Annotated in this window: 59 protein-coding genes and 6 tRNA genes (1 of these 65 cut by a window edge); 13 read left to right on the top strand and 52 right to left on the bottom strand. The window is 36.0% G+C overall.

The annotated features are described in order from the left end of the window. The 4 genes in view from flgB to CYP43_RS04225 are tightly spaced (at most 8 nt apart) and all read left to right on the top strand, a layout consistent with a single transcriptional unit that may run on beyond the window. Window positions 1-100, top strand: partial view of a flagellar basal body rod protein FlgB gene (gene flgB, locus CYP43_RS04240; protein WP_103582604.1) — the final stretch only. Its footprint begins 335 nt before the window's first position; only the last 100 of its 435 coding nucleotides appear in the window; the start codon falls outside the window, past its left edge; the stop codon is at window positions 98-100. Window positions 101-108: 8 nt separating this feature from the next. Further along, window positions 109-609 carry a flagellar basal body rod protein FlgC gene (gene flgC, locus CYP43_RS04235; RefSeq protein ID WP_103582603.1) on the top strand — a complete coding sequence of 167 codons (501 nt, stop codon included), beginning with the start codon at window positions 109-111 and terminating at the stop codon, window positions 607-609. Then, window positions 609-902, top strand: coding sequence for a flagellar hook-basal body complex protein FliE (gene fliE, locus CYP43_RS04230; RefSeq protein ID WP_021090507.1), 294 nt, complete (start codon window positions 609-611; stop codon window positions 900-902). Before flgC ends, fliE begins: the two co-directional genes overlap by 1 nt. Window positions 903-909: 7 nt before the next feature. Further along, window positions 910-2,742 carry a peptidoglycan D,D-transpeptidase FtsI family protein gene (locus CYP43_RS04225; RefSeq protein ID WP_103582602.1) on the top strand — a complete coding sequence of 611 codons (1,833 nt, stop codon included), beginning with the start codon at window positions 910-912 and terminating at the stop codon, window positions 2,740-2,742. 111 nt (window positions 2,743-2,853) lie between these two features. On the opposite strand, the gene CYP43_RS04220 is transcribed toward CYP43_RS04225, so the two are convergent. The 29 genes from CYP43_RS04220 to CYP43_RS04075 form a co-directional block, all read right to left on the bottom strand. Continuing rightward, window positions 2,854-3,354, bottom strand: a complete 501-nt coding sequence (locus CYP43_RS04220; protein WP_258032159.1) for a hypothetical protein — start codon at window positions 3,352-3,354, stop codon at window positions 2,854-2,856. Between the two features lie 53 nt (window positions 3,355-3,407). Then, window positions 3,408-3,782, bottom strand: coding sequence for a fatty-acid--CoA ligase (locus CYP43_RS04215; RefSeq protein WP_258032158.1), 375 nt, complete (start codon window positions 3,780-3,782; stop codon window positions 3,408-3,410). Between the two features lie 57 nt (window positions 3,783-3,839). Beyond that, window positions 3,840-6,935 (bottom strand): cytochrome c biogenesis protein CcsA, encoded by a 3,096-nt coding sequence (gene ccsA / locus CYP43_RS04210; RefSeq protein WP_103582600.1) that lies wholly within the window; start codon window positions 6,933-6,935, stop codon window positions 3,840-3,842. Between the two features lie 45 nt (window positions 6,936-6,980). Continuing rightward, window positions 6,981-7,538, bottom strand: coding sequence for a c-type cytochrome (locus tag CYP43_RS04205; RefSeq protein ID WP_084040670.1), 558 nt, complete (start codon window positions 7,536-7,538; stop codon window positions 6,981-6,983). A 92-nt stretch (window positions 7,539-7,630) separates the two neighbouring features. Beyond that, window positions 7,631-8,845 carry an OprD family outer membrane porin gene (locus tag CYP43_RS04200; protein WP_103582599.1) on the bottom strand — a complete coding sequence of 405 codons (1,215 nt, stop codon included), beginning with the start codon at window positions 8,843-8,845 and terminating at the stop codon, window positions 7,631-7,633. 260 nt (window positions 8,846-9,105) lie between these two features. Beyond that, entirely contained in the window at window positions 9,106-9,543 is a 438-nt protein-coding gene (locus CYP43_RS04195) for a hypothetical protein (RefSeq protein ID WP_103582598.1), read from the bottom strand. A gap of 133 nt (window positions 9,544-9,676) precedes the next feature. Then, entirely contained in the window at window positions 9,677-10,264 is a 588-nt protein-coding gene (locus tag CYP43_RS04190) for a hydrogenase-4 component G (protein ID WP_103582597.1), read from the bottom strand. A gap of 82 nt (window positions 10,265-10,346) precedes the next feature. Further along, the gene (locus CYP43_RS04185; RefSeq protein ID WP_021090517.1) at window positions 10,347-10,781 is read right to left on the bottom strand and encodes a Dps family protein; all 435 of its coding nucleotides are present in this window, start codon (window positions 10,779-10,781) and stop codon (window positions 10,347-10,349) included. A 150-nt stretch (window positions 10,782-10,931) separates the two neighbouring features. Continuing rightward, window positions 10,932-11,309, bottom strand: a complete 378-nt coding sequence (locus CYP43_RS04180; protein ID WP_103580606.1) for a rhodanese-like domain-containing protein — start codon at window positions 11,307-11,309, stop codon at window positions 10,932-10,934. Between the two features lie 405 nt (window positions 11,310-11,714). Then, window positions 11,715-11,791, bottom strand: a tRNA-Arg gene (locus CYP43_RS04170). A 78-nt stretch (window positions 11,792-11,869) separates the two neighbouring features. Further along, on the bottom strand, window positions 11,870-13,948 hold the full coding sequence (gene fusA / locus CYP43_RS04165; RefSeq protein WP_103582595.1) for an elongation factor G: 2,079 nt from the start codon (window positions 13,946-13,948) through the stop codon (window positions 11,870-11,872). Between the two features lie 12 nt (window positions 13,949-13,960). Further along, entirely contained in the window at window positions 13,961-14,431 is a 471-nt protein-coding gene (rpsG, locus tag CYP43_RS04160) for a 30S ribosomal protein S7 (RefSeq protein ID WP_021090980.1), read from the bottom strand. A gap of 78 nt (window positions 14,432-14,509) precedes the next feature. After that, window positions 14,510-14,908, bottom strand: coding sequence for a 30S ribosomal protein S12 (gene rpsL / locus CYP43_RS04155; RefSeq protein ID WP_021090705.1), 399 nt, complete (start codon window positions 14,906-14,908; stop codon window positions 14,510-14,512). Window positions 14,909-15,054: 146 nt separating this feature from the next. Continuing rightward, window positions 15,055-15,444, bottom strand: coding sequence for a DoxX family protein (locus CYP43_RS04150; RefSeq protein WP_084040682.1), 390 nt, complete (start codon window positions 15,442-15,444; stop codon window positions 15,055-15,057). A gap of 121 nt (window positions 15,445-15,565) precedes the next feature. Further along, the gene (rpoC, locus tag CYP43_RS04145; RefSeq protein WP_021091033.1) at window positions 15,566-20,080 is read right to left on the bottom strand and encodes a DNA-directed RNA polymerase subunit beta'; all 4,515 of its coding nucleotides are present in this window, start codon (window positions 20,078-20,080) and stop codon (window positions 15,566-15,568) included. Then, window positions 20,067-24,212 (bottom strand): DNA-directed RNA polymerase subunit beta, encoded by a 4,146-nt coding sequence (gene rpoB / locus CYP43_RS04140; RefSeq protein ID WP_103582594.1) that lies wholly within the window; start codon window positions 24,210-24,212, stop codon window positions 20,067-20,069. Before rpoB ends, rpoC begins: the two co-directional genes overlap by 14 nt. A 118-nt stretch (window positions 24,213-24,330) precedes the next feature. Continuing rightward, window positions 24,331-24,711 (bottom strand): 50S ribosomal protein L7/L12, encoded by a 381-nt coding sequence (gene rplL / locus CYP43_RS04135; protein WP_021090592.1) that lies wholly within the window; start codon window positions 24,709-24,711, stop codon window positions 24,331-24,333. A 30-nt stretch (window positions 24,712-24,741) separates the two neighbouring features. Continuing rightward, window positions 24,742-25,227 (bottom strand): 50S ribosomal protein L10, encoded by a 486-nt coding sequence (rplJ, locus tag CYP43_RS04130; RefSeq protein ID WP_072594865.1) that lies wholly within the window; start codon window positions 25,225-25,227, stop codon window positions 24,742-24,744. A gap of 105 nt (window positions 25,228-25,332) precedes the next feature. Further along, window positions 25,333-26,034, bottom strand: a complete 702-nt coding sequence (gene rplA, locus CYP43_RS04125; protein WP_084040688.1) for a 50S ribosomal protein L1 — start codon at window positions 26,032-26,034, stop codon at window positions 25,333-25,335. A gap of 59 nt (window positions 26,035-26,093) precedes the next feature. Next, window positions 26,094-26,519: a 50S ribosomal protein L11 gene (rplK, locus tag CYP43_RS04120; RefSeq protein ID WP_084040690.1), complete on the bottom strand. Its 426-nt coding sequence runs from the start codon at window positions 26,517-26,519 to the stop codon at window positions 26,094-26,096. 10 nt (window positions 26,520-26,529) lie between these two features. Then, a complete protein-coding gene (gene nusG / locus CYP43_RS04115) occupies window positions 26,530-27,060 on the bottom strand; it encodes a transcription termination/antitermination protein NusG (protein ID WP_054196403.1) in 531 nt (176 codons plus the stop codon). A 14-nt stretch (window positions 27,061-27,074) separates the two neighbouring features. Further along, window positions 27,075-27,254, bottom strand: coding sequence for a preprotein translocase subunit SecE (gene secE / locus CYP43_RS04110; RefSeq protein WP_072594862.1), 180 nt, complete (start codon window positions 27,252-27,254; stop codon window positions 27,075-27,077). Window positions 27,255-27,271: 17 nt separating this feature from the next. After that, a tRNA-Trp gene (locus CYP43_RS04105) sits at window positions 27,272-27,347 on the bottom strand. A 13-nt stretch (window positions 27,348-27,360) separates the two neighbouring features. Next, window positions 27,361-27,519 (bottom strand): 50S ribosomal protein L33, encoded by a 159-nt coding sequence (rpmG, locus tag CYP43_RS04100; protein ID WP_035167196.1) that lies wholly within the window; start codon window positions 27,517-27,519, stop codon window positions 27,361-27,363. Between the two features lie 57 nt (window positions 27,520-27,576). Then, window positions 27,577-28,776, bottom strand: coding sequence for an elongation factor Tu (tuf, locus tag CYP43_RS04095; RefSeq protein ID WP_021090663.1), 1,200 nt, complete (start codon window positions 28,774-28,776; stop codon window positions 27,577-27,579). A 75-nt stretch (window positions 28,777-28,851) separates the two neighbouring features. Then, window positions 28,852-28,926, bottom strand: a tRNA-Thr gene (locus CYP43_RS04090). A 126-nt stretch (window positions 28,927-29,052) separates the two neighbouring features. Continuing rightward, window positions 29,053-29,129: transfer RNA gene (locus CYP43_RS04085), tRNA-Gly, on the bottom strand. 7 nt (window positions 29,130-29,136) lie between these two features. Then, window positions 29,137-29,221: transfer RNA gene (locus CYP43_RS04080), tRNA-Tyr, on the bottom strand. Window positions 29,222-29,274: 53 nt separating this feature from the next. Next, window positions 29,275-29,350, bottom strand: a tRNA-Thr gene (locus CYP43_RS04075). A 236-nt stretch (window positions 29,351-29,586) separates the two neighbouring features. Here CYP43_RS04075 and CYP43_RS04070 point away from each other — a divergent pair. After that, the gene (locus CYP43_RS04070; protein ID WP_021090800.1) at window positions 29,587-29,835 is read left to right on the top strand and encodes a hypothetical protein; all 249 of its coding nucleotides are present in this window, start codon (window positions 29,587-29,589) and stop codon (window positions 29,833-29,835) included. Between the two features lie 207 nt (window positions 29,836-30,042). On the opposite strand, the gene CYP43_RS04065 is transcribed toward CYP43_RS04070, so the two are convergent. From CYP43_RS04065 to hemB, 11 genes are all read right to left on the bottom strand, one after another. Further along, complete coding sequence (locus CYP43_RS04065; protein WP_103582593.1) at window positions 30,043-30,681, bottom strand: response regulator transcription factor; 639 nt, start codon at window positions 30,679-30,681, stop codon at window positions 30,043-30,045. 18 nt (window positions 30,682-30,699) lie between these two features. Beyond that, complete coding sequence (locus tag CYP43_RS04060) at window positions 30,700-31,191, bottom strand: DUF5416 family protein (RefSeq protein WP_103582592.1); 492 nt, start codon at window positions 31,189-31,191, stop codon at window positions 30,700-30,702. After that, window positions 31,191-32,657 (bottom strand): HlyD family type I secretion periplasmic adaptor subunit, encoded by a 1,467-nt coding sequence (locus CYP43_RS04055; RefSeq protein WP_103582591.1) that lies wholly within the window; start codon window positions 32,655-32,657, stop codon window positions 31,191-31,193. The genes CYP43_RS04060 and CYP43_RS04055 overlap by 1 nt, the downstream gene beginning before the upstream one ends. A 2-nt stretch (window positions 32,658-32,659) precedes the next feature. After that, entirely contained in the window at window positions 32,660-34,798 is a 2,139-nt protein-coding gene (locus tag CYP43_RS04050; RefSeq protein ID WP_084040698.1) for a type I secretion system permease/ATPase, read from the bottom strand. Between the two features lie 3 nt (window positions 34,799-34,801). Further along, window positions 34,802-36,751, bottom strand: coding sequence for a bifunctional diguanylate cyclase/phosphodiesterase (locus tag CYP43_RS04045; RefSeq protein WP_103582590.1), 1,950 nt, complete (start codon window positions 36,749-36,751; stop codon window positions 34,802-34,804). Next, complete coding sequence (locus CYP43_RS04040) at window positions 36,748-37,404, bottom strand: transglutaminase-like cysteine peptidase (protein ID WP_103582589.1); 657 nt, start codon at window positions 37,402-37,404, stop codon at window positions 36,748-36,750. Before CYP43_RS04040 ends, CYP43_RS04045 begins: the two co-directional genes overlap by 4 nt. 20 nt (window positions 37,405-37,424) lie before the next feature. Further along, on the bottom strand, window positions 37,425-39,098 hold the full coding sequence (locus CYP43_RS04035) for a TolC family outer membrane protein (protein WP_103582588.1): 1,674 nt from the start codon (window positions 39,096-39,098) through the stop codon (window positions 37,425-37,427). A 115-nt stretch (window positions 39,099-39,213) separates the two neighbouring features. Beyond that, window positions 39,214-40,575 carry an oxygen-independent coproporphyrinogen III oxidase gene (gene hemN / locus CYP43_RS04030; protein WP_103582587.1) on the bottom strand — a complete coding sequence of 454 codons (1,362 nt, stop codon included), beginning with the start codon at window positions 40,573-40,575 and terminating at the stop codon, window positions 39,214-39,216. Continuing rightward, window positions 40,568-41,053: a DUF2603 domain-containing protein gene (locus CYP43_RS04025; RefSeq protein ID WP_103582586.1), complete on the bottom strand. Its 486-nt coding sequence runs from the start codon at window positions 41,051-41,053 to the stop codon at window positions 40,568-40,570. Before CYP43_RS04025 ends, hemN begins: the two co-directional genes overlap by 8 nt. Then, window positions 41,050-41,967, bottom strand: a complete 918-nt coding sequence (gene argF / locus CYP43_RS04020; RefSeq protein WP_103582585.1) for an ornithine carbamoyltransferase — start codon at window positions 41,965-41,967, stop codon at window positions 41,050-41,052. The genes CYP43_RS04025 and argF overlap by 4 nt, the downstream gene beginning before the upstream one ends. A gap of 1 nt (window position 41,968) precedes the next feature. Continuing rightward, a complete protein-coding gene (gene hemB, locus CYP43_RS04015; protein WP_103582584.1) occupies window positions 41,969-42,940 on the bottom strand; it encodes a porphobilinogen synthase in 972 nt (323 codons plus the stop codon). Window positions 42,941-43,008: 68 nt separating this feature from the next. Between hemB and ribA the strand changes: the two genes are divergently transcribed. From ribA to htpX, 5 genes are read left to right on the top strand one after another with little or no spacing between them, the layout of a single operon-like run. Then, window positions 43,009-43,572 (top strand): GTP cyclohydrolase II, encoded by a 564-nt coding sequence (gene ribA, locus CYP43_RS04010; protein WP_103582583.1) that lies wholly within the window; start codon window positions 43,009-43,011, stop codon window positions 43,570-43,572. Beyond that, window positions 43,572-44,138, top strand: a complete 567-nt coding sequence (gene rsmG, locus CYP43_RS04005; protein ID WP_103582582.1) for a 16S rRNA (guanine(527)-N(7))-methyltransferase RsmG — start codon at window positions 43,572-43,574, stop codon at window positions 44,136-44,138. The genes ribA and rsmG overlap by 1 nt, the downstream gene beginning before the upstream one ends. Beyond that, window positions 44,135-44,329: a hypothetical protein gene (locus CYP43_RS04000; protein ID WP_084108385.1), complete on the top strand. Its 195-nt coding sequence runs from the start codon at window positions 44,135-44,137 to the stop codon at window positions 44,327-44,329. The genes rsmG and CYP43_RS04000 overlap by 4 nt, the downstream gene beginning before the upstream one ends. Next, window positions 44,326-44,691, top strand: coding sequence for a hypothetical protein (locus CYP43_RS03995; protein ID WP_103582581.1), 366 nt, complete (start codon window positions 44,326-44,328; stop codon window positions 44,689-44,691). Before CYP43_RS04000 ends, CYP43_RS03995 begins: the two co-directional genes overlap by 4 nt. 8 nt (window positions 44,692-44,699) lie before the next feature. Next, entirely contained in the window at window positions 44,700-45,569 is an 870-nt protein-coding gene (gene htpX / locus CYP43_RS03990) for a zinc metalloprotease HtpX (RefSeq protein ID WP_103582580.1), read from the top strand. A gap of 237 nt (window positions 45,570-45,806) precedes the next feature. On the opposite strand, the gene CYP43_RS03985 is transcribed toward htpX, so the two are convergent. Genes CYP43_RS03985 through CYP43_RS03965 form a run of 5 tightly spaced genes read right to left on the bottom strand, consistent with a single transcriptional unit; the run spans window position 45,807 to window position 48,853 of the window. After that, window positions 45,807-46,208 (bottom strand): flagellar protein FlaH, encoded by a 402-nt coding sequence (locus CYP43_RS03985; RefSeq protein WP_103582579.1) that lies wholly within the window; start codon window positions 46,206-46,208, stop codon window positions 45,807-45,809. After that, window positions 46,199-46,630, bottom strand: coding sequence for a peptide deformylase (locus CYP43_RS03980; RefSeq protein WP_103582578.1), 432 nt, complete (start codon window positions 46,628-46,630; stop codon window positions 46,199-46,201). The genes CYP43_RS03985 and CYP43_RS03980 overlap by 10 nt, the downstream gene beginning before the upstream one ends. A 9-nt stretch (window positions 46,631-46,639) precedes the next feature. After that, on the bottom strand, window positions 46,640-47,653 hold the full coding sequence (locus CYP43_RS03975; RefSeq protein WP_103582577.1) for an alanine racemase: 1,014 nt from the start codon (window positions 47,651-47,653) through the stop codon (window positions 46,640-46,642). Continuing rightward, window positions 47,646-47,885: a CmeU family protein gene (gene cmeU, locus CYP43_RS03970; RefSeq protein ID WP_021091016.1), complete on the bottom strand. Its 240-nt coding sequence runs from the start codon at window positions 47,883-47,885 to the stop codon at window positions 47,646-47,648. Before cmeU ends, CYP43_RS03975 begins: the two co-directional genes overlap by 8 nt. Window positions 47,886-47,887: 2 nt before the next feature. After that, on the bottom strand, window positions 47,888-48,853 hold the full coding sequence (locus CYP43_RS03965; protein ID WP_103582576.1) for a L,D-transpeptidase family protein: 966 nt from the start codon (window positions 48,851-48,853) through the stop codon (window positions 47,888-47,890). 137 nt (window positions 48,854-48,990) lie between these two features. Between CYP43_RS03965 and CYP43_RS03960 the strand changes: the two genes are divergently transcribed. From CYP43_RS03960 to CYP43_RS03950, 3 genes are read left to right on the top strand one after another with little or no spacing between them, the layout of a single operon-like run. Further along, entirely contained in the window at window positions 48,991-49,413 is a 423-nt protein-coding gene (locus CYP43_RS03960; protein WP_054196384.1) for a copper chaperone PCu(A)C, read from the top strand. Next, the gene (locus CYP43_RS03955) at window positions 49,413-49,880 is read left to right on the top strand and encodes a hypothetical protein (protein WP_103582575.1); all 468 of its coding nucleotides are present in this window, start codon (window positions 49,413-49,415) and stop codon (window positions 49,878-49,880) included. Before CYP43_RS03960 ends, CYP43_RS03955 begins: the two co-directional genes overlap by 1 nt. 9 nt (window positions 49,881-49,889) lie before the next feature. Beyond that, window positions 49,890-50,432 (top strand): SCO family protein, encoded by a 543-nt coding sequence (locus CYP43_RS03950; protein ID WP_054196383.1) that lies wholly within the window; start codon window positions 49,890-49,892, stop codon window positions 50,430-50,432. 300 nt (window positions 50,433-50,732) lie between these two features. Here the strand turns inward: CYP43_RS03950 and CYP43_RS03945 are convergent, their stop codons facing one another. The 7 genes from CYP43_RS03945 to napA are packed head-to-tail and all read right to left on the bottom strand — an operon-like array spanning window position 50,733 to window position 57,330. Further along, complete coding sequence (locus CYP43_RS03945) at window positions 50,733-51,074, bottom strand: chaperone NapD (RefSeq protein WP_103582574.1); 342 nt, start codon at window positions 51,072-51,074, stop codon at window positions 50,733-50,735. Then, window positions 51,071-52,006 (bottom strand): WD40 repeat domain-containing protein, encoded by a 936-nt coding sequence (locus tag CYP43_RS03940; protein WP_103582573.1) that lies wholly within the window; start codon window positions 52,004-52,006, stop codon window positions 51,071-51,073. Before CYP43_RS03940 ends, CYP43_RS03945 begins: the two co-directional genes overlap by 4 nt. After that, complete coding sequence (locus CYP43_RS03935; protein WP_103582572.1) at window positions 52,003-52,470, bottom strand: 4Fe-4S ferredoxin; 468 nt, start codon at window positions 52,468-52,470, stop codon at window positions 52,003-52,005. The genes CYP43_RS03940 and CYP43_RS03935 overlap by 4 nt, the downstream gene beginning before the upstream one ends. Further along, the gene (locus tag CYP43_RS03930; RefSeq protein ID WP_087576815.1) at window positions 52,470-52,997 is read right to left on the bottom strand and encodes a nitrate reductase cytochrome c-type subunit; all 528 of its coding nucleotides are present in this window, start codon (window positions 52,995-52,997) and stop codon (window positions 52,470-52,472) included. The genes CYP43_RS03935 and CYP43_RS03930 overlap by 1 nt, the downstream gene beginning before the upstream one ends. Continuing rightward, a complete protein-coding gene (gene napH / locus CYP43_RS03925) occupies window positions 52,994-53,785 on the bottom strand; it encodes a quinol dehydrogenase ferredoxin subunit NapH (protein ID WP_103582571.1) in 792 nt (263 codons plus the stop codon). Before napH ends, CYP43_RS03930 begins: the two co-directional genes overlap by 4 nt. Continuing rightward, window positions 53,782-54,540, bottom strand: coding sequence for a ferredoxin-type protein NapG (gene napG, locus CYP43_RS03920; RefSeq protein ID WP_103582570.1), 759 nt, complete (start codon window positions 54,538-54,540; stop codon window positions 53,782-53,784). The genes napH and napG overlap by 4 nt, the downstream gene beginning before the upstream one ends. A gap of 9 nt (window positions 54,541-54,549) precedes the next feature. Then, window positions 54,550-57,330 carry a nitrate reductase catalytic subunit NapA gene (napA, locus tag CYP43_RS03915; RefSeq protein ID WP_103582569.1) on the bottom strand — a complete coding sequence of 927 codons (2,781 nt, stop codon included), beginning with the start codon at window positions 57,328-57,330 and terminating at the stop codon, window positions 54,550-54,552. Window positions 57,331-57,454: the final 124 nt, after the last annotated feature.

Below are 57,454 nucleotides of genomic sequence, written 5' to 3'. Positions count from 1 at the left end.
AATGGGTAAAAACACAGTTATGATAAACGCCCTTGATAACGCCTACAAGGCTCAAAGTAATATCTTTAAAAACGTAATAGACGCAAGCGCTAAGAACTAGGAGAGATGATGTCATACTTAAATGATTTTGATATTAGTGGATACGGACTAAGCGCACAACGTTTCAGAATGAACGTCATCAGCTCAAACATAGCAAATGCTCAAACCACAAGAACGGCCGAAGGCGGACCATATAGAAGGCAAGAGGTCATCTTTAAAGAGATGAATTTTGATAAAATTTTAAACGATCAGCTTAAAAGCGCACAAAGTCTACTCGAGTATGAAAATCCACTCGACGACCCAAGCTCACCAAGAAACGCTCACCCTACCCTAACTAGCGTGATCGTGGATAAAGTGGTGCGTGACGATAAGGACTTTCAGCTAAAATATGACCCGAGCCATCCAGACGCAAATGCAAATGGCTACGTCGCATTTCCAAATATAAATCCGGTCATTGAGATGTCTGACCTACTTGAAGCAACAAGGGCATACCAAGCAAACGTAGCAGCCTTTCAAAATGCAAAAACAATAGCACAAAGTGCGATATCACTTATTTCAGGACAAGCATAATGATAAATAGTATAAATTTAGACAAAATAAATAAAAATGAAAATTCAAATAAAATAGCGAAAGCAGGCGAAGAAGGCGGCTTTGAAAATGCTCTAAATGACTCTTTAAAAGAGCTAAATAAAGTCCAAATCAATGCAGATAAGGCCATAGCCGACCTTGCAACTGGCGAGGTAAAAGACCTACACCAAGCTGCTATTGCGATAGGCAAAGCAGAGACTAGCATGAAGCTTATGCTAGAAATTCGTAACAAAGCACTAAGCGCTTATAAAGAAATTTCTAGAACACAAATTTAAGTCATTAATGAATTCCAGAAAATCAAAAATAACCATACTTTTTTTATTAATTACTTTTGGAATTTCAATATTTGTACTTGTCATATTTTATAGAGCAAGTATCGAGCGAAAGCTTCCTAGGCTTCAAACAAGCGATATAAACACAGCAATTCGTGGCAATATAATCACAAAAGATGGCTTTAGCATCTCTTCAAGCCAAAAACTCTACAAAGTGATGCTTGATACTAGAAACATCGATCCTAATAAAAAAGAGATGTTTATCAAACTATATTCGCTTTACAGTGGCGACGATCCAAACAAAGTAAGAAAGATCATAAATGGCACAAAAGGTATCGTTACGCTCTCATATAGTATTGATGCAAAGGGCGCTACCTACCTTCAAGAGCTTTCAAGAAAGCTAAATCGCAAGAGCATTTTGGTTTCATACCTTGATCCAAAAACAGGACTTGCTTCATTTCAGGGCATGAGAGTAATGGAAAGCGGACAAAATCGTAAATTTATGTCAAAAGATGCCCTCACACCAGCTATTGGCTACGTGAGCAAAACTGAAAGTGACGCACTTACAAAAAGCAAAGGCGTAAAAGGTCTTGAGAGATATTATGAAGATTATTTAGCCCCTATACAAAATGCAAAAATTTTAGGGCCTCGTGATATTGGAAATAATATCATTTTAACAAGTGACTCAAATTTAGCAACAAGAGTAGATGGCTACAATGCGGTGCTCTCTATACCATTAAAATTTCAAACTAAACTAGAGCAAATTCTAGATGAAAAGCGTGAATTTCTAGATGCAAAAGAGTTAGTCATATGCATAATGAATAGCAAAAATGGAGAAATTTTAGCTCTAGCTTCTAGCTCAAGATATGATCCTTCAAACATAAGAAAGCAAGATTATAGCGCTCTAAACTCTACCGTTAGTGAATATGCTTATGAAGTTGGTTCAGTTTTTAAGCCATTTATATTTTCTATCTTACTTCAGGAGAAAAAAGTAAATCCATTTGAGCTTGTAAATACCTATAATGGCCGATACCAACTTGGCAAAAGGATGATCAAAGATACCCATCCAGAGCCTTTTATGAGCGCTGAAGATATAATCGTGCACAGTTCAAACATCGGCATGATTCAGCTTGTTGAGCGTTTAAATGGGCCACAAATTTATCAAGGACTTTTAAATTTTGGCTTTTCAAGAAAAACAGGCATAGATCTACCTTATGAGCAAGTAGGTATGATGCCAACAGTTACAAAGCTAAACTCATCGACATATAAGGCGACTGTGAGCTACGGATACGGCTTGCAAGCTACATTTATGCAGCTTTTAAAAGCCTATAATACATTTAATAATAAAGGCATTGAAGTTACTCCTCACATGGTTGCCTACTTAGAGAGAAATGGAAAAAGATACGATTTGCCAAAGTCCGAGCCATCTCAAGTTATATCACAAGAAACCGCAAAGATAATGAAGAGAATTTTAATAAAAACGGTTGAGAAAGGTACTGGACTAAAAGCCTTTACGCCAGGGCTTGAGATAGGTGGCAAGACTGGAACTGCACACATTGCCTCAGGTAGTGGTGGATACAGCAATACCTACAATGGCTCATTTTTTGGCTTTGTAAATGATACAAGAGGCAATAGCTACACAATAGGCGTTTTAGCAAGGGATCCTAAAAGACCTTACTACTACTTCGGCGCTCAAAGTGCGTTGCCTATGTTTAAAAAAGCAGTTGATCTGATGGTTGAAGATGGATATTTATTTCCTGATGCAAATGTAATAGCTGAGTTTGAAGCCAAAAAAGATAAGCTTAAAAACGATAAGACAAAACAAAAGCCTGCTTTAGACTAAAATTTAAGGATAAGAAAGATATAAAAACTAAGCAAAAGCTAAATATAAAAATTTCTCTTGCTTTTTGGCATTTTCTCTAATTGCAAAACCTTTAATGCTCTTAAAATACTTTTAGTTTCTAATAGCAATTAAATTATAAATGGAAAATCTAAACTGATCAAAAAATTTTAAGTCTTTAATATTTTTAGAAGTTATCTCTTTGTCATCTTTGTAGTTTTTTCCGCCTAAAAAGAGCAGATAAATAAGCGGCATAACATAATTAAATCTTAAGAAAAGCGCTACGATACAATGAAAAAAGCCGTAGTTGTATCTGATACAAACATAAAAACCATAAATTATATAGGCCATCATTAGAATCAAAAAAGCATAGAATACAAAGCTTAAACCAGCATAATCTGAAATATTTAAAAAGCTACAAACTAAAATAAAAGCACTTACCAAAGTAGGTAATATAATGATTGGAAAAATTAGATGAAGTCCGATTAGATCAAAATTACTCGCATAAACCTTTATATTATATCTACCTGCTGGGATTATCAAAAATATTGGCAATACGATTGAAAAGAAAATAAGAAATATCACATACATAGAATCAATATCATAAGAACTCATTTTTATACCAAATTTAATTTTAAGATATTTTAACTACACTTTTTTAAATAAATTTATCTACGATTTTTGCGATTTTCTATGCCGATTTTCTCACTCTCTTCTATCTCGACAATATAGCTTGGATTTTTCTTTTTAGCCTCTTTATCTAAAAAACTGATGAGCTTTGCATCAGAATTTTTATGAGAGCAGATCAAAATTATGAAATTTATATAGTTGTTTGCCTCTTTTGGCATGACTTGGTTATTTTTAGCTGGTATACTAAAATTCCCTACAAAGATTTGAATAAGTTCGAAAAGCTCGTTTTTGCTTAAATTATTATCACCCGCAAGCTTTTCAAGCTTTTCGATCGTTATCTCTTCTTTTTCTAATACAAGCTCCTTTGTTTCGGTGCTATAATCCCTATTTCTTAAAAGTATATAGATTAACACACAAATTGCAATTAATAGCAATACAATAAAGAAAACTATTAGACCTTTTATTAGCATCTAAAGCCTTGAGCAAAGTGATCGCTTTGTAAATGCCAAAATACTCATAAGCACCATTATCACGATACTAATCCAGACAAAATCAGGCACTGGCAATGGATCGCCAGCTGCATACGAGTGCATACCAGCTAAATAAAAATTTACGCCAAAATAAGTCATAATAATCGACCAATAAGCAAAGAATGAAGCCACTGCAAATGCATACTGGTTATTTAGCTTTGGAATAAATCTTATATGAAGAACTGCGGCATAAACAAGTATCGAAACTAATGCCCAAGTCTCCTTGCTATCCCAGCCCCAATATCTACCCCAACTCTCGTTCGCCCAAACACCGCCCAGGAAATTTCCAAGAGTAAGTAAACTAAGTCCTAGTATCATAGCCATCTCATTTATGCGGGTGGCTTCGAGGATATTGCGAGAAATTTCTGGATTTGGCTTTTTCTTATTTTGCAAAATGATAAGTAATAGAGTAAAGCCACCAAGTAACGCGCAAAGCCCTAAAAATCCATAACTTGCAGTAATGACAGAAACATGTATTGTTAGCCAGTAGCTTTGAAGCACTGGCACAAGTGTAGTGATCTGCGGATCCATCCAGCTAAGGTGTGCAACAAATAATGTAACACCAGCCAATATAGACGTAAGAGCAAGAGCGATAGGGCTACGTTTTGCAAAGACGATACCAGAAAATCCTAAAGCCCAAGCGATATAGACCATTGATTCATAAGCGTTACTCCAAGGCGCATGCTCAGCAATGTACCAACGAAGTCCAAGTCCAACAGTATGAGCAAGAAAAGCTAGTAAATTTACAATATATACAACCCTTACAATACCATTTATCTGAACATTTGGAGCTAGCATTTTAACAAAAACAAAAAATAAAAGTGCAAGGCCAGCCAAAAGATAAACCGGCGTCAATCGTTCAAAAATTTGAATTTTATTAAACAAAATTTCTATATTTATCTTTTCTTCACTTGGCATTACAGCAGAGCCGTACTTTTGCTGATAGGCTGAAATTTTATCAAGTGCAGCATCAGCCTTACTCCAATCACTATCTTTTGTTGCCGCATCAACTGCTGCAAAATACTCTCTCATCATATTGATGACTAGATCGACCTCCTTAGGCGGAAAGTACATCATTGCACTAGCAGGCGAATACCAAGAGTTTGACGGGTCATCTTGTTTTGGAAAAATTTTAAAAATTTCACCAATAAATATCATATAAAAAACATTCAATCTCTCGTCGATCTTTATCACATCTTTATCAAATGTATTGCGTGATCCAGGATGCTTACGATTAGCAATTTCGGCAAATTTTGTAAGTTTATATTCACTTCCGCCATCTTTTGTGGCTCTAAAAAAATCATTAAAACTTGCATATTTTGCATTTTCATCTATGCCAAGCTCTTTTTTTAGCTCCTTGCTTTGTCCAAGTGAGATAATTTTTTCACTTCGCCAAAAATCAGGCGTTACCATTATTGAAAGCATAGCTTGATTAGAGTTTAGGCTATTTATGTTCTCGCTTCTATGTATTTTATTTAAAATTTCTTTACTAAGAGTGTCAAATGGCTTCATTCTACCATCTGAGCTTTGCACAATAAGTCTAGAAAGCTTTTGTGTGTGCTCTTTGCTGATATTAGGCAAAAAGTCTTCAGCCTTTAATGAGCTAAAATTTAAACTTAAAAGCATAATGGCAATAAGAGCAACAAACTTTTTACTGCCTTTTGTCGATTCATTATCGATTAACTTAGCTAGTTTTCTAAAACGGCTACCAGGATTTATAACATTTAACACAAATCCAAGCCCAAGTAGAAAGTAGCCGATATAAGTTGGTATCTTACCTGGATCTTTATTGACAGAGAGAATGGTTCCTTTTTCATCTGTATCGTATGAACTTTGGAAAAATCTATAGCCATCATAGTCAAGCACGTGATTCATATAAATTTTATAGTCAAGCCCTGACATGTTTGTATCATCTTTTACAATAACTTCACTTGAATAGCTCATAGGCGAATTTGAGCCAGGATATCTTTTAAGCTCAAAGTCTTTTAAGTATAGGCTAAACGGGAGTTTAACTTGCTGCGCACCCCATGAAGCGTTAAATTTTTGTCCAGCCACAGCCAAGCGTGAAGGCTCTGTTAGGTTATAAAAAATATGCATCTCTTTACTCTCGCCTTTATAATTTAATTCAGCTATCAAGGCGTTAAATTCGCTATCTTTTGTGCTAACTAGCTTCCTTGAGGCATGAGCTGAAACTAATCTTGGAGCAAAATTTATATTTGAAATAGTATAAAGACTGCCCATGCCAAAATCATTTACACTACCAGCTTTTAACTCAGTTTTTGAGCTATCACTCATTGTAAATTTTGAAAGATCAGTATTTGAAGTAACTGTAAAATTTCCATCCACTAATTTAAAAAGCACATATTTTTTGCTTTCGTCTGGCTTAGCATTAAAGATAAAACTAATATCTGCAACTCTTGCTTCCTCTTCTTCTAACAAGAAGATTTCTTCACTTTCACTCTCGTTTGAAACCACAAATTCCACTACTGGTTGCCCGTTTTTATCATCCACAAACTTATAACTTGCATTTGGCACAAATTCTTTAAATTTTAAATTAGCTTCATTATCTGCTATTTTTAGCTTTAGATCAAAACCTTTTTTTGCATCAGAAATTCCTAGTGGCAAAGCAGCGTTTATCTCTTCTCCATTATCGTTTAATGCGGTTAAATTTAAATAGGATATTTTTGTCGTAACGATATTTGACTGAGTTTTTTCTCTTATATGCATATCAGCCTCAAAGCCAAGATATCTTGTTATACCAGCACCGATTAAGATAACGATAAAACCAAGGTGAAAGGTAAGCGAAGGGAGTTTTTTTGGATCGATTAAGTTATATCTAAAGATATTATAGGTCAAATTTATACCAAGCAGTAGTTGAATGATAGCAAACCAGCTGGCACCATAAACATAGTACCATGCAGCTTCTGTACTAGTTTTACTTTCTATTATCGTAGCGGCTCCGCTAGCTATGGCAAAGATTATCATCAAAACGATAGCTGAGCCCATACTTAAAAATAATGATTTTGGATTTAACATCTGCTTCCTTTTATTTATATTATGACAAAGCTATCAAAGTGAAAATTATCTTAAATAACTACCTTGCTTTGTTTGAGTAGAGACTGGTTTGTTTTCATTTGCGTCTTGTTCAGCAAATGCATCTTTGCCTTTTAGATAGGCAAGAATCGCACCAAGGTCATTATTTGAAAGAATTTTAGCTTGGTTTTGCATTACATTTTTACCGCTTCCACCGAAACTTGAGTCACTTCTATAAGAGATGATGCTATCTTCAATATCCTTAGCATCTATATTTTTTAGAGGCGTTGAACCAAATGGCCTTTTATCAGCATTCTCGCCATGACAGCTAGCACATTGCTTTTCATAAAGCTCCTTACCCAAAGAAACACTATATCTGCCCTTTCTATCAACGCCTAATTTTAAAATTCTATTATCTTTATAACGTCTTGGATCTTCATCAACATAGACATTTACTTTTTCATTTCTATCATTAGCCTGCTTTTTTGCCATTTCAGCAAGTTCTTTACCAAACTCACCACGAGCTTCTATATAGTAGACTTGTGAAGCTGCAAAGGCATTTGCCACCAAAAAACACGCCAAAAAAGAAATTTTAATACTTTTCATAATTTTCCTTGAAATTTTGCTCTAAATTTAAAAATCCCGGATCAGATTGCTCCGACCCGGGATTATATCATAAGTTGATTAATGAGCTACGATTAGAATGAGTATTTAGCCTCAAATCTGAATTTATCTTCTTTCTTTTTCTCATCATTAGCAAATTTATGTGTTTGGAAAGAGTAGAATGAGCTAAATTTCAACTTTTTGCTGTATTGATAAGCAAATCTTGGAACAAATTCTTCTATTTTCTCTTTTACATCTTGATTATTTGCTCCTGCAGTTTTTATATTGCCTTTTACATAATCCAAGCCAACTGTAAATTTATCAAATGCATATGCACTTGTTGCATAGAAGAAGTTACCTTTGCCTTCTGCATGTGTCCAGTCAAATACATCTTCGCCAACATCTATTAGGTCACCTTGGTCTTCAAATGAGAATGCTGAAATAGCTTTATCTTGAGATTTCCAACCGATATAACCACCAGCTAGATCGAGACCAAATAGTGAAGTTGAAAGTTCGCCAGCATAGAAATTGCCATCATTATATCCTATGTTTTTTGCACTAGCATCAACTGTACTGTTTACATAGTTAAGTCTTGCACCTAAAGAAATATCATTAGTAATAGCAAAATTTGCTGAAACATCAGCCGCAAGCAGATCAGCCAAATTTGTTAAGCTAGCATACCATAGCTGGAAGTTTATAGGATCATATGAGCCAGCGATACCAGCTGCATACAAGTTGCCAACATCATAAGTTCCAAAACTACCCGTTGCCGTTTCATATAACTCACCATTATACCAATCACTGCCTTCTAGTGCATCAAATGCTAAAGCTGTAAGTGTAAGACCCTCGATATCTTTATTTACTACTCTTACACCTGTACCAACTGCATCATCAGTAAAGTATGAACCAATAGCTTGTTTACCAGCTGTGATAGTAGTACCACCTACGTTGTAGCCTAGGTAAAACTGATGAACATTGAAACTTGTAGTTGTATCTGTTTTGTCTGTACCCGTACCTGCGTTGTCACCTGAACCATCAGCAGAGTTGTATCTTAAACCAATAACTCCAAAGAAGTTATCATCAATAGCGGCTTTAAAGTTTGTAACCATTCTAAATTGATGATTAGCTTTGCTTTTTTTTGTAACATCACTTTGCTCTGTATCTTTATTGTGAGTATTTGTATATCTATATCTTGCAAATCCTGAAAGATCTACATTTTTTATAGCTTCTTCAAGTGGGGTAGCACTTGCTACACTTGAAAATGCACCTAAAGCAACCAAAGTGGCTAAACTAATTTTTGTTAGTCTCATTTTTTCTCCTTTTAAGGTTTTGTGACAATGATTATAATCTATAAATTTTAATTTAAAGCTTAAAAAATCATAAAATTTTTAATTTTTGTTACCAATCGTTTACTGATTTTAACTAAAAAAGTATATTTTGATAATTTGGCCCTTAAAAAGTATCTTAAAAAGTGGAGTAAAATAAAAAGGGGCCGTTGCTTGCCCCTTAAAAGGAGTTCTAGTTTTGATTGCTGTTGAAATTATATAAGCAAGCAGTAAATCAACGGTAATTAAAAAGAAATTTTTTCCTCTTTTGGCACTTCGATATTTGTTTTTACATTTTTTCTTTTAATAATCACTTCATTTTGTGGCTTTTTTATACCATTATATAAGCCACTAGAGCCACCCTCTTTTATAAGAAGCATATCTATAAGTTTATCTGCATAAAAGGTCGCATAGACTAAGTCGCCTTTATCATAATAGTATCTATTTGCACAAAAATTTGCTTTATTGAGTTTGTGGTTTTTTGTATCGCTCGCCACTATTTCATAGCAGTATTTTGAATCTTTATATGTAACCTCTTTTATAAAACCTTTGATCGAGCTTTTTGCTGGTGTATTTTGCATGACCTGTCTTGGCTGTTTTCGTACTGGCGGGTTGTCCTCAAAAAATGAGCAACCCAAAAACATGATAGCAGCTGTCAGTGTAAGTAAAATTTTAGCTTTCATCTCTTCTCCTTAGTGTAAAACGGCGAAGTATAACTTTTAAGATTAAATAAATTTTGCGGGAAATTAAAGGCTCGTATCTAAATTTATATACACAATCATACAAATTTATCTTAGGCGAGCCTGCCTAAAATAGTTAAGCTGAAACATTTAAAACGTTACCGCCAAGCTCGGCGATCTTTTTATCAAGTGTCTCAAGGGTCTTTTCAATAGTCTTTTGTGAAATTTCAGGAAGCTCGCCTCCCCAAATTTTCTTCGCATCCTCAAAACCCTTTGCCACGCCCTCTCTACCAGCTTTTAGTTTTTTCACATCATCACCTGCACCATTTAGCACAAAGCTAGCTATCCTCTCAGCCGTATTTGCGATACCAAAAAATCCATTCTCACTAATAAGATCATTTGCCTCGTCACTAGTTAGCTCGTTTAAAGATTTACCATTATAGCCGATATTTGCAAGATCAAGGCCTGATAAAATTTCTGATAAATTTTTAGGCGCATTAAAGCTTAAGCCACCTTGAGCTAATAAATTTGAACTACTACTTTTAACGATCTCTTTTTGATACTGGAAAAAATAGCTATTTGAAATGTCTTTGGCTGTTAAATTTGTAATTTCAGACTCTTTTTTAGAGATATCCTTTTCATCTTTATGAAGTGAAATTTCTGATTTTATATTTTCTTTTATACTTGAACTATTATATGAGTTTGCGATTTGAAAAATTTTCATTTTGGCTCCTTAAATTTTATAAAATCAATATCGCCAAAAAGTAAAATTTATTTAGATAGAGCGGGAAAACTCCCGCTAGTAGTTATTTGCTAAGTGTTGCGTTTAGCATCCAGATGGCTTTTTCAAATTTTGCGATTTGATCTTGTGCATACATTTGAGTTGTTGTATCGCCTTCTGCAAGCTCGTCAAGCTTTTTAAACTCGCCCAAAAGGTGTTTATAATCAGCCAAGACAATCTCTAAAACCTCAGTTGGAGTGTAAATTTCTTTTGGCTCGTGTTTTATGTGAGTAACTTTTGCTAGCTCTTCAGCCTTGACGATAGGTCTGCCACCAAGCATAAGAGCTCTCTCAGCTGCATCATCAAATATCTCACTCATATCTTCATAAGCTTTTTCTGTGTATTCATGAACGCTAAAAAATTGAATACCTTTTACATTCCAGTGAAGATCGTGAAATTTAATATAAAGTGCATTTGCATCAGCCTGAATAACATTTAATTGTAAAATAACTTTTGACATTTTGTTTCCTTCTTTATTATAAATATGATGAAATTATATATAGCTAGAGTTAATCGGTGGTTAATCAAATAATAAATTTTATTATTTGATATAAAATTTGACTACAAAATAAATTTATCTTATAGTCAAATGTAGGATTACAAAATTTGTCTATTTTTTATAAGGCGTAGTTTTATAGCCTTGCTCGATCAAGCTACTCATACCTCCATCTAAATTTATTATCTTAAGATCCGAGCTATCTATCGCTGCGGCTGCTGCTGTACTTCTTCTGCCACTTCTACAAACAAGAGCAATAGGTTTTTTGACATCAACTGCCTTTGAAAGCTCCTCTAAAAATGCACTCTTATCGTTTGGATTAAAAGTTATAGTCTTTGCACCTGCGATAACGCCAGTCTCTTGCCACTCAGATGGAGTTCTTATATCGATAATTTGATCATATTTTTTGATCTCATCTGGGCTTATATTAACAGTTTTAACATCAGCTGACAACATACAACAAACAGCTCCTAAAAGTAAAATTTTTTTCATCTACTCTCCTTAAATAAATTTTTGAAATGTTAGCACGGATTATTAAATATATAAAAATTTTTGTTGATAAAATTTATTAGTTTGGATAAAAATTAATAATATAACATGTTGATAAAAAGCTAAATCGATTACGAAAGCATCTATAGATAAACCAACTAGAATGACAAAAAATATAGTCATTTACCATTAGCTTTTTATAAAATTTTTCTTTGATTTTAGTGATCTTGTTTGCATATAACTTATAATCTTTTTTATAAAGTCCATTCTTTGTATTTTTTTCTTTTACTCTATTTGCTATCAGCATAAGAATATTTTTTATAAATTGCTATATCTTATTATACGTTTTAGTATATTTAAAAAAACACTTGTTTGAGTACTTTGTATTTTACAAAGGCGATTGTATGATGGTGTCCCCAACAGGGTTCGAACCTGTGGCCTTAGAATTAGGAATTCTACGCTCTATCCAGCTGAGCTATGAGGACAATTCATATTTTTGTAGATAGATTTTATCAGAATAAATAATTTTTAAAGGACAGATTACTCTGCCCTTCTTTGGTTAATTAGCCATTTCTCTTTTTAATGATTTCATCACTTACGTTTTTAGGAACTTCTTCGTAGTGATCAAATTCCATTGAATAAGTTGCACGACCTTGAGTCATTGAGCGAAGATCTGTTGAATAGCCAAACATTTGAGCTAATGGACAATAAGCTGCAATGATCTTCACACCATTTCTATCATCCATTGAATTTACTTGGCCACGGCGTTTATTAAGATCGCCTATAACATCACCCATATACTCTTCTGGAGTTTCAACTTCAACCTTCATCATAGGCTCAAGAATAACAGCACCTGCCTTTCTAGCACCTTCCTTAAAGCCCATTGAAGCAGCAAGCTTAAATGCCATTTCAGATGAGTCAACTTCATGGTAGCTACCATCAAATAGTGTAACTTTAACATCTTCGACTGGATAACCAGCAAGAATACCACTTTGAAGTGCCTCTTTACAACCTTTTTCAACAGCTGGGATATATTCTTTTGGAACAACACCACCTTTGATATCATTGACAAACTCAAATCCACTAGCAGCTGGGAGCGGCTCAATACGTAAAAATACGTGACCATATTGACCACGACCGCCTGATTGTTTAGCATACTTATATTCCTGCTCAACTGTCTTACGAATAGTTTCGCGATAAGCAACTTGTGGTTGACCAACTTCAGCATCAACTTTAAATTCACGAAGCATACGATCAACAATGATCTCAAGGTGAAGCTCACCCATACCACTAATAATAGTTTGACCGCTCTCTTCGTCTGTGCTAACTCTAAAACTTGGATCTTCTTGAGCTAGTTTTTGAAGCGCTATTGCCATTTTTTCCTGGTCTGCTTTTGTTTTTGGCTCAACCGCAACACTAATAACTGGCTCTGGAAAGTCCATTCTTTCAAGAATAACTTTATCTTTTTCACTAGCTAGAGTATCACCTGTTAGAGTATTTTTTAGACCAACAACAGCGCCGATCTCACCAGCGAAAAGCTCAGTAATCTCTTCACGTTTATTTGAGTGCATTTTTAGCAAGCGACCGATTCTCTCTTTACTATCTTGAACAGTATTATAAGCATAGCTACCACTTTCCAAGCTTCCTCTATAAACACGAATAAATGTTAGCTGTCCAACAAATGGGTCAGTCATAATCTTAAATGCAAGAGCTGCAAATTCCCCATTATCAGTGCTTTCAACAGTTACTTCAGTACCATCTTCATATACGCCTTTAATAGCTTCAATTTCATCTGGAGCTGGCAAGTAATCAACAACAGCATCAAGTAGAGGTTGAATACCCTTGTTTTTAAACGCGGTTCCACAAAGCATAGGCGTGATAGTCATTCTCAAGCACCCTGCTTTTATGCCTTTTTTGATCTCTTCTTCACTTAGCTCTTCACCAGCAAAAAATTTCTCCATCAAGCTATCATCCGTCTCTGAAACTGCTTCGATTAGTTTTGCACGGTATTCCTCTGCTTTATCTTTAACTTCAGCTGGAATTTCTTCTTCAACATAGTCAGTTGGCTTTTTCTCATCATTCCAAACGTAAGCTTTCATTCTTACAAGGTCAACCACACCTCTAAAGTTATCTTCGGCACCTATAGGAATTTGAATAGGAATAGGGTTTGCTTTTAGTCTTTCCCTAATCTGCTCTTCAACTCTAAAGAAATTTGCACCAATTCTATCCATTTTATTAACAAAAACGATTCTTGGCACATGATATTTATTTGCTTGTCTCCAAACAGTTTCTGATTGTGGTTGAACACCGCCAACAGAACAAAATACTGAAACAGCACCGTCAAGAACACGCATAGAACGCTCAACTTCGATAGTAAAGTCAACGTGTCCCGGAGTGTCAATTAGGTTTATTTGATAACCCTTCCAAAATGCCGTAGTTGCAGCCGAAGTAATAGTAATACCACGCTCTTTTTCTTGTTCCATCCAGTCCATGGTAGCAGCACCATCATGAACCTCGCCTATTTTATGGCTCATACCAGTAAAAAATAAAATTCTCTCACTAGTAGTTGTCTTTCCAGCATCAATATGAGCCGCAATACCAATATTTCTTACCTTATGTAAAGGCGTTTTTCTCTCTGCCATACTAATTCTTTCTTACCAGCGGTAGTGAGCAAATGCTTTATTAGCCTCTGCCATCTTGTAAGTATCTTCCTTCTTCTTGAAAGATGCACCTTTTGAGTTTGCCGCATCTAAGAGCTCATTCGCTAGTTTATCTATCATAGTTCTTTCGCTTCTCTTTCTAGCGTAAGTTATAAGCCAGCGAATAGCAAGAGCTTGTTGGCGAGCTGGGCGAACCTCAACTGGTACTTGATAAGTAGCACCACCAACACGGCGTGATTTAACTTCTAAAATAGGTTTTACATTTTCAATAGCATCGTTAAAAACGTCAATGCCTTTAACCTCAGCATTTTTCTTTTCTATGGCTTTAATAGCACCATACATTATCTCAGTAGCGACGCTTTTTTTGCCATCATACATAAGAGAATTAATAAATTTAGTGATTATTTTATTTCCGTAAATCGGATCAGGTAAGACTTCCCTTACAGGGGCTTTTCTTCTTCTCATTTTGATCTTTCCTTCAAATTTTTATGAAATTTTACTCAAACGTTTGCAAATTTTAGCAACGTCTGCGAACCTAAATTTTTACTTTTTTGTTGCAGCTGCAGCGCCAGCTTTAGGGCGTTTCGCACCATATTTAGAACGAGAAACTGTTCTTTTTGCAACACCAGCAGTATCAAGTGCACCACGAACGATGTGATATTTAACACCTGGTAAGTCTTTAACCCTACCGCCGCGAACTAAAACGATACTGTGTTCTTGTAGGTTGTGACCTTCACCACCGATATAGCTGATGACTTCAAAACCGCTTGTTAGCCTGACTTTGGCAACTTTCCTCAAAGCTGAGTTTGGTTTTTTAGGAGTTGTAGTATAAACCCTAGTGCAAACTCCTCTTCTTTGAGGGCACTCTTTTAACGCTGGAGATTTTGACTTAACAGTCACTTTCTTGCGTTCTTTTCTGACCAATTGATTTATGGTTGGCACAATAATTCCTTTCAACTAAATTTATTAAAAAGACCTAATTTTATTTAAAATAAACTTAAATAACGGTTAATAAGTTAGACTTACTCATCTAATTCTTGATTTTATAAATTCTTGATTTTATAAAACTCTGCTGTCTTTATTTTGTATTAGTCTTGTTTGATAGCATATTTGCCACTACCTATCAAAAGAATACAAAGTGAAATAGCAATATAAAGATAGATAAGTTCCGATTTAAAGCCATTAACCTCATTTAATGCAAATAAATTTGCAAATCCATAGTACGAGTATAAAATAGTAATACTAGTACCTAAAACTAGGATAGCGCCTACTCTTGAATAAAAACCAATAATTAACATGATGGGTGCTAAGAGCTCTCCAAGGTAAGAAAAATATGCCAAAAATCCAGGTAATCCAGCATTTACTAATATACCTTTTACTCCACTAAGTCCATGTAAAATTTTACCAAAACCATGCATAAAAAGGCAGATACCAAGTCCTAAACGTATAAATAAAAGTCCAAGATCAACGTTTTTCATAAATTCTCCATGATGTGATTTAAAGATAAGGATTTTATTAGGTGATAGTTAATAGCTTATAAATTTTTAATTGATTTAATTTTATAAAGTAGTTAAGCCCCAAAAATAGGGGCTTGAAGTATTAGTTTTCTTTGATTTTTACTTTTTTATCTTTATAAAAACCAGTTCCAACTGGGATCATACGTCCGAGGATAACGTTCTCTTTTAGATCTTCAAGATAGTCAAATTTAGCAGCAATCGATGCTTCTGTTAAAACCTTAGTTGTCTCTTGGAACGATGCAGCAGAGATCACACTATCACTTCCGATAGCCGCTCTTGTAACACCAAGAAGAATCGGCTCAGCAATAGCTGGCTCACCACCCATGTTCATGATGCGCTCATTCTCTTCTTTAAATTTATTTCTTGAGACCATATCGCCAACTATGAAATTTGTATTTCCACTATCAACGATTTTAACCTGGCGAAGCATTTGAGAGACGATGATCTCGATATGTTTATCTGCGATCGCAACACCTTGGCGACGATAAACTTGTTGAATCTCGCTAATCAAATAATAATGAAGCGCTTTTTCGCCAAGAATTCTTAAAATATCGTGGCTTGAGATTAGCCCATCAGTTAGTTTCTCGCCAGCGTGGACAAATTCCCCATCTCTTACTTGAATCTGACGACTTTTCTCGATCAAATACTCAGCAGTTGTGCCATCTTCAGCTTGGATGATTATGCGCTCTTTTGAGCGAAGTGGCTTATCAAATCTAACCACACCATCAATCTCTGCAACGATAGCTGTATTTTTAGGACGTCTTGCTTCAAATAGCTCACTAACTCTTGGAAGACCACCGGTAATATCTTTTGACTTAGCAACAGCTTTTGGAGTCTTAGCCAAAATATCAGCTTGAGCTACTTCATCGCCACTTGAGACAAAGATCGCAGTTTTTGGATCAAGCGGATACTTAATTAAATTTCCTTTTTTAGTAGCGATAATAATCGCAGGTTTTACACCGCTTGGCAAATACTCATTGATAACAAGACGTCTTTGTCCAGTCGCTTCATCTGCTTGCTCAGTCGCACTATATCCTGGCTCAATATCCTCAAAACTAACCACACCGGCTTCTTCAGCAATAGTTGGAGTTGAGTATGGATCCCACTCAGCAATAATCAACTTGTCATCTTTTTCAGGCAATGAGACTACTGTCGCTCTCTCAACTGCATCATTATCAGAAACTTGAATGATAGAATTTCTTGGGATATAATGGCGAACCGCCTCACGTCCATCTTTATCAGAAACAACTACAAAGAAACCTTTTTCAGTTACTTTGTGACCTTTTTTGATATCTTTAACCCTATCAAGATAATCACCTTTTAATATGAAAAATTTAACCACACCATTTGCGTCGGCTAAAATTTTACGAGTTACAGGATCTCCGTCTGAAATTTTAAGTTCACTAGCGTATGGGATACGATTTGGGATATTCCAACCCTCTTTTATGATCTCAACGATACTTTCATTCTCTTTTACCTTATCGCCACTTACATAAGGTATATACATCTTTCCTTCGATCTTTCCGCTAACACCAGCTAATTCATTTGGTTTAGCAAGATCATTTCTTCTAATTGTATATTTAACCTCTTCTTTTTTACCTTTTATCACGATATTTACATCTTCGTGGGCATATTCGATCTCTATTTTACCGTCAATCGTTGATTTAATCTTTGGCTCAACAAGCAGCACAGCTGCACTTCTTCTATTTGCAACGATCTTCTTATCACCGTTATCATAAGTATTAAGGTTGTAATATCTAATAAAACCTTCTTTTTGAGCGATTACCTGACGATCTTGTTGCTCAGTAGAAGCCGTACCACCTATGTGGAATGTTCTTAGTGTTAGCTGTGTACCTGGCTCACCGATAGATTGAGCTGAAATGATACCAACTGCTTCGCCTGGTTTTACAAGTTTGCCTTCACCCAAATTTAAGCCGTAGCATTTTGCGCAAACGCCTTTTGGTGCCTTGCACGTGATAGGCGTTCTAATGCTCACTGATTTTATGCCAGCCTCGGTTATAGCTCTAGCTTTTTCTTCATCAAGTAATGTGCCTTCGCTAAATAAAATTTCATTAGTTATAGGATCGATCACATCATCTGCTAAAACACGGCCCAATACTCTTTCTTCAAGGCTCTCTATTAGTTCACCACTCTCTGTAATATCTGTGATCTCAACACCCTCGTGCGTACCGCAGTCATGCATTGTGACCTTAACGTTTTGAGCTACGTCGATTAGCTTTCTTGTTAAATAACCGGCGTTAGCTGTTTTTAGCGCGGTATCCGCAAGACCTTTTCTAGCTCCGTGGGTTGAGTTAAAGTACTCCATTATGTTTAGACCCTCACGGAAGTTTGAAATGATCGGTGTTTCAATGATCGAGCCGTCAGGTTTTGCCATAAGACCACGCATACCAGCTAGCTGGCGAATCTGCGCTGCACTACCTCTCGCACCCGAGTCTGCCATCATGTAAATTGAGTTAAATCCACCTTTATCATTTTGGATAAGCTTCATCATCTCGCTTGCAACGCTGTTGTTTGTATCTGTCCAGATATCAATGATCTTGTTGTATCTCTCACTATCTGTTAAAAGACCAGCGCCGTATTGCTTTTGAATTTCGCGAACTTTTTTCTTAGCTTCGTCAATATATTTTTGCTTGCTATCTGGCACGATGATATCTGCGATAGAAATAGAAATTCCTGCTTTTGTCGCATATCTAAAGCCTAAATTTTTAAGCTTATCAAGGAAGTCAGCCGTTACTTCAAGACCGCCATTTCTATAAACATAATCAACCAAATTTGCAATATCTTTTTTCTTCATGATCTTATTCCACATATTTTCAGGAACAAAATCAGGAAGTATGGCTCTTAAAATCAAGCGACCAGCCGTCGTAAAGATGATCTTATTATCAACCATAGTCTTGATTTTAGCGTGAAGACCAAGAGTATTAGCCTCTTCAGCAATCATTACTTCATCAACACTTGAGAAAATTTTATTTGCACCTTTTTCGTCGTTTCTCTCTAAGCTTAAATAATAAATTCCCAAAACCATATCTTGTGAAGGAACTGTAATAGCCTTACCGCTTGCAGGAAGCAAGATGTTCATTGAGCTAAGCATTAAAATTTTGCACTCAGCGATAGCCTCTTGTGATAGTGGCACATGAACAGCCATTTGGTCACCGTCAAAATCTGCGTTGAACGCCGCACAAACTAGTGGGTGAAGCTGAATCGCCTTGCCTTCAACAAGCACTGGGTGAAACGCTTGGATAGAAAGCTTGTGAAGTGTTGGAGCACGGTTTAGCATAACTGGATAGTCTTTAACGACCTCTTCTAGGCACTCCCAAACCTCATTTGTCTTATCTTCTATCATCTTTTTAGCTTGCTTAACAGTTGTTGCATAGCCTTTTTCTTCAAGGCGAGCAAGCAAATGTGGTTTAAATAGTTCTAGAGCCATTTTCTTTGGAAGACCACACTGATCCATCTTTAGCTTTGGACCAACGACGATAACAGAACGTCCAGAGAAGTCAACACGCTTACCTAGCAAATTCTGACGGAAGCGACCTTGCTTACCTTTGATGATCTCGCTTAGTGATTTTAGCGGGCGCTTGTTTGCACCTTTTACTGCATTTGCTCTGCGGCCATTGTCAAATAGCGCATCAACAGCCTCTTGAAGCATTCTCTTTTCGTTTCTGATAATAATCTCAGGCGCATCAAGCTCAAGTAGACGTTTTAGACGGCTATTTCTGTTTATTACACGGCGATATAGGTCGTTTACGTCTGAAACAGCAAATTTACCACCATCAAGGCTGACTAGCGGTCTAAGATCAGGTGGAAGAACTGGTAAATTTGTTATCATCATCCACTCTGGGCGGTTACCTGAATTTAAAAAGCTCTCGATAACTTTTAGGCGTTTTACGATAGTCTTTTTCTTAGCCTCAGAATTTGTAGACTCCATCTCTTCTTTTAGCTGATTTAAAATTTCCATCAAATCAAGCTCAGCTAGCATATCATAGATGACCTCGCCACCCATTCTAGCCGTAAAACCAGTCTCTTCATATCTTGAAGCTAGGCTTTGATATTGTTCTTCATTTAAAACGTCGTATTTTTCAACTTTTTTAGAATTTTCATTGTCGTAATAAGCCTCGCCAGCATTATCAACAATGTATGCCTCATAGTAAAGTACGCGCTCAAGGTCTTTCATCTTAATACCAAGAAGCGCACCAATACGGCTTGGTAAGAAATTTACATACCAGATGTGAGCCACTGGAGTTACAAGCTCGATGTGACCCATACGAGAGCGGCGAACCTTAGATGTCGTTACTTCAACACCGCATTTTTCGCACTTGATGCCTTTATAACGCATCTTTTTATATTTGCCACAAAGGCACTCGTAGTCACGGATCGGTCCAAAAATTTTGGCACAAAATAAGCCGTCACGCTCAGGTTTTAGCGTGCGGTAGTTGATGGTTTCTGGCTTTTTAACCTCGCCATAACTCCAAGATTTTATCTTCTCAGGACTTGCTAAACGAAGTTGAAAAGCTTCAAAATCACGAGGTCTATGCTCTTCTTTTATCTCAACTGGTTTTAAATTAGTTAGTTTCATTTGTCTCATCCTCATCATATACTTCTACATCAAGAGCTAGTGATTTTAGCTCGTTTGTTAGAACAAAGAACGTCTCAGGGATACCAGTCTCAGGAACGTTTTCACCTCTTGTTAAAGCTTTGTAAGCAGAAAGTCTTCCCTCAACATCGTCTGATTTTACAGTTAACATCTCTCTTAGTGTATGAGCAGCACCGTAAGCCTCAAGTGCCCAAACCTCCATCTCACCAAACCTTTGACCACCAAATAGCGCCTTACCTCCGACTGGTTGTTGTGTAACAAGGCTATATGGTCCAGTACTTCTTGCGTGAACTTTCTCATCAACCAAGTGGTGAAGTTTTAGCATATACATACAACCAACATTAACACGTTCTCTTATCTTTGAGCCTGTGCGTCCGTCATATAGTTCAGTTTTGCCGTCGCTATCTATCTTTGCCATCTCAAATAGTTTTGCAAATTCGTCAGCTTTAACGCCTTCAAAAATCGGAGTTGCAAATCTTACGCCATTACTCCAATCTTTTGCATATTCAAGAAGCTTCTCATCGCTCATCTTACCAAGAGCTTTTTTAGCGTCCATTAGCTTAGCAACACCTGCTATCTCTATCATCTTAGCTCTTAGCTCTTTTATCCACTCGCCTTTTTTAGTTTCAAAAATTTCATTGATCTGCTCACCTAAGCGATAGCCAACAAGACCAAGGTGGCTCTCTAAAATTTGACCGATGTTCATACGGCTTGGAACACCAAGTGGGTTTAGCACGATGTCTACAATCTGACCGCTTGGAAGATACGGCATATCGACTTCTCTAACTATATTTGAAACGATACCTTTATTACCGTGACGTCCAGCCATTTTATCGCCAACTTTTAGTTTGCGTTTTGTAGCTATATAAACTTTTACAAGTTTTACAACGCCACTTGGTAAAATGTCATCTTTTTCTAAAATTTCTATCTTAGCATCGTGCTCTTCTTTGAGCTTTTTCTTCTCATTTTGGAAGTAATTTTTTAGCTCATCATATTTCTTTTGGATATCTTTTGAAAAGCTTTTAACGATAGCATTTAGAGTAAATCTATTTATATTTTCAAGATCAGCCTTATTGATCTTTGAGCCTTTCTTATACTCTTTTTTATTTACCTCTTGATCACTTGCTAGTGGATTTTTAGAAAGAAGTGCTGTAACTTTTAACATCTCTTCGCGGTCTAGCATAAGTAGTCTATCATGATGTTCTTTTTCTAAAAGAGTCTTCTCCTCTTCGTAAGCTTTATTTGTTCTGCTATCTTTTTCATAACCTTTTTTGGTGAAAATTTTAACATCAACAACCACGCCTTCCATCGAAGCTGAAGCGTAAAGCGATTTATTTACCACGTGGCCAGCCTTTTCACCAAAGATCGCACGTAGCAATCTTTCTTCTGGAGTTGGCTTAACCTCGCCTTTTGGAGATACTTTACCAACAAGGATCATGCCAGGCTTGATCTCTGTACCAATTTTGACAATACCACTCTCATCAAGGTGCATAAGCTCCTCTTCTTTGACGTTTGGTATATCTTTTGTTATCTCCTCAACCCCGTCTTTTAACTCACGAGCCTCGATCTCTTTTTCATAGATATGGACACTTGTAAAAGCATCTTCACGTATCATTTTTTCGCTAATGACGATCGCGTCCTCGTAGTTGTAGCCATTCCAAGGCATAAATGCAATTAGTGCATTTTTACCGATAGCTAGCTCGCCTTTTTCCATGCTTGGGCCGTCAGCGATTATTTGACCAGCAACGATCTCATCACCTTTTTTAACTGTCGGATGTTGAGAAAAAGTCGTATTTTGGTTTGTTCTTAAATTTTTCTCCAAAGAGTAGTGATCGATATATGGACCAGCTTCGTCTTCGCCTAAAATAAATATATTTTTATTATCAACCTTTTCAACCACACCACTACGTCTTGCTTTTACACTTTCCCATGCATCTCTTGCGATAACGCTCTCCATACCTGTTCCAACAATAGGAGCAGTTGAGCGAAGTAGTGGGACTGCCTGACGTTGCATGTTTGAGCCCATGAGAGCACGGTTAGCATCATCATGCTCTAGGAATGGAATAAGTGAAGCTGCAACACCAGCTATCATACCAGAACAAAGGTCGATCAAAGTAACATCTTCTCTACGGGCAAGCATCATCTCACCATCTTTTCTAACCTCAATCAAGTCCTCAACGATGTGTCCATTTTCATCAAGTTTGGTTGATGCCGGAGCTATAACATTGCCCTCTTCTTGAGTTGCGGTCAAGTAAACTATATCATCAGTCACTTTGCCATCTATAACTTTTTTGTAAGGCGCTTCAACAAAGCCAAGATCATTCACTTTTGCATAGGTTGAAAGCGTATTGATAAGACCAATATTTTGACCTTCTGGAGTCTCAACTGGACAAATTCTACCGTAATGAGTTGGGTGAACGTCACGCACCTCAAATCCAGCACGCTCTTTTACTAAGCCACCCTCACCAAGTGCAGATAGACGGCGCTTGTGAGTAACTTCACTAAGTGGGTTTGTCTGATCCATAAACTGGCTTAGCTGACCGCCTGTAAAAAATTCCATAATCGTAGCAGTAATCATTTTTGGATTAATGAGGTCGTATGGCATAATCTCTTCAGTATTATTGCTTAAGCTTGTAAATTTATCGCGGATAGCCTTTTGCATCTTTACAAAACCGAGGTGAAGTTCGCTAGCAAGTAGCTCACCGATTGACCTTATACGGCGGTTACCAAGATGGTCGCGGTCATCAATGTGACCTTGTCCATTTTTAACTTTTATAAGATATTTTGCAGTTTTTATGATATCTTCACTTGTTAGTAAAGTAACGTATTCTGGCACATCAAGAGAGAGCTTATGATTCATTTTCATACGACCAACTTTTGTTAAATCGTACCTCTCAGGATTAAATAACATATCATTTACAAAACTCTTTGCAGCCTCTTTTACAACCGGCTCTCCTGGTCTCATAACCTTATAAATTCTAATAGCCGCAAGATCATTTTCATCATCCACACCCTCAGTTTGTTTTAAAACCTTAAGCATATCGTTATCAGCTATGAAAGAATTTATAATTGCATCATCAACACCAGCAGCAGAGTTATTTATAATCTCAATACTTTCATGCTCAGCTAAAATTTTTGCAAGTTTATTCTCGTCAAGAGCAGATAGTGTATCATATAAAATTTCTCCACTCTCTGTATTTATTACAGGATTTGCCAAATATCTACCAATAAGTGCTTCAACTGGGTATTCAACAAATTTTACGCCATCTTCAATTAACTTATCAGCTTTTTTCTTAGTTAGACGTTTGCCTGCTTGGTGAAGAATTTCTCCATCTTCGTTTTTTATATCATATTCAACTCTTCCCAAATAATCTTCAGGATTAAAAAGAGTTAAGAATTTGTTATTTTTAATAATTAAATTTTGTATTGGATAAAACAACTTAATAATGTCTTGTTTTTTATATCCAAGCGCCCTAAATAATATAGTTACTGGCACTTTTCTACGTTTATTTATCCTAACATATAAAATATCTTTTGTGTCATATTCGAAATGTAGCCAAGAGCCACGATCAGGTATTATTTGAGCTGTATAAATTAATTTATTTGCAACAGTCGCACTCTCTTCTTGTTTAAAAATAACACCTGGACTTCTATGGAGTTGATTAACAACAACGCGCTCAACACCATTTATAATAAATGAAATTCTATCAGTCATTAGTGGAATTTCGCGTATAAAAATTTCTTGTTCTTTTATATCTTTAACACCAACTTTATCACCTGTCTTATCATCTTTCTCATGAACGATAAGACGTATTTTCATCTTTAAATTTACAGAGTATGTAAGACCTCTTTCTATACACTCTCTAATTGTATATTTTGGTCTTCCAATTTCTGAGCCAACATATTCTAAAGTCAAACGATTTTGCGGATCATGTATTGGAAAGATTGATTTGAAAACTTTTTCTATACCGCTTTCTGTTTGATTGTTATTTAGATTTAAAAAATTATCAAAGCTCTTTTTTTGTAGTTGTAGTAGGTTCGGAACGTCTATCTCCTTAACGACATTAGAGAAGTCAACCCTAAGACGATTTCCTGAGTATAAGCTATTTAACATTGCATCTACCTCGTGGTAATTTTGAAAGAAAAGTATAGCCTTTTAACAAGGCATCTAAAATTTAAAAAAGAGAGAGCCTATGCCCTCTCTTGAAATATTAAGCTCAAATAATAAAAAATTATTTAAGTTCAACCTTGGCACCAGCTTCCTCAAGCTCTTTTTTAGCTGCCTCAGCCTCATCTTTGCTAACGCCTTCTTTAAGAACAGATGGTGTTCCCTCAACTGCGTCTTTAGCTTCTTTAAGACCAAGACCAGTAAGCGCTCTAACAACTTTAATAACGTTGATTTTCTTATCACCAGAATCAACCAGGACAATGTTAAATTCTGTTTTTTCCTCTGCTGCAGCTGCTGCACCGCCTGCTGCAACAGCACCACCAGCTACCATTACAGGAGCTGCGCTAACACCAAATTTCTCTTCGAACTCTTTTACAAGTTCACTAAGTTCAAGTACAGAAAGATTAGATATAAACTCTAATACATCTTCTTTAGTAATTGCCATTTTTAATCCTTATTATTTTTTTAATTTAAATTAAGCTGATTGTTCTTTTTTCTCTTTAAGTGCATTCAAACCAATTGTAAAATTTTGAATTGGCGCATTCCAAACTTGTAAAAGCATCGCAATAAGCTCATCACGGCTAGGCATTTTAGATAGAGCTTTAACTTTATCAACGCTAGCAACTTCGCCATCAATATAAGCTGTTTTTATTTTAAAAAGATCAGCATTAGACTCTTCAAATTTTGCGGCTACTTTAGTTACTGCTAATTGATCTTCACTCCAAAGATAGATATTTGTATCTTTGAGTTCCATTCCGACTTTATCAGAATTTTTAAGAGCAATATTTGCAAGAGTATTTTTAATAACCTGAACTTTTACATTTTGTTCTTTAGCAGAATTTCTTAAAACTTCAAGTTTCTTTACTGAAAGGCCACGATAGTCACAAACTATAATAGCTTCAGCAGTTTTAAATTCACTCTCTAATTTTGCAACAACTTCAGTTTTTTCGTTACGTGTCACTTTTTCTCCTTTCCGACCGGTGATTTCAAGCAGAGCGGGTCGAATCAATTAAGCCCAATGGCCTCGGCTATCTCCAATCTAAGATATAAATTTTAATTTTTAGTTTTATTTTAAGTCCATAACTTCTTGAGTATCAAGAGCTATAGATGGGCTCATTGTCAAAGACAACGAAGCATTTCTAACATATCTGCCCTTTGCTGTTGCAGGCTTATGTTTATTGATCGCTTTAATAAATGTTGAAATATTTTCATTTAATTGTTCTTTAGTAAAATTAACTTTACCAAGACCTGCATGTATATTTCCTTGCTTATCAACACGGAAATTTACTTGGCCGCTTTTTGCATTGTTAACAGCTTGTGCAACATCCATTGTAACTGTGCCAGTTTTTGGGTTTGGCATTAATCCTTTTGGTCCTAAAATTCTACCGACCTTACCTACAAGACCCATTAAATTTGGAGTAGCTATAAGAACATCAAAATTCATTATACCTTTTTGAATATCTTCGACCAAATCATCTGCACCAACAATATCAGCACCAGCTGCTTTTGCCTCATCAGCTTTAGTATCTTTTGCAATAACTGCAACTCTTACGGTTTTACCTGTACCAGCTGGTAAAACTACTGAACCACGAACCATTTGATCAGCATGTCTTGGATCAACATTTAATTTTAATGCAATCTCAACTGTTTCATTAAATTTAGCAGAAGCTAGAGTTTTAACTGTATCAATAGCCTCACTAAGGTTATAAATTTTATCTTGCTCTACTTTTTTGAGCAATTCTTGAAATCTCTTACTAGTTTTTCCCATAAATTTCTCCGCATATATATTGCTTCCGTCTTTTGCTAATCAACCTGACGGTAAAGGTTTTAGTCTATTACTTCGACACCCATTGATCGAGCTGAACCAGCAATAATTTTAGCTGCTTGCTCTTTATCATTTGTATTTAAATCAACAAGTTTTTTCTCAACTATTTCTAAAACTTGAGCTTTTGTTAGTTTGCCTACTTTATTTTTTAAAGGATTATCAGTTCCTTTTGTTATACCTGCAGCCTTTTTAATAAGATCTGTAGCAGGAGGCTGTTTTGTGATAAATGTAAAACTTTTATCAGCATAAACAGTTATAACAACTGGAATATTAAACCCAACCATATCTTTTGTTCTCTCATTAAAGGCTTTACAAAATTCCATAATATTAACACCTTTTTGTCCAAGAGCTGGACCAACCGGCGGACTAGGGTTTGCTTTTGTTGCAGCAATTTGTAATTTTATTTCACCTATAACTTTTTTAGCCATTTCTTGCTCCTTAAATTATCTTCTCAACTTGTGAATACAAAATATCAACAGGGGTGCTTCTACCAAAAATAGAAACATTAAGCCTAAGTTTTCCATGTATCATGTCATATTCTTCAACAATACCTGTAAAGTTAGCAAAAGGACCTTCTGTTATACGAACACTCTCACCATCCTCAAAGAATATCTTAGGTTTTGGCGCAGCTCTTTTTTGAACTTTTTCCAAAATAGTATTAATATCTTTTTCAGATAATGGTGTAGGTTTTTTAGCTTCACCAATAAAACGTCCAACTTTTGGTAAAGATTGAATCCTGTGCCAAAGAGCTGTATCAAGGTCTAAGCATGCAAAAGCATAACCTGGATAAAGAGTTCTTTCGTTGATTTTTTGCTTGCCATTTTTTATTTCAATTACGTCTTCTGTAGGAACTATAACTTCTTTTAGCTGATCTTCTATTCCATGATCTTTTACTAAATTTTCAATTCCTCTTTTTACTGCCATTTCGCTTCCAGCGTAAGTCTGTATAGCATACCATTTATGTGACATTACTTTTCCTTATATCATATAACTTTAGATAGAACAAAGGACATAATAACATCGACAAGAGCTAAAAAAAGTGATACAACAGCAACTACGATAAAAACTGCAAAAAAAGCATTTCTAATTTGTTCTTTTGTAGGATAGATAACCTTCATTATTTCCAATTTAGAAAGCTTAATATAATTTATAATTTTCTCCATAATCTTAACCTTAGTCGTGGCAGGGCAAGAGGGATTCGAACCCCCAACCATTGGATTTGGAATCCAGCGCTCTACCGTTGGAGCTATTGCCCTAATAGCTTCTTAATTAACTTTTTAATTTAACTTCTTTATGTATAGTATGTTTTTTTAATCTTGGGCAATACTTTTTAAGCTCAACTTTATCTGTAGTAGTTTTACTATTTTTAGTTGTTGTATAATTTATATCACCACTTTCAGAGCATTTTAAACCAATTTTAATTCTCATATAAGTCCTTTTCAAAATATCAAAGGGAATATTCTCCCTTTGACAATTTTTTATAAATTAACCAAGTATTTTTGAAACAACACCTGAACCAACAGTTCTACCACCTTCACGGATAGCAAAACGAGTACCTTCCTCAAGTGCTACTGGAGCAATCAACTCGACTGAAATTCTTACATTATCACCTGGCATAACCATCTCTGTTCCTTCTGGAAGCGTAATTGAACCAGTAACATCAGTTGTTCTTACATAGAATTGTGGTCTATAGTTATTAAAGAAAGGAGTATGACGACCACCTTCTTCTTTTGTCAAGATATAGACTTCGCCTTCAAATTTTGTATGAGGGGTAATTGATTTAGGCTTGCAAAGAACCATACCACGCTCAACATCCTCTTTCTTAGTACCACGGAGAAGAACGCCAACATTATCACCAGCTTCGCCTTGATCCATCTCTTTTCTAAACATTTCAACACCAGTAACTGTTGTTGTTTGAGTTGGCTTAATACCAACAATTTCAATTGTATCACCAACCTTAATAACACCTTTTTCGATTCTACCAGTTACAACTGTACCACGACCTGAAATCGAAAAAACATCTTCAATCGGCATAAGAAGGTCTTTATCTGTCGCACGAACTGGAGTTGGAATATAGCTATCAACTGCATCCATTAATTCCATAATTTTTGCCGACCATTCACCATCTTGACCAGCTTTTGCCTCTTCAAGAGCTTTAAGCGCTGAACCAGAAACAATAGGTGTATCATCGCCTGGGAAATTATACTCATTAAGTAACTCGCGGATTTCCATTTCGACCAATTCAAGTAACTCAGCATCATCAACCATATCAGCTTTGTTCATGAAAACAACAATATATGGAACACCAACTTGGCGTGATAATAAAATATGCTCTCTAGTTTGTGGCATTGGGCCATCAGCTGCAGAAACAACCAAAATAGCTCCATCCATTTGTGCGGCACCTGTAATCATATTTTTTACATAGTCGGCGTGACCAGGGCAGTCAACGTGGGCATAGTGGCGTTTCTCTGTCTCGTACTCAATATGTGAAGTAGCAATTGTAATACCACGCTCTTTTTCTTCTGGAGCATTATCAATATTATCATAATCTTTTAGCTCAGCAAGTCCTTTGCGTGAAAGAACAGCAGATATTGCAGCTGTTAATGTAGTTTTACCATGATCTACGTGACCAATAGTACCTATGTTTACGTGCGGCTTGTTACGTGAAAATTTTTCTTTAGCCATCTTTTCCTCCGTATGTGATATATGTCTTTTTTTCTTACCAAATTTGTATAATCATAATAAAATCATATTAACCAGTGGAGCTCATAGCGGGACTTGAACCCGCGACCTCTTCCTTACCAAGGAAGTGCTCTACCTCTGAGCCATATGAGCGAAAAACGCTTGGCAGAGATGATTCCAATTAAATAATACAAACAACTAAAAATTTTGAAAATAAAGTAAGGAATAACTGTGTTTAGCAAAATCTAGATACAGCTCCCAGTTTATTTTCCCAAATTTTGGAGCGGGAAACGGGGCTCGAACCCGCGACCCTCAGCTTGGAAGGCTGATGCTCTAGCCAACTGAGCTACTCCCGCATAACAATGGTGGTGAGACGTGGATTCGAACCACGGAAGACATAGTCAGCAGATTTACAGTCTGCCCTCGTTGGCCGCTTGAGTATCTCACCTTAAACATTAATAAACTATTTTGGTATTTTCTGGTCAAACACTGTTACAAAAATGGAGCTGGTGAACGGACTTGAACCGCCGACCCACTGCTTACAAGGCAGTAGCTCTACCAACTGAGCTACACCAGCACCTGTTTTGTGAAGTGGCAATTATATATCAAAACAAGGTAAAAGTCAAGGGAAATTTAAAAAATTTTCATAAAAATTAAAATCATAAAATACAGCCATTTAAGAATACAAATTTTTATTAGATTTAAATCCATAATACATCATTAAATATTTATGAAATATGTATAATTTTTATGGTTTTATTTTTTTTAAAAGCTAAAATTTCTATAATTACAAAAAATATATAAGGACTTAATATGCAATTTTTACCTTGGGCGATAATTTTATTACTAATTTACGTAATTTATTTTCTAATGATACGTTATGAGAAAAGAATATCAACTCTTAGCAAATTAATTGAACAAAATAGTGATGGTATTAAAGAAAATAGGGATTTGATTGGACAAAATAGATCACTTATTGAAAAAAATAAACACGATATCGAAAAAAATACAAAAGATATCATAACAAATGTTGAAAAAGTAGATATTGATTTAGAAGACTAAAGTTTCTGATTTCTTATCTCGGCTATAAATAAATTTGCTAGAATTTTTTATTTAAGGTTTTATCAAATTATTTTTTATTTGAAAATTTTATATTTATTGTATTCTTCAGCTAGTAAAAGCTATGTATGTATTTCTTATGGGCACATGTATAAAAATTTATAGTTTTTGAAGAAAAATCTTAATTTTTTAAAAAAATAAATCAAGATTTTATGCATCAAGCTGCTTCATTAAAAGCACAAGCCCTATTCTATCCTTTACATTTAGCTTACTATAAATCGAGCTTGTATGTGCTTTGACTGTTCTTAGTGTAATACCTGTTTTTTCTGAAATTTCATTATTTGTTAGCCCCTGATAGATTAAATCTGCAACTTCTCTTTCCCTTGAACTAAGCTCAGAGAGATCGGTCTTTTTGTCTACCTTTTCACTTTCGCTATTAATATATGAGCCGGTTAGCTCACTAATCATTGCCTGAACAAATTCTTGGTAAAGCCATATATTTCCATTAAAAATAGTTTCAAAAGCATCTTCAAAGTGAGTCTTTCTCATGTGAGAATTTGCGTAGCCCTTGATTCCAAGCGTAAGTAGGTGCTTGCCTTCGTTTATCGTTGGCCTATTTGAGAGTATGAGTATTTTTATATTTGGTAATTTTTCAATTATATTTTTTATAACATCATCAATATTATCTTTAAAAACATCAATATCAATGCCTATAATATCAATATCATCATTTATATGAGAAAAAAACTCTTTTCTATTATGTATAAATTTCACATCGCTATTGCCAGTAAAATAGCTTCTCCAAATATTGTTTAATGCACTATTTTGTGTAAATAAAATAACTTGCATTACCTTTCCTTGGATTATTTATATGATTCTTTCATAAATTTTTTTACTATTTATAAAGAATTCTATATGACGACTTTCGCCATTTTTGTATATCTTGTAATCTATTGATGAGAAAAATTTAGTAACCACTGAGGATTTTTCTTCTAAAAAAATAGTCATTTCAAAAAAATCTTGTGATATAGCATATTTATAAGGAGTATTTAAATTTAAAATTCCGGGATCAAAGTCAAATTTATCCAAACTCTGGTCATAGCCTTTTATTAAAATTTTAATGCTTCTTACTATATCATCGTAAATTTTTAGATTTTCAAATAGTTTTTTATGTCTACTAGCAACATCTACTAATCGTAAAAAATCTATTTCACAATCACTAAATTTAAATCGTTCAATTTCATCATTAACTATATCGCAACAATGATCATCTTTTACGAGATAGAAATTTTGTAAATTTTGAAATTTTTCAATATCGTATTCACCAAATTTCTTATCATAAAAAGCGATCTTGCCCATTACCTCTCCGTTAAGGCATTTTGTTTTGCCTTTAAAATAGGCTTTAATAAATAATCAAGTATTGTCTTTTTGCCGGTAATGATATCAGCTGAGACTATCATACCAACTTTTATCCTAAGTGGCTTTTCTTCGCTACCAAGATAATTTTTCTCAGTTTCTATCCTGACCAAATAATAGCTCTCGCCAGTTTTTTCATTAGTCTCTGTATCAGCACTAATCTGCGTTACTTTGCCTTTTAAACCACCGTAAATACTAAAATCATAGGCCGTAAATTTAACCATCGTATCAAGCCCAGGCCTCAAAAATGCAACATCAGCTGGCTTTACTTTTACTTCAGCAACCAATTTATCCTCAAGAGGAACGATCTCGGCAATATTTTCACCAGGCTTGATAACTCCTGATACTGTATGAACCATCATTTTGCTGACAATACCATTTACTGGAGATCTTACATATGTTCTTTCTACTCTATCGCTTAGACTGATTTGTGATTCATTTATCCTTGCGATCTCTGCTGAAACTTCATTTAGCTCTTTTTTTGCATTGTTTTTAAAAGCAAGTTTTGCTTCTTCGATCTTATTTTTCGCTTCTTTTATAGTTGATTCAACTCTTGGTACGGCAAGAACGGCAGCATCGAGCTCGCCTCTTAGATCATTTACACGTCTTTGAAGTTGGATGTATTCAACCTCACTAACAAGACCTTTTTTAAAGATTGGCTCCATAATGGCCTTTTCTTTTAGAACAAGATTATAGCTATTTTGAGTTTGAGAAATTTTATTTTTTAGTTCGACTAATTCACTCTGGCGTTGATGAATTTGCTCTGTTAAAATTCCTATCTGTTCATTTAAGTGATCAATATTTGAATTATGCAGACTTAGTTCATATCTTATGGCTTTGCTATTGTTCGCATCTCTAGCTTCATCGTAGTCAAAATCCTTATCATTTGCCTCAGCATCAAGCCTCATAAATTTTGCTTGAAGTTCATCAAGTCTTAGTTTTGATTCACCATAACTACTCGTAAAATTTTTATTATCTAGCCTTATTAGAATTTGATCTTTCTTGACTTCATCACCCTCTTTTACAAAAATTTGATCAACTATACCACCTTCGAGATTTTGTATCGCTTGGTTTTTTCCAGATGGGATGATTTTGCCACTACCTCTTGTGATCTCATCTATTTGTGCCCAAGAGGCCCAAACAAGAAGCCAAAACATAGTTATGGCAACCGTATAGAGTATCTTTTTAGATGTTGATGGGGCTTTAGCCAAAACAGCCTCAGAAAGACTTGACATAAATTTCAAATCATAAGCATCATAATTTTTTGTTTGAAGATTAGACTTTATATCATCTACGCTATTTAAAATTTTATTACTAGCTTCCTCTTGTTCTTTTATGTTATTTTCAGAAATTAATCTTTTTTCGTTTTTTGGATTTTCATTTTGTTTATTCTTGATATCTTCTTGCATGATCACTTCCCACTAAGTCTTGCTAAAACTTCATCTCTTGGTCCGTCCAATAAAATTTTGCCATTGTCCATAACTATAAGTCTATCAACAAGATCTAGCATCGACGTCCTATGCGTGACAAGCAGCATCGTTTTATTTGCTGTATTTGTCTTTAAATTTATTTTTAACTTATTTTCAACCGTATTATCAAGAGAATTCGTTGGCTCATCAAGCAAAATAATAGGACTATCTAGCAAAAATGCCCTAGCCACAGCTATGCTTTGACGCTGTCCACCACTTATGCCATCGCCTCTTTCAAAGACTGGCATATCAAATCCAAGTGGGTGAGCATTTACATATTCATCAACTCCGCTTACTTTAGCTGCTTTTATAATCTGAATATCATCAACATATGGTGCTTTTTGAACAATATTTTCTCTAACCGTTCCTTTAAAAAGCACAACATCTTGCGGAACATAACCGATATTTCGCCTAAGATCGGCTGGATCGATTTGATTAATATCAATACCATCGATTAGCACTGAGCCTTCAGTTGGTGAGTAAAGTCCCAAAATAAGCTTTTGTAAAGTAGTTTTTCCAGAGCCATTTTTGCCTATAATGCCAACTTTTTCACCTGGCTGAATAACAAAATTTATCCTATCAAGCGAACCTTTTGTGGTATCTGGATATGTAAAGCTTACATTTTTAAATTCGATCTTTCCATCAAAGGAATTTCTTCTAACAAATTTTTTACCTTCTGGCCTTTCAACAGGCATTTGCATAATCTTACTAAGACTTTGATAGGCTGTTTTTGTCTGCTCAAAATTTGCAGCAAGTGAAGCTACTTGTCCCATAGGAGCGATAGCGCGAGAGCTAAGCATAACCGCAGCGATAAGACCACCCATTGTAAGATGTGTATCTTGTATCATATAGACACCAAGAACGATGATAGCAATAGTATTTAATTGCACTAAAAAAGATGTAACAGTCGTTATCGAAGTTGTGATAATTTTTGATTTAATGCTTCTATTTGCTATCTCACCAGTTGCCTCTTCCCAGTTCCACTGTATATGTCCGCTAGCACCAAGAGTTTTGATAGTCTCAAGACTACTAAGGCTCTCTATTAAAATTCCATTTTTTATAGCTGAAGCCTCAAATGTACTCTTAATAGCATTTTGAAGTGGATCTTTTATAAAAAATGTATAACACAAAATAGCTATCATAATAACAATCGGCACTAGTACGATATAGCTTCCTATAAAATAAGTAACTATCAAGAAAATGATCGCAAATGGAAGATCGACAATGGCTGCCAATGAGGCTGATGAGAAGAAATTTCTAACCGTATCAAACTCTTTTAGATTACTAGCAAACGAACCAACAGATTTTGGTTTATTGCTAAATTTCATATCCATAACGCGCTCAAATAAAATAGAGCTCATTATGATATCGCTCTTTTTGCCAGCGATCTCAAGAAAATATGATCTTACAAATTTTAAAAAAAGATCTATGCCATAAACTACACTTACACCAAGTGCTAAGACCCAAAGTGTCTCAACCGCATTATTTGGCACGACACGATCATATACGTTCATCGTAAAAAGCGGACTAGCAAGAACAAATAAATTTATAATAAAACTTGCAAGAACAACATCAAAATAAATCTTTTTAGAACGTTTTAGAGTTCCCCAAAACCAGTGGTCGTTGCCCGCATCAATTAGCTTTGTTGAGCTAGTATCCTCTGGAACAAACTCGCGCTTTAGATAGTATGCATAGCCTAAATATTCTTCTTTTAATTTACTTATTTCTATCGTGCTAGTACCAGTTGAAAGTTCTGGTGTTATGATATTTGCTGTCTTTTTATCTTTACTAAAAGATTGCAAGATGCAAGCTTTTTTGCCTCTAAGCATTAAAATGCAAGGTAAAACTAAAGGAGAGATTTGTTCAAGATCTTTTCTTACAAGGGTAGAAGCAAAGCCGGCACGAGAAGCAGCACGAGAAAATAAAGACCTTGAGCTTTTAAGTGAAAAAAGCTCAATTTCATCGCCATCTTTTACTGGCAAGCCAATAGTTAAAGCATCGGCACTGTATGGATTATTATGAAGCTTGGTAAAAATAACCAAACATTGAAGTAGTTCATCTTTTATCTTATCACTATGCATCTATCATCCAATGTTCTTAATTTCATCTATATAAATTCCTTGCATATTTTTAATGCCAAGATCGATTAACTTTTTCTTCTGCTCTTCGCCTTCAACGCCGATTGCGATCAAAATAATGTCTTTTGAGCTTAAAACAACATCAAGTGATTGTTTTGTATTTACTCCTGACTTATCACTTAAGAAGTCAATCAAGACATTTGACTGAATTTTTACATAATCAGGGTTAAATTCTTTTAGCTTCTCAATACCTTTTGCATTAAGCTCGAAGTGGTCAAAACCAAATCCAAAGCCAAGCTCTTTTAATTTTTTAGTAAGCTTAACTATACTTTCTATGCTAATATCGTCTTTATTTGGAATTTCTATATAGTTTTTATATTTAGAAATTTGGCTTATCTTTTTAAGTGTAGCTTCAAGTTTTGAAAAATTTTCATCTGAGTTTAATATCTCTTTGCCCAAATTTATTGCCAAGTTGCCACTTGGTAAGATATTCTCTGGTAAAATTCTAGCCACCCTATTTAAGATATGAAGATCAAGCATCGCACCTAAATTTAGCTCATTGACCATCGGCATGAAATATGAGGCCATACGCCATACGCCATCTTTATCAACAAGCCTCAAATAAAGCTCATACTGCTCAAAATTTGAATTAAGATCAATCACTTTTTGAGCTGCAAATTTAAATTCATCCTCTTTTATTGAGTCAAAAATAAGCTCTTTGTACTTCTCTTTACCAATCACTAAAGTATTTTGATTTTCATTAAATACCTTATATGTAAAGCTACCAGCAAGTCTTGAGCTAACCAATGTAACGTCAGCTGAAGTAAGAAGTGTCTTGATATCAGTATTTGGTGAATACTCAACTATCGCAGCATTTACTGGATACTCGCTATCATTTAGCGCAAAATTTGCATAAAGCTTTTTAAACTCGTTCATAATTTCATCACATAGAGCCAAGAAATTTGATGAATTTCTACCATACGAAAGTACAATGAAATCATTATCATTAAGCCTTGCAACAATCGCATTTTTATCATTATGAATTGATTTTTCTTGTAAAATTTGAGCTATTTTCATTACAACGCTTTGCCATTTTTCAAAGCCAAGCGTACTTTTTAAATTTATTAAATCTTTAAAACTAACAAGTAAAGCAACACCACTTGAATATTCTTCACTTGCTAGATACTCACTAAATTTAGTTTGAAAAAATCTTCTGTTATTAGCACCACTCATTGTATCTTTATATAAAAGCTCTTGATATTTACTGAGTGTGGCTACCTCTCTCTCAAAAATGTCTTTTACCTTGCTAACCATAGAGTTCATAGCTAGAACCATTTTTTTAAGATCAGCCGTAAATGGAATTCTTTTTTGAATGATAAATTTATTATCAAGTATGGCCTCAGCCTGATCTTGAACCTTCATAAGCGGTCTAAAAATAGCTTTTAGAGCGAAATATGCCACCACAAGAGTGACAATTATCATTAGAAGAAGAAAATTAAAAATATTTTTTGAGTTAGTATAAAGCTCATTGTAGGCAAGTGCGGTGCTGCCTTGAACATAAAGCGTGCCAAATTTTGCCCAACCAGTCATAATCTCGCTATCTGCTATTGGTGCTTCGAACTTGGCTATTTTGTAAAACCATTCAGGAATATCTTTAACAACAGTTTGTTGAGAATTTTCAATAAGAACCTTGCCATCAACATCTTCAAGCTTGATAAGCTTGTATCTGCCACTGTCAAACATAGAATTTATCATTGTTTGAGCCAAGGACATGTCATCTGGATCGATAATAGGCTTTAAAGCAAGTCCAAGCGAATTTGCTGTATGTCTTGCGTTTTCACCAAGCTGGTCATTAATATATCCATTTAGGCTCTTAAAATTTAAGTAGCCAACAGCCATAAAAATCATGATACCAAAAGTTATCACGGCGATCATAATTTGTTTAAATAGCGTCATAAATCCTCTTTTCCTATCCTATCTATTAGTTCCATCCACTTAGGATTTTGTTTTTTATTTCCACCTGGTATTGCTTGACCAAGACCTTCTTGTTTTGCCAAGTATAGCGAATCACCATTAAAACTATAAACCGGAACAAGGTCTGTTCTTTGAGTTGCGATTTTTATTTTACCATTTATGTTATCTAAAATTAATGGAATAGATTTTGGTGTATCGTAGTATGCTAAAACCATATGAGCTTGATTGTATCTTAAGGCTTTAACATATGTGAAGTATAATTTTTGAGTTGGAATTCCTAGCTGCTTTAGTGTAAAATATTTTGCGATAACGTAGTCTTCGCAGTCACCAGCACCTTTTCCTATAAATTCCATTCTAGTAGCCCAATAATCCTTTTTGTGCCAAAGCTGCATATCATCAACCCATCTAAAAGAGTTAAAAAAGTCATTTACTTTTATTAATTTCTCTTGTTCAGTTGCATCTTGCAATGAAGCCATTAAAGAATTTAGAGCAGAAGCCCTTCTTCTTGCATCTTCTCCGTAAATTTTAGCTACCTTTGCTATAGTTGTTGATTTTATAAAATCTCCAATAGCACTTACTAATAATAAAAAAAGGACGCTTACAATAAGCGTCCAAAAATTTGTCTTGACCCTCATGGTCATTACTTTTTACATTTTTATCTTAAATCGTTTTGAATACTGCAAGCACCTTGAATGTATCTCTTTGCAAAACCTGGTTCAAAGCTATCTGAGATCATTCCCATATTATCTAATAGTCTGTATTTTGCATAAGATAGTGCTGTCTCAGTTGTAGCGATCTCTTTTAATGCAGAGTTATATTCATTTTCAGCATCAAGCAAGTTTATAAGATCGCGACGACCGATTCTAAATTCATCCTGATAAGCATCAAGTGTAGCTTTAGCATATTCAACGTGTTGATTTAGGTATCCCATTTTTTCTTGGTTAAGAACATAATTTTGCCATGAAAATTCCAAAGATTCTTTAAGCTCTCTTACAAGATTGTCCAAAGTTTGTTGCTCTTGTTGAACAGCAAGTTGGCTTTTTTCTTTATCTAGTTTATCATTGCCCTTATTGTAAAGGTTGTAGTTTAGTCTTAAAAGTGCGTCAAATGTTTGTTCTTCATAATTATCATATAAAACATTTGAATGATCATACGCACCAGATACAACAAGATCTAGCTTTGGTAAGAATGGCGCATTTTTCTCTTTTACAACTGATTCTGCCATAGCAATATTTGATTTTTGAACCAAAAGTGACGGATTGCAAAGAATAGCTTTGTTGTAAACAGCTTCTTTCGTGCTAGGCAAAGGAAGGCTAAACTCAGGCATTACTAAATTTTTAGCTGCAACTTTTTTTCCATATAATTTCTCAAATGTAGAAAGTGCATCTTCATAGTTATTTTTAGCAGCTGTATAGTTTGATTGAGCTAAAGTATAGCGTGATCCAGCTTGTCTCTCTTCAGAAGCTACGCCATAACCTGACCTTGCTCTATCTTTAATTTGGCTATAAATTTCCTCATGACTCTTTACGTTTTCTTCTTCAATGTCTAAAATTCTCTTAGTTTGAAGAACTTGTAAGTAAGCATTTGCAGCATTTAATGTAAGTCTATCTGCAGCTTGTGCTACTGAATAAGCAGCTGAATCAAGTCTTGCGCTTTGAGAATTTATTCTATTTTTATCAGCACCACCATTGTATAAATTTTCAACCAAGGTTAGAGATGTGCCAGAAATTCTTCCATCTCCTCTTCTTGTAGAAACTCCATCATCAAGGCGTTTTTTCTCATATCCCACTCTAGCAGCAGCGTCAAGTGTTGGATAATAGGCATTTTTTGCTATTTTTAGATCTTTACCAACTTGCAGATAGTTAAATTCTGTAGCTTTTAAACTTGGGTTTTCATTTAAAATAGTCTTTATAACTTGATCTAAAGTCAAAACTCCATCATCAACTTGTGCTACTGGTTTTACTTCAGTTGATATAGCTTGTTCTATATTAGATTTTTTTGTTATTTGAGTATCAGCTACAGGTGCTTTTGCTCTCATTAAAGCATCTTTATATCCTGACTCATTTTGAACTTTAGTCAATAATTCATTAGCTTCATTTTCAGAAAGTGGAACTGTGTCAACATACAAAAATTTTCGTCCACCAACCTCATAGATACCTGTAGTTAGTCTGCTATCAGAAATTTTGCTATTGACTTTATTAACAGCACTATCAATTCTAGCCTGATTATCATCTTGTGCAAATGAAGCCAGGAAAATCCTATAAGAGACATCTTGAGCAGGCAGCAGTGTTGCTGCAGCCAAAGCACTAATTGCTAACATCTTTTTCATAACTAAGATCCTTTTACCTTTTTATTAACAAGCCTAGACTTGAACTTTTTGGTACGAATTATACATCAAGAAATATTAAATATATTTTAAATATCTTATGACAAAAAAATAATTTTTATATAGTTTTAGAAAAACGCCTTAAATTCTCGGGAATTTTCCTTAGATATTCATCAAAACACATTGCAATATTTCGTATTATCAGTGTTCCAGTTTCATTTACACTGATTTTATCTGCTGTAACATTGACAAATTCACTTAAATTTTTAAGCTCCTCAAGCTCTTCCTTAAAGTGTTCAAAGAAATTTATATGAAATTCATTCTCGATAGCTTTGATATCAAGCCCAAAATTACTCATTAAGTTCATAATCACACTCTTTCTAAGCAAATCTTCATCACTTAGATAAATTCCCTTTGCATATGGCAACTTCCCACTATCGATCGCCTTTTCATACTCGTCCATGTCTTTATGATTTTGTGCGTAGTGCCTTTTGCACTCACCGATACTTGTCACGCCTATACCAATAAGATCAGCGCCACCCTTTGTCGTATAACCTTGAAAATTTCTATGCAAAGTACCATTTGCCAGAGCACCAAAAAGCTCATCATTTGGCTTTGCAAAGTGATCCATTCCTATCATTTTATAGCCATTTTTAGTTAAAAACTCAGCTGTAAATTTTAAAATTTCAAGCTTCACTTCAGGATTTGGCAATGTGGTTTCATCAAATTTACGCATTGATTTTTTTATCCATGGCACATGAGCGTAGTTAAATACCGCAAGCCTATCAGGATCAAGAGTGAGGGCTAATTCAAGCGTCTTTTTAAAGCTATCTAGGCTTTGATACGGCAGGCCATAGATTAGGTCCATATTGATTGATTTTATGCCCTTCTCTCTAGCCATTTTTACAGCATTTTGAGTGATCTCATAGGGCTGAATTCTATGAATTTCTTTTTGCACCTTTTCGTCAAAATCTTGCACGCCGTAGCTTATGCGGTTAAAGCCATGAGATATGAGCACGTCAAGCTGTTCATTTGTCAAAAATCTCGGATCTATCTCACAGCTTATCTCAGCCTCTTTTGAGAAATTTTTAAATTTAGCTTTGATAAGTTTGATGATCTCATCAAGCTGAGCGGCATTATAAAATGTTGGTGTACCGCCACCAAAGTGCATCTGTAAGACCTCGGCGCTAGTGTCCAAGTGGTGAGCTAAAATTTCAAGCTCTTTTTCTATATATCTTATATATTTCTCTTTGCGGTCCTCTTTGCTCGTGTAGATGACGTTACAGCCACAAAAATAGCAAGCGCTCCTGCAAAATGGCAAGTGCAAATAAAGCGAAAGCGATCGATTCAGATCACGATTTTCAAGCTCTTTTATATAAGCTTCATAGCCAAATTTATCACTAAACTCTGGTGCTGTCGGATAGCTAGTATATCTTGGCCCTGGCCTTGAATACTTCACATAAGCACTAAAATCAATCATCTGCCCTACTCCTTGCCATTTGAATCACCTCTTTTATGTCTACAAATAAATTTGGGTGCTCTTTTTTGATATTTTTTACCAGCTTGTCAAGATCAATATTAAATTGTCTGCTTTTTTTATTGCTTGCGATCTTTTTTATCTCATCCATAGCAACCACCCAAACATCACTAAAATCAACCGGTATATTTTGCCAGATCGTCTTTTCAAGCCTTAGATCAAAATTTTCTTTTTGAGACTCTTTTAAGGCCTCGATCAAAGCCGAAAGCGATTTTACAGAGATTACCGTGTGTAAATTTTGATTTTCATCAATACCAAACCACGGCTCTTTTGAGTCCCAAGAGCCACTTTTTAAATTTAAAATATGCTCATTTGGATTTTTGGTTGAAACTATCTCAAAGATCGTCTTTTCAGGGCTACTCAGCCCAAGGTTATTACCGATCTCATCTATCTCATCATATATATTTTTCTCTTTGCTCATCTTCTTCTCTCATCAAGCCAGACCATCACGCCTTTTTGGGCATGAAGTCTGTTTTCAGCCTCGCTAAAAATTTCATCCGCGTGCCTTTCAAAGATCACCTCGCTCACCTCGTAGCCTCTGTAAGCTGGCAAGCAGTGCAAAAATATCGCATCTTTTTTAGCTAGGCTCATCAAATTTTCATCCACGCAGTATCCAGCAAAGTCTTTTAGCCTCTTTTCTTTCTCAGCCTCTTGCCCCATCGATACCCAAGTATCTGTAGTCACTACATCGGCACCATTTACCGCTTCTTTTATATCATTTGTGATAAAAATTTTCGCACCTGAAATTTTTGCGTTTTCATTAGCCATTTTTAAAATTTCTGCATCCACCTCGTAGCCTTTTGGCGTAGCGACTCTTAGCTCAAGGCCAAGTTTGCTAGCTAGCATGAGCCACGAGTGAGTCATGTTGTTGCCATCTCCTACGTATGCGACCTTCTCTCCTGCGCTAAATTCAAGCATAGTTAGATAGTCTGCCATTAGCTGCACTGGGTGAAATTTATCGCTTAAGCCGTTTATCACTGGCACGCTTGAAAATTTAGCAAATTCTTCTAGCGTCTCGTGCCTATCAACCCTTAGCATAGCCATGTCACACATCCTGCTTATAACCCTAGCGGTGTCACGTATAGGCTCGCCGCGACCTATTTGTATATCATTTTTGCTTAAAAATAGCGCATATCCACCAAGCTCATGCATGCCCACATCAAAGCTTACTCTCGTTCTAGTCGAGCTTTTTTCAAATATCATCGCAAGCTTTTGGTCTTTAAGATATGGCTTAAATTCTCTAGCTTTTGCCTCTTTTTTGATCTTGCGGGCTAAATTTATCATCTGCTCGATTTCATCTTTGCTAAAGTCATTTAACGTTAAAAAGTGCCTCATCTTAGCCCCTTAAAATTTTGGCTGCTTCTTTTGCGTGATAGGTGATGATTAAATTTGCCCCTGCTCTTTTAAAACCGATCAAAGTCTCCATCATGACGCGCTCGTAGTCGATGATGCCAGCTTTTGCACCAGCTTTTAGCAGTGCGTATTCGCCGCTTACGTTATAGACACAAAGTGGCAGAAGTGTTAAATTTCTTAGCTCTCTAACGATATCAAGATAGGCAAGCGCTGGCTTTACCATCAAGATATCAGCGCCTTGCGCCTCGTCCTGCAAGCTCTCATTTATAGCTTCCAAGCGGTTTGCGCTGTCCATTTGGTAGCTCTTTCTATCGCCAAAGCTTGGTGCACTTTGCGCCACGTCACGAAAAGGTCCGTAGTAGGCTGAGGCAAATTTAGTCGAGTACGCCATCACTGGTAAATTCTCAAAGCCATTGCTATCAAGCGTCTCTCTCAGCGTTGCGATGATGCCATCCATCATGCCACTTGGTGCGATCATGTCGGCGCCATTTTGAGCGTGTATCAAGGCTTGTTTAGCTGAAATTTCAAGTGTGACATCGTTGTCGATGGTGTTATGTACGTGGTCAATTATGCCGCAGTGGCCGTGGTCTGTGTACTCGCAAAAGCAAAGATCGGTGACGACTACTAAATTTGGAAATTTATCTTTTATGGCTCTAAGTGCGATTGCGATGATGCCGTCATTACTTAGTGCGTCGCTGCCAACGCTATCTTTTAGGCTTGGTATGCCAAATAAAATGATCGATTTTATGCCTAAATTTACTATCTCTTCGCACTCTTTTAAAATTTCATCGATACTCATTTGATAAACGCCTGGCATCGAAGAAATTTCATTTTTAACGCCTTTACCCTCGACTACAAAGAGCGGATAGATGAAGTCATTTACGCTAAGGCTAGTCTCTCGCACCATGTCTCTTAGGGCTGGATTTATTCTTAATCTTCTAAAACGTTTAAACATATTTTTGCCTTTTCTTTGTTAAAATGCGTGATTTTTAGCTAGTTTAGCACAGTTGGAGTAAATTTAAAATGAAAATAGAAATTTCAAACGCTGCAAATCTACCATCAAGATTTGGCACTTATAAGGTTCAAGCCTTCAAAGAAGGGGCCAAAGAGCACCTAGTGATCTACAAAGAGCCTTTAAGCGAGGTGGTAAATCTTAGAATTCACTCCGAATGCCTAACTGGCGATGCGATCGGAAGCCTAAAGTGCGACTGCCGCGACCAGCTTGAAGCGAGCCTAAAATATATCGAAGAAAATGGCGGCATGGTCATCTACTTGCGTCAAGAGGGCAGAAATATCGGGCTTTTAAACAAAATAAACGCTTACAGCCTCCAAGACAAGGGCCTTGACACGATAGAAGCCAATCACCAGCTAGGTTTTAAGGCTGATGAGAGGACTTACGAAGTGGTTGATTTTATCTTAAATCACTACGGCATAAAAGAGGTAAATTTACTCACAAATAACCCTTTAAAACTTCATGGACTAAGCTCAGTAAAGATCGTAAAACGCGTGCCTATCGTCATAAAACCAAATAAATTTAATAAAGGCTACTTGAAGGTCAAAAAAGAGCAAATGGGACACATCTTGTGATGAAAAATGAGCTTTGCTTGCCAGCTGAATTTAACGAAAAAGTAAAGGCTTACGCTCAAATTTTTGCTAAATTTAACAAAGTTCATAGCTTAAGCAATTATAAAGACATAAGCGAGCAGGTGCTTGATAGCATAAAACCGCTTGAAATTTTTGATCTAAGTGTTAAAACGGCGATCGATGTGGGTAGCGGAGCCGGCTTTCCAGCGATATTTTTAGCCCTTGCGATGCCTCAAACGAAGTGGCACCTTTTTGAACCGATATCCAAAAAGTCATCATTTCTAAGCTTCGTTAAAATCGAGCTTAGCTTGCAAAATTTAGAAGTTCATAGCCAAAAGATAGAGCTTGCAGATAAATTTACGGCTGATCTTATCACCTCAAGGGCTCTTAGCAAGACAAAAGAGCTTATAAAAATTTGCGATGGTTTTTACGATGAGAATACTAAATTTCTCATCTATAAAGGCTCTAGTGTCATGGATGAAATTTCAGGCATAGACGCGCAAATTTACAATGAAAAAAACAGAAACTACATATATTTTAATTTCAAAAAACATGGAGAAAAACATTGAAATACTTGCTTTTTGTAGCGATTTTGGTTGCGATTTACATCATATTTTTTAAAAATAGAAAAAATAGCGACAAGATAAGCACCAGTAACTTCGAAGAGTGCAGCAAATGCGGTGTCTTTAGCGACATCGATCAAATGGTATTAAGAGACGGAAAATATATCTGCAAAGAGTGTATAAAGGGTGAGAGATGAAAATTTTGGGTGATGAGCTGATCAAATTTGAGCCACTATTTCTTTGCAAAAGCGAAGATGAAATTTCAAACGGTAGGCAAAATCTCTTTAAATTTGATAGAAATTTGATAAAAAGAGCGCTAGAAGCTGAAGCAAACTTTAGCATCATCGCAAATGACATAAACGAAGCTATCATCGCAAACGCCGCTGGAGCAAAATTTATTATCGCAGATATTGACATTGCAAAAGATCTAGCAAAGATAGCTGAGAGTTATCTATTTGACGCACTTATAGCTGTTTTGATAAAAGATGAAAGCGAGCTAGCACAGCTTGCAAAATTTAACATAGACGCAGTGATCTTGCCAAATGCTATAAAAGAATAAGGACAAAAATGGAAATTTTTAAAACTGCTTTTTTAATGGTTACTTTAATGCTGATTTTTATCGCTGTTGGCGGATATATTGGCGGTGAGCATGGCATGATGATCGCCTTTTTGATAGCAACTGGCACAAATATCTTTTCATATTTTTTTAGTGATACTCTGGTGCTTAAAAGATATAACGCTATCCCAGTCGATGAGAGTAACGCTCACGGGCTTTACGAGATCGTATCTCGTCTCACACAAAAGGCAAATTTGCCTATGCCAAAAATTTACATCATACCAGAAGAGGTACCAAATGCCTTTGCCACGGGCAGAAACCCAAGCCATGCAGCCGTTGCAGTAACCGAGGGGCTTTTAAAAATTTTAAATGAAAACGAGATCGAGGGTGTGCTAGCTCACGAGCTAAGCCACGTAAGGCATTACGACATCCTAACTGGCTCAATCGCTGCCATACTAGCTGGCGCTATCGCAATGCTTGCAAATTTTGCTAAGATTGGTGGTATTGCTGGGCAAAGCAGCGGTTCAAGAAGAGGTGGCGGTAATGCCATCGTTATGCTAGCACTTGCTATACTCATGCCAATAGCTGCCACAATCATCCAAATGGCGATCTCAAGGGAGCGCGAGTACAAGGCGGACAAAGGCGCAGCCTATCTAACAGGACACCCAGAGTGGCTTGCAAGCGCTCTAAGAAAGCTTGAGAGCTACTCAAATTCTTACGTTATTCAAAACGCAAGCGAGCAAAGTGCTCATATGTTTATCGTAAATCCATTTGGCTCGCTAACTAACAAGCTTGGCGTACTTTTTAGAACGCATCCAAGCACTAGCGATAGGATTGCTGAGCTTGAAAGACTTGAACAAGAGATAAAAAGAGGCATGTAAAAATTTAGTCCTTAGTTAAATTTGGGCTAAATTTCTTCTTTTTACCATCTTTTTTGGCTTTAAATTTAGACATTTACAAGAAATTTTAAATTTTATGAGCGAGTAATTTCGGATCTGATTTTAGTGGCAAACTTTTTCGAGGCCTAAAATCAGTAGTCGATTCTTGTAAGTAAATAGAATTTTAAAATTGTAAAGGATAAAATTTTCAACCAAAAAACCGAAATTTAGCCCCAAATTTCACTGCAATATCTTACAGTCACGGTCTTCTATGGTGTATTCAAAGATTAGTTCGCCGTTTTCTGAGTAGAAAATTTCATCCAAGCTAACGCCGATGCTTAGCATATTTAAGATTTCTTTATCCTTGCAGGCAGTTCTTAAATTCTCTTTTTTTATAGCCTCGATAAATTCCAAAAGCTCTTTCTCTTCAAGCCTTTTGATCTCTTGCTTTCTTGCATGTTTGACAGCATATCTATAAATGAGCGTATCGCCGACATTTAAGATATCATTAAGTATCAGTGTTGGCGTGCAGATAAATGGAAGCTTTTTTTTGTAGTAAGTTGCATGATTTTTCGCTGCCATATCTGGCGTAATAGCGAGGGCAAGCGAGTAAAAAAACAGTAAAAAAATGACTACTCGCAACTACTTTTATCCAAATTTATATCAAAAAAATGCCTACCCTCAAAGCTGTAACTACCACTTAGCGTGATGCCACGATTTAGCACAGCTCTAGCCATACCCGAGTTACAAAGCGCATCTTTTCCATTTTTATAAAACTCATCTTTTAAAGCCAAAATTTGAGCCTTGTTGTAGCCTTTTATCCTCTTTGTCTTGGTCTCGTTTAAAACAAACTCACCGTGTATGTTTAGCCCGCTACTACTCACATCTTTTAGCGTAATCATCTCATCGACTCTGCTTGGCAAATTTGGCTTTGCAGTTTGGACGACAAAAGCTGGGATCTGCTTAGTATCAAGCTGATTTAATATCTGCTCATAAATTTTAAACTCACTCTCTTGCACGCCAAAAGCAAGGCTAGCAAGAGCTAATAAAACGATCTTTTTCACATATTGCCTTTATATAAATTTTCTAGTAATGTTTGGCGAGAGTTTTACTAAAATGTCATAACTTATAGTATCAAAAAATTTCGCCCAAATATTTGCATCCTCAAAGACACAGACCCATTCGCCGCTATCTTTACAGCTAAAGCTATCCATAGAAATTTTGCCTAGTATTGGCTCGTTATTGGCAAGTCTTAGCTCGCCACATCCATTGTATCTTAGCAATCCATCGCCATATCCAAGATCATAAGTGGCTACATTTATATCTTCTTTTGCGCTAAATTTAGCACCATATCCAACACCTTGACCACTTTTTAAAATGCGCCTGCTAACTCTTCTTGCCCATAGTGAAAGTACTGGCTTTAAGTCCAAACTATCACCAAACTGAGCGTATCCATACTGAGCGATGCCAACACGCACCATATCATCATCGATTTTACTTGCTCTTTCAAGCGCAGCTGAGTTGTGAGAGTGAAAGATCGGTTTTTTTATACCAAACTCATCGCAAAGAACTAAAATTTTCTCTTTTGCTACCCTAAAATTTTCTCTTTGCACAAAATAATCAGCATTTAGCTCATCACTTGCACGAAAATGAGTATAAGCTCCAAGAAGATCTAAATTTCTTCTTGTTAAAATTTCAAAGGCGTAATCAAGCTCGCTAATATCAAGCCCATTTCTATGCATACCAGTGTCAATTGCAAGATTGATTTTTGAGCCATCTTTTATCTTTAAAAGTGCCTCTATGTCGTTTATCGCATAGATAAATTTGCTGCTTTCATTTCCAGTTGGGATATGTGAGAGAATGAGAATATTTTCAAATATGTCAGAAATTTCTTCTGCCTCAAACTCGCTTTTTACAGCACAAATTTCTATGCCAAATTTTTTAGCCTCACTAGCAATAAGCCTTGCGCCATGGCCATAAGCATTGTCTTTTAATACAACTATTACTTTCTCTTTGCCACCAGCTTTAGCACAAATTTGAGTGAGGTTATGGATATATGAAGCTTTATTTAGGCGTATTTCAGACATTAAAATTCACATTAAAGGCAGTATAAACATCCGGTAAAAGTTTTCTTACGTTGTAGTCAAACGCATAAAATTTAGCGTAAATTTCTTTCAGATCAGCCTCTTTTACTTTGCTAAAATCAAAAACATCAGTACCATCTTTCTTTGGAACTTGGCGGTCAAGCTCAGCAAAAAAAGCAGCTCTTGCCTCTAAAATTTTCTCAATTTTTTCTTTTACTTCTTGAGATTTTTCCACTTTTACTCCTCTATAAAAATTTTCATATCATCGTTATAAAGCTTCACATAAAGCGTCTTTTGCCCAGCAAATTTGTGCGTATCTGAAACATAATCCTCATAAAAACTCACACGAAAAAGCCTATCGTTTTTAAGATTCGGATAAGGCGTGATGAGAAAATTTGAAAAACTAATGCGTTTTTTCTCTTTTTTAGAAAAAATAGCCCGCTTCATACTTTTAAATTTTTCCAAGCTCATACCATCGTATCGCTCAAAGTTTTTATCGTAAAATTTAAGATAGTTTTCAATGTCGCTCTCACTCCAGGTCTTTTTCCAGCCCAAAAGTCCAGAAATGATCACTGCAATATCTTTTGCGCTAGCTTCTGGACGCTTATCTTCGTAGATAAATGCAAGTGTTTTTTTGTGATCCACTACATCATCAAATTTCATCAAAGTATCATTTTGCATAGCCACGCAGCCTTTTGTTTTTAGCTCGTCTGTCCTTTGACCATCAAGCGGGTAGCCATGTATCCAAATGCCACCACCATTTCGCTTTGCAAGTTTATCAAGTAAATTTGGATATGAAAGCGAAAATGCAAGTGGGCCAAGATATCTATCATTTGGCGTAAATCTACGTGTAAGCTGATACACTCCAACTGGTGTTTTTAGATCGCCTTCAAGAAGCTTATCACCATTTTTGCCAACTATAACGCTTGAGCTAAAAAGCTTTTTTGTAATGCCGCCATTATAAGAGATCACTTCAAGCTTCTTTTTAGTTTTATCAACTACACTCAGAAGTATCTCATTGTCATAATACCCATATCTTACATCCTTGCCCTCAAGCTTTTTTAGCCAGTAATCCTTACTTAAAATATTTTTTTCGATGGCATCAATAACAGCAGCTGAGCCATTTTTTAAGTAAATTTCTTCGTAATTTTGGGCAAAAAGACAAGGCGATAACGCGATGAAGAAAAATATAATTTTTTGCAAGTGAAATATCCCAAAAAGTAAAATTTAGTCCGTAATTATATCCTAAAAAATTTATATTTTTAGATTTTAAAGGTAAATTAAGTAGTTCTAAATGTATAATGTGAAAACCATTATTAATTTTATCACAAAGGAAAAATATGAAAAAAATCGTTTTTGGTGCGATGCTTGCAGCTTCTGCTCTTATGGCGGCTGATATCAGCCTAGAAAATGTTAGAGCTAGAGATACAAAACCTGGCACAAACAATAGTGCAATTTTTATGAATATAAAAAATGCTTCAAATTCTGATGTAAAGCTTATTGGCGCTCACTCAAGCGTTTGTAAAAGTACAGAAATTCATACACACAAAATGAATGATGGTATGATGGCTATGGTTCAAATCGAAGATGCAGTGATCCCAAAAAATGGCGAAACAAAACTAGCTCCTGGCGGTTTACACATTATGCTTATGGATCTAAATAAACCATTAAAAGATGGTGATAAAGTTGATTTAGAGCTAAAATTTAGCAATGGCGAGAGCATAAAGCTTGATAATATCGGAGTAACTAAAAACTTTAAATAATGAAAAAAATCATAATTATTTTTTCATTTATCTTTATTGTTTTAGGTACTTTTTCGATAGGCTATAAGCTTATGACAACAAGCAAGGAAGATCCACCTGAATTTGCCGATGTAAACACATCGCTAGATCCTTTAAAATGTGATCTAAACAATAAATCTTGCGAGATGGAATTTAAAGGCGTAAAGCTAAAAATAGACATCTCGCCAAGACCTATTTATGCTATGAGGCCTTTTAGCTTTAAAATCATTAATGGTAAAAATTTAGGGCTAAAAAATCCTAGTCTTGAGATAGACGGCATAAATATGAATATGGGATCAATCAAAGCAAGACTTGAGCCAAGAGGCGATAACTTAACTGCTCAAGTAGTGCTAAGTGCTTGCGTTGTCGAGCTTATGAGATATCGATTTAAAGTGCTTGATGACGAAAAAGAAACTGGTTTTTTTGTAGATCTTGATCTAAAATTATAGAGGGTAACGATGAAAAAGGCATTTTGGGGCTTAATAATAATCTTAATTTGTATAGGTGTTGCACTTTTGCTAATAAAGCCAAACAAGTATGATTTTAAGGCACTTTCACAAAATGGTGAAGTAAGTCTTAAAAATTACGACGGAAAGTACAAAGTTATATATTTTGGTTATCTTTTTTGCCCCGATGTCTGCCCTACTGCGCTCTCTTTGATTGGCGATGAACTAAATAAACTAAAAAGAGATGACTTTGAGTTACTTTTTATTACACTTGATCCTGAACGCGATACTCCTGAAAATTTAACTCTAATGGCAAAAAATTTCTATAAAGATGCTGATGGATTAAAACTAAATGCTTTAAAAGAAGTGGCAAAAACCTATGGTGTAAAATTTCAAAAAGTCCGTCTTGAAAACTCAGCCATGGGCTACTCTGTTGCCCACAGCTCTTCAATATACTTAATAGACAAAAAAGGAAATTTTTATAAAGAAATTTCAAATCTAACAAATGAAAACATTGGAGAAAATTTATTAAATTTGATCAAAGATAGACCTTAGGCTAGAAAATTTAGTAAGCCAAAACTAGCCTACTAAAATTGTTTATACAAGCATCATCTTAAGATCTTCTAAACTAAAATTTAATTCACTTGCTATACTTTTGATTTTAATGCTTGCTGAGTGATTTTTTCACCCAAAATCTATTAACCCTTGAACATAAATTTAATCTACAAGCTAAACAAAGTTGATTAAATATAAGCACAGTACTAGCAACGAATTTATTAAGAAGATCTGTACGAAAGGTAGGCTTTTGCACTATAATTTTTTAATTATGATGCAAAAGCCAAAAATTTAGTTTTACTATTTCACTCTATGATGCACACTGCCGCCATAAGTAATATCCTCTGCCTTTACCTCATCACTTGTTAAAATTTCACTTATATTGCCATTTTCTTCTAGCTTTTTCCTATTTTCTTCGGCATCTTCTTGATAGCTATAAACCATCGCAACGCTCACTACTCCGCTGATAGCTTCTATCTTTTTAAAATTTTTTATCTCATCTTCAATGCTATCTGAGCTAACTACCACTACGATTCTATCGTCTGCGTCAGTTATTATTTCACACTCTTTTAGCTTTTTTATTTCGTTTTTTACACTTTCATTTTTATTATCCGTATAAACTATCAAACTTGAAATATTCATTTAATTCTCCAAAATAAAATTTTATTCTCATAGGCTGAAGTTACGACTTCGTTATCGCTTATAAAAACTATGCTATTTATCGTACTTTGTCCAGTTTTTAGCATTGCGATATTTTCTAAGCTTTTGCTATCAACTAAATTTACATCGCTCATCTCATCACTCATATAAGCTGCCACTCTACCATCATCGCTAAGGCCGACACCATAGACCAAAAAGCCAGTATTTATCTTTTTTAGGCTTCCAGCAGAAAATATCCCCACGATCCTATCGGTGCCTCCGCTGATCATGACGCCATTTTTATATGAGATGTCGTAGATATTATCTGTATGAATATCTAAAATTTGATCCATTTTTTTAGCTTTTATGTTATAAAAGTAGACCTTCCCACTCTCGCAAGCGATAGCTAGCGTGCTTCTATCTTCATTTATCTCCATATCTGAAAGCATTGCAATTGAAATTTTAAAGCTATCATAAATTTCGCCACTTTTTAAGTTTAAAAAGTAAATTTCATTGCTAATTGAAGCAAACGCAACATGCTCATTATCTAAAAATAATGCCTTTTTTATCGCTTGATTATCCACTTTTATGCTTCTCATCTGCCCATTTTCTCTTAGATGAAGCACCTTTGTAGCATAATCACCTTCGCTAAGTATAAGAGTTTTGCCATCAATTTCATCAATACTTAAAATTTTTGGTCTTTCGTGATCACTAACGTAGGTTTTTATATCATCCATCTTAATGATCTCTTCAAATTTAGACTCTTTAGGATCATAAATTTCAACCGTCCCTCCATCAGTCGCGATAAAGAGTTTGCCATTTATTAGCGTTGTGCTTAGCACATTTGCACTAGCCTCTATTTGCTTGTATGGAGTGGTGATCTCGCTTGCAAAGATAAAATTTAATAGACAAAAAATAAAAAACAAAGCTCTCATAAGGCCTCCATTTGAAGTGAATTTTTAAAGCAAACATCAAAGCAGTCGCCGCAACTTACGCAGTTTTGATTAACAATAGGACGAAAAACGCCAAGAAATTCGACTGCTTTAAATTTGCAAGCATCAAGGCAGTTGTAGCAGATCGTATCGTTCCACGCTAGGCAGCTAGAAACATCGATGCTAACTTTTGCATTTATACTCTTTGGTGAGTTTAAGCTTAATGTCTTTTTACCAAGACTCTCACAAGCCTTTGCGCACTCTTCGCAAAAGTCACAGCCCAGCTTTTTAACTTTAAAAACTACCCTTTCATTTTCAAAGCTAAGAAGCTCTTTTTCACAAGCATTTACGCAGCTAGCATCGCATCCACCGCAGTCAAACTCTCCGCTAAAAAATGGTGGAGTTATAAATTTGGGAGCAGATTTTGCCCCCAAAATTTTACTAAAAAGCTCTCGCCTACTTTGCATTATTTAACACCATCGTTTAAAACATCTAGCAAGTTTGACTTATGAGTGCCGTTTTTATCTCTAAAATCAGGTTTAAATTTATTGCCAACAAGCTGCGTTACGCCATTTTGTTGCTCAACGTGACATGTTGTGCAGTTATATCTTTCATCATCAAGCTTGCCTGCAAGATCTTTTTTATTTCTGATGTCATAAAGGTGAGATGATGGTATCGGTGTTGCTCCACTATCTTTTGCAAACTCAGGCATATGGCAGGTTACGCACATATTCATATCTTTTGTGATAGGCACTAAACCCTCAGTATCGTGTGGGATAAATGGCGGTGCATTTTCAAAAGACCTATCAAATTTCTTTGACATACCAGCTGGCTCTTTTGTGTAGTTCACATCTTTTAATACAACGTCTTTATCGTCTAGCAAATCGATATTTCTAAAGCCGATTTGCGAATCACTAATACTTGGATTATTAAAAGCACATGCCGCAAAAAACGCAGCGCACAATCCTCCAAGCATCATTATTTTTATTTTCATTTTTCTCTCCTTAAATTTCTAATACTAAATTTCAATGCCCCGTCTCCACAAACATCAATGCACCTGCCACAGCTTATGCACTCGCTTGAGCTAACCGAGCGGCTCTCTTTACCGATCATGTCAAGCACTTGCATCTCTGGGCAAATAAGCTTGCATTTCATGCATTTTGTGCAAGCCTGGGCGTCATGTTTTACTCTAATTAGGGCAAATTTTGAGATGATGGCGTAAAAGGCACCAAGTGGACAAACATGCGAACAAATACCACGCTTTAGCACAAACATATCAAAAGCAATGATCGCAACCGCTATGCCTAAAGCACTAGCTGAGCCGTAAATAACGCCACGCTGAATAATGCCAATATAGCTAACGCTCTCAAATACTGGATAAGATAAAGCAAGGCTTAATATAAGAGCAAGAGCCAGCAAGTAATAACGTAAATTTTTACTCACATTTAAGACCTTCTCACCCTTAAAGCCAAATTTCTCTCTTAGTTTAAAAGCGATATCGGTTAGTAAATTTATTGGGCATATCCACGAACAAAACGCTCTTGGAGCAACTAGCGCGTAAAACACCAAGATAATGCTAGCTCCAATAATTGCGTTTATGCCAGCACTAAAGCTTGCAAGTAAAATTTGAACCAAAGCAAATGGATCGCTTAATGGAATTTTTCCAAAAAGCAAAGATGAGCTTAAATTTCCGCTAAGTATCTTAACTCCGTAAAAATTTCCTAGAATAAATAGTGCTAGGATAGAAATTTGAGTTATTCGTCTTAAGATTAAAAATTTCATAGCTCACCACCATTTAGATAATCAGTCGCTTTTTTAATGTCAAGCTTTATTTTGCTGTCTGCATCGTCTATGCGTCTTTCATCTTCTTTGACCCAGCCTTTGACGTAGTTATCGCCTACTTTTCCAAGCACCGCGTCACGGTTTAGCACGGTAATGGCTGCTTTTTTGGTGATACAGGCTCGCTCACATAAACCACATCCGGTGCAAATGTCGCTATCGACCACTGGAAGTAAAAACGCATGCTTTTGCGTCCTTTCGTTGCGGCGATACTCTAGATATAAAGCCTTATCCAGAAGTGGACAGGCTCTATAACAAGCATCACACTGTATGCCCCAGTATGCCACGCAGTTTTTCATATCGACCACTGCAACGCCCATTTTGGCCTTATTTATGTCAAGCTTGCCTTTTGTGCTTACTAAATTTACGTCCAAAGCTCCAGTCGGACAGGCTGGCACACAAGGGATATTTTCACACATATAGCAAGGAATTTTTCTAGGCTCAAAATAAGGCGTTCCAATGCTTATGCCATCTTCTAGCGATGAGAGCTTTAGCGTATCAAATGGGCAAGCCTCTACGCAAAGCCCGCACCTAATGCAGCTTTGTAAAAATTGCTTCTCTTCTTTCGCACCAGGAGGCCTAAGAAGCATAAGTGGCGAGGCTTTGGCACTAAGCGACCAAACAAAGCCTCCGCCAAGAGCCAAAAGCGCTACTTTTGCTCCAAATTTTAAAGCCTCTCGCCTACTTGAAAATCCCATATCGCTCACCTATGCTTTGTAAATTTTAACCGCACACTTTTTATAATCAGTCTCTTTTGAGATTGGGCAAGTAGCGTCAAGACATACTTTATTTATATATACGTTTTCATCAAAGAAAGGCACATAAACAAGACCTACTGGCGGCTTATTTCTACCTTTTAGATCAACTCTTGCTTTTACCTTGCCACGGCGTGATTCGACCCAAACGATCTCATTTTGCATTACGCCAAGATTTTTAGCATCATCTTCATGCATATAGCAAAGCGCCTCTGGAACAGCTCTATAAAGTTCAGGAACACGCATAGTCATCGTACCTGTATGCCAGTGCTCTAGAACACGGCCAGTACATAGCCAGAATGGATACTCCTTGCTTGGCATCTCGCATGGATCCATATAAGGGCGGAAGAAAATTTTTGCTTTATTTGCAAGAGATGTTTTATCTTTATTTGTAACGCCTTTTAGATCACCTGTTGGAAGTGCTGCATTTTTGTTGCCATAAAATGCAAATTTCTCATTTGGAGCAGCTTTTTTAGCGTATGGGTCAAATTTAGTATTAAATCTCCACTGAGTCTCTTTACCATCAACTACTGGCCATCTAAGACCTCTTACCTTATGGTATGTGTCAAAATCGGCTAGGTCGTGACCATGTCCAACGCCAAATTTTCTATACTCTTCCCAAAGATATTTGTGAACGAAAAATCCATATCCTTTAAATTCTTTGCCATCTGAACCGATCACTTTTCTGCTATCGCCAAATACTTCTGTATTGTCGTAGTTTTCCATAATAGGATCGTTTGCGCTAAATTTCTTAGCCTCTTCGTTAGCAAAAAGTACATCAAATAGTGTATCTTCTTCGCTATACCCCATAGCTTTTGCAGCATCGAGTACATTTGGAAGTGTAACTTTGTCATTTACTTTTTTCTCACCCCAAACATCTTTTAGCTTAAAGCGCTTACTAAACTCCATCATTTGCCAAATATCAGGCATCGCTTCACCTACAGGAAGTACTTGCTGTCTCCAGTGTTGCGTTCTTCTCTCAGCGTTACCGTAAGCACCCCATTTTTCATAGATCATCGCAGTTGGAAGAATAAGGTCGGCTACTTTTGCAGAAATTCCTGGATAAGGATCACTGACAACGATGAAGTTATCCATCTCACGAGCCGCTTTTATCCAGTGGTTTGCGTTTGCAGTATTTTGCCATGGGTTGTTTACTTGAACCCAGATAAATTTAACCTTACCATCTTCAAGATCACGCATCATTTTTACGTAGTGAGAAGCGAGAACACCACTTAGTGTTCCGGCAGGAAGTTTCCAAATTTTTTCAGTTATCTCTCTATGTTTTGGATTCTCAATAACCATGTCAGCTGGCAAGCGGTGAACAAATGTTCCAACCTCTCTTGCTGTACCGCACGCACTTGGTTGACCAGTTAGAGAAAACGCTCCTGAACCTGGAAGTGCTTGTTTGCCGAGCAAGAAGTGAACCATATAAGCTTGCTCATTTACCCATGTACCACGTTGGTGTTGGTTAAAGCCCATCGTCCAGAAACTAACAACTTTGCGGTTTTTCTCTATATAAAGATCAGCAAGTGCTTTTAGTTTTGCTTTAAACTCATTAATGTCTTCGTTAGGATCGCCTTTTGCCACCTTTGCTGTAAAGTCAAGCGTGTAAGGCGCAAGAGCTTTTTTAAACTCTTCAAATGTTATTTGCCAATGTGCGCCAGCTTTTGCAGCATTTTTATTTTCTAGTGTATCACCAGCTTTTAGTCCAAGATATGCAAGTGTAACACCCTCAGCCTCACTTACCACCTTTGACTTCTCAGTAGCAGCAGTGTCTAGCTCACTTGGAGCATATTTTTTATGATTAATGTCTGTGCGAAGACCATATCCGATATCGGCTGGACCAGTTGTAAATACGCAGTGTTTTTTAACAAATTCTTCATCAATCATCTCTGGGTGGTTATAAACTATCTCACGAGCAATGTAGTTCCAGATAGCAAGGTCAGATGATGGAGCAAAAATAATCTCGATGTCAGCTAGGTTTGAAGTTCTAGTTGAATATGTGCTTAAATTTACTACCTTTACTTTATCAGGATCGCTAAGCTTTCTATCGCTCACGCGTGCCCAAAGGATTGGGTGCATTTCAGCCATGTTTGCACCCCAAGCTACAATAGTATCTGTAAGTTCAATGTCATCAAAACAGCCTGATGGCTCGTCTATACCAAATGTTTGCATGAAACCAACAACTGCACTTGCCATACAGTGTCTTGCATTTGGATCAATACTGTTGCTTCTAAAGCCGCCTTTTATAAGCTTAACAGCAGCGTAACCTTCTGGAATAGTATATTGACCAGAACCTAAAACTCCGATACCATGAGGTCCTAGCTCATCATATGCTTTTCTAAACTGAGCCTCCATAACGTCAAATGCTTGCTTCCAGCTTACTTGCTTAAATTTACCTTTTTTATCAAATTCGCCTTTTTCATTTACACGTAAAAGCGGATGAGTGATCCTATCCTCGCCGTACATGATCTTAGCATTAAAATAGCCTTTAATGCAGTTTAGACCACGATTTACAGGTGCTTCTGGGTCACCTTTTACGGCTACTATCTTGCCCTCTTTGGTTGCGACCATGATGCCACATCCAGTTCCGCAAAATCTACAGGCAGCTTTGTCCCAACGCCAGCCTTTTTCTGCTTCACTTGCTGCACTTAGCGAGCTTGGCACAGCTATACCAGCACTTGCGCAAGCAGCACTAGCTGCGGCACTCTTTATGAATTCTCGTCGATTCATTCTTTCTCCTTTAAAGATTTAAAACAAATTTAATTGATATTAACCTTGCTAAACTTATTTACAACTGATTGACATTTACAAAAATTTCAAAAAACTTAAAACAAAAGTGTAAAAATTTTTCTAC

Source organism: Campylobacter concisus (assembly GCF_002913045.1).
Taxonomy (GTDB): Bacteria; Campylobacterota; Campylobacteria; order Campylobacterales; family Campylobacteraceae; genus Campylobacter_A; species Campylobacter_A concisus_AP.
Note: the sequence above shows the minus strand (reverse complement) of the source record. Positions and strands in the feature narration are given on the sequence as shown.

Excerpts from the sequence above, each read along its gene's own strand:
- flgC (WP_103582603.1), top strand. The coding sequence starts at position 109 with ATGTCATACTTAAATGATTTTGATATTAGTGGATACGGACTAAGCGCA.
- fliE (WP_021090507.1), top strand. The coding sequence starts at position 609 with ATGATAAATAGTATAAATTTAGACAAAATAAATAAAAATGAAAATTCA.
- CYP43_RS04225 (WP_103582602.1), top strand. The coding sequence starts at position 910 with ATGAATTCCAGAAAATCAAAAATAACCATACTTTTTTTATTAATTACT.
- CYP43_RS04220 (WP_258032159.1), bottom strand. The coding sequence starts at position 3,354 with ATGAGTTCTTATGATATTGATTCTATGTATGTGATATTTCTTATTTTC.
- ccsA (WP_103582600.1), bottom strand. The coding sequence starts at position 6,935 with ATGTTAAATCCAAAATCATTATTTTTAAGTATGGGCTCAGCTATCGTT.
- CYP43_RS04205 (WP_084040670.1), bottom strand. The coding sequence starts at position 7,538 with ATGAAAAGTATTAAAATTTCTTTTTTGGCGTGTTTTTTGGTGGCAAAT.
- CYP43_RS04200 (WP_103582599.1), bottom strand. The coding sequence starts at position 8,845 with ATGAGACTAACAAAAATTAGTTTAGCCACTTTGGTTGCTTTAGGTGCA.
- CYP43_RS04195 (WP_103582598.1), bottom strand. The coding sequence starts at position 9,543 with ATGAAAGCTAAAATTTTACTTACACTGACAGCTGCTATCATGTTTTTG.
- CYP43_RS04190 (WP_103582597.1), bottom strand. The coding sequence starts at position 10,264 with ATGAAAATTTTTCAAATCGCAAACTCATATAATAGTTCAAGTATAAAA.
- CYP43_RS04185 (WP_021090517.1), bottom strand. The coding sequence starts at position 10,781 with ATGTCAAAAGTTATTTTACAATTAAATGTTATTCAGGCTGATGCAAAT.
- CYP43_RS04180 (WP_103580606.1), bottom strand. The coding sequence starts at position 11,309 with ATGAAAAAAATTTTACTTTTAGGAGCTGTTTGTTGTATGTTGTCAGCT.
- fusA (WP_103582595.1), bottom strand. The coding sequence starts at position 13,948 with ATGGCAGAGAGAAAAACGCCTTTACATAAGGTAAGAAATATTGGTATT.
- rpsG (WP_021090980.1), bottom strand. The coding sequence starts at position 14,431 with ATGAGAAGAAGAAAAGCCCCTGTAAGGGAAGTCTTACCTGATCCGATT.
- CYP43_RS04150 (WP_084040682.1), bottom strand. The coding sequence starts at position 15,444 with ATGAAAAACGTTGATCTTGGACTTTTATTTATACGTTTAGGACTTGGT.
- rpoC (WP_021091033.1), bottom strand. The coding sequence starts at position 20,080 with ATGAAACTAACTAATTTAAAACCAGTTGAGATAAAAGAAGAGCATAGA.
- rpoB (WP_103582594.1), bottom strand. The coding sequence starts at position 24,212 with ATGTTAAATAGCTTATACTCAGGAAATCGTCTTAGGGTTGACTTCTCT.
- rplL (WP_021090592.1), bottom strand. The coding sequence starts at position 24,711 with ATGGCAATTACTAAAGAAGATGTATTAGAGTTTATATCTAATCTTTCT.
- rplA (WP_084040688.1), bottom strand. The coding sequence starts at position 26,034 with ATGGGAAAAACTAGTAAGAGATTTCAAGAATTGCTCAAAAAAGTAGAG.
- rplK (WP_084040690.1), bottom strand. The coding sequence starts at position 26,519 with ATGGCTAAAAAAGTTATAGGTGAAATAAAATTACAAATTGCTGCAACA.
- nusG (WP_054196403.1), bottom strand. The coding sequence starts at position 27,060 with ATGTCACATAAATGGTATGCTATACAGACTTACGCTGGAAGCGAAATG.
- secE (WP_072594862.1), bottom strand. The coding sequence starts at position 27,254 with ATGGAGAAAATTATAAATTATATTAAGCTTTCTAAATTGGAAATAATG.
- rpmG (WP_035167196.1), bottom strand. The coding sequence starts at position 27,519 with ATGAGAATTAAAATTGGTTTAAAATGCTCTGAAAGTGGTGATATAAAT.
- tuf (WP_021090663.1), bottom strand. The coding sequence starts at position 28,776 with ATGGCTAAAGAAAAATTTTCACGTAACAAGCCGCACGTAAACATAGGT.
- CYP43_RS04070 (WP_021090800.1), top strand. The coding sequence starts at position 29,587 with ATGCAATTTTTACCTTGGGCGATAATTTTATTACTAATTTACGTAATT.
- CYP43_RS04065 (WP_103582593.1), bottom strand. The coding sequence starts at position 30,681 with ATGCAAGTTATTTTATTTACACAAAATAGTGCATTAAACAATATTTGG.
- CYP43_RS04060 (WP_103582592.1), bottom strand. The coding sequence starts at position 31,191 with ATGGGCAAGATCGCTTTTTATGATAAGAAATTTGGTGAATACGATATT.
- CYP43_RS04055 (WP_103582591.1), bottom strand. The coding sequence starts at position 32,657 with ATGCAAGAAGATATCAAGAATAAACAAAATGAAAATCCAAAAAACGAA.
- CYP43_RS04050 (WP_084040698.1), bottom strand. The coding sequence starts at position 34,798 with ATGCATAGTGATAAGATAAAAGATGAACTACTTCAATGTTTGGTTATT.
- CYP43_RS04045 (WP_103582590.1), bottom strand. The coding sequence starts at position 36,751 with ATGACGCTATTTAAACAAATTATGATCGCCGTGATAACTTTTGGTATC.
- CYP43_RS04040 (WP_103582589.1), bottom strand. The coding sequence starts at position 37,404 with ATGAGGGTCAAGACAAATTTTTGGACGCTTATTGTAAGCGTCCTTTTT.
- CYP43_RS04035 (WP_103582588.1), bottom strand. The coding sequence starts at position 39,098 with ATGAAAAAGATGTTAGCAATTAGTGCTTTGGCTGCAGCAACACTGCTG.
- hemN (WP_103582587.1), bottom strand. The coding sequence starts at position 40,575 with ATGATTGATTTTAGTGCTTATGTGAAGTATTCAAGGCCAGGGCCAAGA.
- CYP43_RS04025 (WP_103582586.1), bottom strand. The coding sequence starts at position 41,053 with ATGAGCAAAGAGAAAAATATATATGATGAGATAGATGAGATCGGTAAT.
- argF (WP_103582585.1), bottom strand. The coding sequence starts at position 41,967 with ATGAGGCACTTTTTAACGTTAAATGACTTTAGCAAAGATGAAATCGAG.
- hemB (WP_103582584.1), bottom strand. The coding sequence starts at position 42,940 with ATGTTTAAACGTTTTAGAAGATTAAGAATAAATCCAGCCCTAAGAGAC.
- ribA (WP_103582583.1), top strand. The coding sequence starts at position 43,009 with ATGAAAATAGAAATTTCAAACGCTGCAAATCTACCATCAAGATTTGGC.
- rsmG (WP_103582582.1), top strand. The coding sequence starts at position 43,572 with ATGAAAAATGAGCTTTGCTTGCCAGCTGAATTTAACGAAAAAGTAAAG.
- CYP43_RS03995 (WP_103582581.1), top strand. The coding sequence starts at position 44,326 with ATGAAAATTTTGGGTGATGAGCTGATCAAATTTGAGCCACTATTTCTT.
- htpX (WP_103582580.1), top strand. The coding sequence starts at position 44,700 with ATGGAAATTTTTAAAACTGCTTTTTTAATGGTTACTTTAATGCTGATT.
- CYP43_RS03975 (WP_103582577.1), bottom strand. The coding sequence starts at position 47,653 with ATGTCTGAAATACGCCTAAATAAAGCTTCATATATCCATAACCTCACT.
- CYP43_RS03960 (WP_054196384.1), top strand. The coding sequence starts at position 48,991 with ATGAAAAAAATCGTTTTTGGTGCGATGCTTGCAGCTTCTGCTCTTATG.
- CYP43_RS03955 (WP_103582575.1), top strand. The coding sequence starts at position 49,413 with ATGAAAAAAATCATAATTATTTTTTCATTTATCTTTATTGTTTTAGGT.
- CYP43_RS03950 (WP_054196383.1), top strand. The coding sequence starts at position 49,890 with ATGAAAAAGGCATTTTGGGGCTTAATAATAATCTTAATTTGTATAGGT.
- CYP43_RS03945 (WP_103582574.1), bottom strand. The coding sequence starts at position 51,074 with ATGAATATTTCAAGTTTGATAGTTTATACGGATAATAAAAATGAAAGT.
- CYP43_RS03940 (WP_103582573.1), bottom strand. The coding sequence starts at position 52,006 with ATGAGAGCTTTGTTTTTTATTTTTTGTCTATTAAATTTTATCTTTGCA.
- CYP43_RS03935 (WP_103582572.1), bottom strand. The coding sequence starts at position 52,470 with ATGCAAAGTAGGCGAGAGCTTTTTAGTAAAATTTTGGGGGCAAAATCT.
- CYP43_RS03930 (WP_087576815.1), bottom strand. The coding sequence starts at position 52,997 with ATGAAAATAAAAATAATGATGCTTGGAGGATTGTGCGCTGCGTTTTTT.
- napH (WP_103582571.1), bottom strand. The coding sequence starts at position 53,785 with ATGAAATTTTTAATCTTAAGACGAATAACTCAAATTTCTATCCTAGCA.
- napG (WP_103582570.1), bottom strand. The coding sequence starts at position 54,540 with ATGGGATTTTCAAGTAGGCGAGAGGCTTTAAAATTTGGAGCAAAAGTA.
- napA (WP_103582569.1), bottom strand. The coding sequence starts at position 57,330 with ATGAATCGACGAGAATTCATAAAGAGTGCCGCAGCTAGTGCTGCTTGC.